Genomic DNA, 55,206 nt, shown 5'->3' with positions numbered 1-55,206 from the left:
AAGGCGGAGCCGCCCACCACGTCGAGCGCGATGTCGACGACCTCCTTCGCCTCGCACACGGCGTGCCGCTTGGCGACCATCAGGGTCGTCAGGGTCCGTTCGTCCGCCGCCGGGTCCTCGCCGGCCTCCTCGACGGCGGCGAGCAGCGCCCACCTCGCGACGACCAGCCGCGCGCCCATCTCCCCCAGCCCGCGCACCGCCGCCGGAGCGGGCTCCCCGGGGCGGCGGGCGAGGACGCGCAGGGCCTCGTCGTACGCCCCCTGCGCGATGCCCAGGTAGACCGCGCCCACGACGGGGGCGAAGTGGATCGCCGCGACCAGCAGCGGTCCGGCCAGCTTCCCGTACGGCCGGCGGCCCACGACCTTGTCCGCCGGCACGAAGACGTCGTCGAAGACGAGGTCGTGGCTGGCGGTGCCGCGCATGCCGAGGGTGTCCCAGGTCTCCACCAGGGACACGCCCGGGCTGGTCAGCGGCACGCCGGCGTGCAGCACCTCGGCACCGGGACCGGGCTCGCCCAGCACGGCGGAGGTGGAGATGACGGCGGCGGCCGGCGCCTGCGAGCAGAACGCCTTGCGCCCGGTGAACCGGAAGCCGCCCTCCACCTCGACGGCCGTCGTCGTGGGGCACACCCAGTCCGAGCCGCCGCTGGTCGCCATGACGAGTCCGTCGGCGGCGACCCGGCGCAGCACCCCCTCGGCGTCGGGCGCGCCCCGGCGGTGCCACCAGAGCTGGACGAGGGTCAGGTAGAGGTGCATTGCCGCGGCCAGCGCGGCCGATCCCGCGTGGCGGGCCAGCTCGTGCTCGGCGAGCACCACCTGCCGCAGGCCGACCCCGAGCCCGCCGAACTCGGCGGGCACCGCCATGCTCAGGTACCCGTGCTCCCTCATGGCCGCGTAGGCCTCGGTGACGAAGGTGGCGTCCCGGTCGTGGGCCGCCTCGGTGGGCGCGCACAGGCGGCCGACCTCGGCGGCCAGCGCGACGATCTGCTCGTCGGTGCGGACGGAGTCCACTGTGATGGTCATGAGCCGACGGTAGGAACACGCCGGTCCCGCGACCAGTACGAGATCTGTACCGGCCGTTGGCTCGGCGTCACGCGCTGGTTAGCCTCGGGACATGGGTTCCTCGTACCGGCAGTTCTGCCCTGTCGCGAAGGCGCTGGAGCTGCTCGACGAGCGCTGGACGCTCCTCATCGTCCGCGAGCTGGTCACCGGAAGCCGGCACTTCAACGAGCTGCGCCGCGGCGTCCCTCGCATGTCCCCCTCCCTGCTGTCCTCCCGGCTGAGCCGGCTGGTCCGGGCGGGAATCCTGGAACGGCGTCCCAGCGGAGGCCGCGTGGAGTACGTCCTCACCGACGCCGGGCGCGAGCTGCAACAGGTGGTCGAGGCGCTGGGCACGTGGGGCATCCGGTGGATCCCGCAGCTCGGCGACGAGGACCTCGACCCGCACCTGCTGTTGTGGGACATGCACCGCAACGTCGACCACGAGCGCGTCCCCGCGGAGCGCACGGTGGTGCAGTTCCGGTTCCCGGACGTCCCCGCGCCGAGCCGCGACTGGTGGCTCGTCATCACTCCCGGCGAGGTGGACGTCTGCGAGGACGACCCCGGCTTCCCGCCCGGGGTGCTGGTGACGACCAGTCTGCGCCGGATGACCGAGATCTGGCGGGGCGACCTGAGCTGGGCCGAGGCCCTGCGCGCGGGTGAGCTCGAGGTGCACGGGCCCGAGTCGCTGCGCCGCGGCCTGCCCCTCTGGTTCACGCTCTCGCAGTTCGCCCCGGTCCCCCGTCCCCCCGCACTCGGCCATACCTGAAAGCGCCGCCGTCACCGGGGATCAGCCGCCCGGGGGCGGGCGGAACTCGCGCACCACCTCGATCGGCCCGGCGATGTGGGCGTTGAACTCCTCCAGTTCGCCCGCCGGCACCCACAGCTCCAGGATGTCCCGGCCGCCCACCTGCCGTACGGGGTAGCGGGCGGCGAAGGCGGCCTGCACGCGGAACCGCGTGACGTAACCGACGCCCGACCTCGGGGCGTTCCAGTCCCGCGCGATCCTGACGGCGTACTCCTCGGTCAGGACGGGGTAGAAGATCGGCTGCTCCGGCAGGCGAGGCGGCCACGCGCGCCACCCGGAGCGCCGGACCAGCTCCAGCTCCTCCGGCCCCGTCGGCCGCCACAGCGTGACGAGCGCCTCCTGTCCCCGCATGCACATCACCTCCCCTGACGGGACCCCATCGTGTCCGGCGCGGCGGCCACGATGCGAGCCCTTTTCGGTGACGTCGTGAAGCGGGGGGTCACTCGTCGGCGAGGGCGGTGATGGCGGCGACCTCCTCCGGGCTGAGCGCGATGGAGGCGGCGGCCATGTTCTCGCGCACATGCGCGAGGCTCGTGGAGCCGGGGATCGGGAGCATGACCGGCGAGCGGTGCAGCAGCCACGCGAGCGCGACCTGCTGCGGGGTGGCGCCGTGGGCGGCCGCGATCGGCGCGAGGGTGGCCGCCACCTGACCGGCGTTCTCGCCGCCGTCACGCAGGCTGACCGGATGCCACGGAGAGAAGACGGCGCCGTCCCGCTCGGCCGCCGCGAGCAGCGCGCGGCCACTGCGGTTCCCGACGTTGTAGAGCGCCGTGACCGCGGCGATGTCCGCGATGCCGCGGGCGATCTCGTACTGCTCCGGGGTCACGTTGGAGAGCCCGATGTGCTGGATGTATCCCTCGTCCTGCATGGCTTTGAGCTCGCCGACCTGGTCCTCGAACGGGGCGTCGACGGCGTACCCGCTGTGCAGGTAGTAGAGCTGCACGCGGTCGAGGCCGAGCCTGCGCAGGCTCGTCATGAGCGCCTGGCGGAGGTACTTCGGGTTGCCGACCGATCCGCGGGTCGAATAGTCGTGGCCCCCGCGCACGAACCCGCCCTTGGTCGCGATGACGAGGTCCTCCGGGTAGGGGTGGAGCGCCTCCCGGATGAGGAGCTCGTTGGTGTGGGGTCCGTACACGTCGGCGGTGTCGATGAAGGTGACGCCCTCGTCCATGAGGGAGCGCAGGAGGCGCAGGCCGCCCTCGTGGTCGGGGTACGGGCCCCACACCTGGGGGCCGGTGAGCTGCATCGCCCCGTATCCGATGGCGGTGACCGCGAGGTCCCCGCCGATGGTGATCGTCGGAAGCTTGCCGGGCATGACGTACCGCCTTCTATGATGAAGTGGACAAGGCCCCCGGTTATCCGGGGATAGTCCCCACATTAGTGGGGACTTCATCCGTTTCGCAAACGATAGGTTCCGCGCATGCCCGACCTGCTCGCCCAGCGCCGCCCGCACCGGGCGGACGCGGCACGCAACTTCGACGCGCTCGTCGCGGCCGCGCGCGAGGTCTTCGCCGAGCACGGCGGGGACGCCAGCATGGACGAGATCGCGCGGCGGGCCGGCGTCGGCAACGCGACGCTGTATCGGAACTTCCCGACCCGTGAGGCGCTCGTCGAGGTCGTGTACCTGTCGGAGGTGCAGGCCGTCTGCGACCACGCCGAACGGCTCGCGGGGGCCGAGGACCCGTTCGGCGCCCTCGTCGAATGGCTGCGGCGGCTCGTCGAGGTCGCCGGCACCAAACGCGTGCTCATCGAGGGCCTGGCGTTCAACCCGAGCGCCTACCCCGTGGCCCGGGAGGCCCTCTACGAGGCCGGCGGCGCGCTCGTCGCCCGCGCCCACGAGGCGGGGCGGGTCGACCCGGGCCTCGACATCGACGACGTGATGCGCTTCGCCATCGGCGTGAGCGTCGGCGTCTACCGCGACGACGACCAGCGCGAACGCGTCTTCCAGGCCGCCATGAGGGGCATCGGCGCCTGACGTGGCGCGGGGCGCCGGCGAGGGGGACGCGCGCTCGTACGGCACGAGTTGGACGAGCCGATAGTGTCGGTGTCCTGATGAGCGCCACTCTTGTCGCGAAGGACCTCGCCGCCGGGCACGGCGACCGCGTCCTGTTCACCGATCTCGATCTGGTCGTCGCGCCCGGCGACGTCGTCGGCCTCGTGGGGGTCAACGGCGCGGGCAAGTCCACGCTGCTGCGACTGCTGGCCGGCCTCGACACCCCCGAGCAGGGGTCCGTACGGCTCAGCCCGCCCACCGCCAACGTGGGCCACCTGCCGCAGGAGCCCGAACGGCGTCCCGGGGAGACGATCGCCGCGTTCCTCGCCCGGCGGACCGGTGTGAGCGCCGCGCAGCGGGCCCTCGACGCGGCCACCGAGGCCCTCGTGGGCGGCGACCCCGGCGACGCGTACGCGGAGGCCCTCGACCGCTGGCTCGCCCTCGGCGGCGCCGACCTGGAGGACCGGGCCGCCGAGGTGGCGGCCGACCTCGGGCTCACCGTCGACCTCGGCCAGCCGATGACGTCCCTGTCCGGCGGCCAGGCGGCCCGCGCCGGGCTCGCGTCGCTGCTGCTCAGCCGGTACGACGTGTTCCTGCTCGACGAGCCGACCAACGACCTCGACCTCGACGGCCTCGACCGGCTCGAACGGTTCGTGACCGGCCTGCGCGCCGGGACCGTGGTCGTGAGCCACGACCGGGAGTTCCTCGCTCGTACGGTCAACCGGGTCGTCGAACTCGACCTGGCCCAGCGGCAGGTCCGCGCGTACGGCGGCGGCTACGACGCCTACCTGGAGGAGCGCGAGGTCGCCCGGCGGCACGCGCGGGAGCAGTACGAGGAGTACGCCGACACGAGGACCACGCTGGAGGCCCGAGCCCGGGCCCAGCGCGCGTGGATGGAGAAGGGCGTCAAGAACGCCCGCCGCAAGGCCCCCGACAGCGACAAGGTCGGGCGGAAGTTCCGCACCGAGGCGACCGAGAAGCAGGCGGCCAAGGCCCGGCAGACCGAGCGGATGATCGAGCGGCTGGAGGTCGTCGAGGAGCCGCGCAAGGAGTGGGAGCTGCGGATGGAGATCGCGGCCGCGCCGCGCTCCGGGGCCGTGGTGGCCACCCTGCGGGGGGCGGTCGTGCGGCGCGGCGCGTTCACGCTCGGGCCGGTCGACCTGGGCGTCGAGTGGGCCGAGCGGGTCGCGATCACTGGCGCGAACGGCTCGGGCAAGACGACGCTGCTCGGCGCGCTCCTCGGCCGGCTGCCCCTCGACGAGGGCACGGCCGCCCTCGGCCCCGGCGTGGTCGTGGGCGAGGTCGACCAGGCCCGCGGCCTGTTCGAGGGCGACGATCCGCTGCTCGACGCGTTCGGCGCGCTCGTCGACCTGCCGCCGGCCGACGTCCGGACGCTGCTGGCCAAGTTCGGCCTGCGCGCCGATCACGTGCTGCGCCCGGCGGCCACCCTGTCCCCCGGCGAGCGCACGCGGGCGGCCCTCGCCCTCCTCCAGGCCCGCGGGGTCAACCTGCTCGTCCTCGACGAGCCCACCAACCACCTCGACCTTCCCGCGATCGAGCAGCTGGAGTCGGCCCTCGCGTCGTACACGGGGACGCTGCTGCTGGTCACCCACGACCGCCGCATGCTGGAGGCCGTCCACACCACCCGCCGCCTCGTCGTCGAGTCGGGCAAGGTCCGCGAGGGCTGACACGGACGGCATCGTCGTCAACACGCCTCGGCATGGGACAAACCAAGCAGAAAGGGGGAAATGCATTAAGAGGAACGGGGAGGTGCCTTGACCACATTCGTGCGGTCTCGTGACGGGAGGACGCTGGCGGTCGAGGAAAGGGGTGAACCTGAGGGTTATCCGATCTTCCTGCTCCACGGCACGCCGGGCAGCCGGGTCGGCCCGTCGCCGCGCGCGGCCGTCCTGTACCGGCTGGGCGTGCGGCTGATCACCTACGACCGGCCGGGGTACGGCCTGTCGGACCGGCTGCCCGGGAGGACGGTCGCGGACGTGGCCCGCGACGTGGCCGACGTGGCCGACGCCCTGGGCGTCGAGTCGTTCGCCGTCATCGGCCGGTCCGGCGGCGCGCCGCACGCGCTCGCCTGCGCGGCCCTGCTGCCCACCCGTACGACGCGGGTCGCGGCACTGGTCCCGCTGGCGCCCCTCGACGCCGAGGGGCTCGACTGGTTCGAGGGCATGTCGGTCTCCAACGTGACCGAGTACACCGCCGCGGCCAACGGCCATGGCGCGGTTCTGGAGCTGCTCGCCCCCACGGCCGACCGGGTGCGGGCCGACCCCACCCGCATGGTGCCCGCCCTGGACGAGGAGCTGCCCGAGCCCGACCGGCGGGTGATGGCCGACTACGGCATCCGGCGGATGCTGGCGATGAACTTCGCGGAGGCGCTGCGCTACTCGCCGGCGGGCTGGGTGGACGACGCCCTGGCGTTCTGCCGTCCCTGGGGGTTCGACCCCGGGCTCATCACCCGGCCGACCCTGCTGTGGCACGGCGACGAGGACGTGTTCTCGCCCGCGGAGCACTCGCGCTGGCTGGGCGAGCGCATCCCCGGCGCCACGCTCGTGATCGAGGCGGGCGCCGCGCACTTCGCGTCCCTCGCGGTGCTCCCGGACATCCTCGCCTGGCTGACGGCCGGGACCAGCCGCGTCGTCAGAAGGGCTGTGGTTCGAGGTCGCGATTGACCAGGACCCACTCGCGCAGGTGGCGGACCGTGGGGTGCGCCTCGCCGAGGACGCGGCCCATCACCGTGCGGACGCGGTCCCTGGCCTGCTCGGCCCGGGCCGCGTCCCCCGCCTGGTGCAGGATGACCGCGAGGTTCGCCTCGCAGGCGAGCGCGTCCGGGTGCTCAACGCCGAGCTTGCGGTGCAGCCGTTCCAGGGTGGCCCGCGCGAGCAGCTCCGCGGGGGCGAACTCCCCCACGTCGGCGAGGCAGTTGACCAGGTTGATCGCGGCCGCCAGGGTCACCGGGTGGTTCTCGCCGAGCCGCGCGCTCAGCCCGTCGACCACCACCTGGGCGTCCTGGCGGGCCTCGTCCACGTCTCCCGTGCCGCGCTTGTACGTGGCGAGGTTGTTGACCGCGATCAGCGTGCCCGGATGCTCGGGCCCGAGGCTGCCGCGGTACATGTCGACGATCTCGCCGGCCAGCTCACGCGCCCCGGCCTTGTCGTCCAGCGCCGACATGCAGCAGGCCACCTCCAGCCGCGCCGCCAGGGCGTCCGGCGTCCCCGCGTAGCGCTGCTGGTAGCGGTCGTCGGTCTCCTTCGCGAGCTGCCAGGCCTCGTGCTGCTCGCCGGCGCGGCGCAGCGACACGGCGAGGCTCTTGGCCGTGCGGAGGGTGTCGACGAAGTTCTCCCCGAGCGCCTCCCGGTAGTGCTGCAACGTCGTCCGCAGCAGGTCCACCGACTCCCGGTAGCGGCCGATCTCGCGCAGGTCGCGCGCCAGATGGGCGGCCGAGAACAGCGTGTACGGGTGGTTGGGCCCGAGCACCCGGGTGCGCTTGGCGAGCGTGTCCTGATCGAGGTCGCGGGCGCTGAACCCGTCGCCCACGAGCCGGTGGCAGAGGGCGAGGTTGTTGGCCGCCGCGAGGGTGCGGGGGTGGTCCTCCCCGAACAGGTTCTTCCACCTGTCGTAGGTGACCCGGTCCATCTCCAGCGACTCCTCGTACCTGCCGAGTGCGCGGTAGTCGGCGGCCAGCCCGCCGGAGGTCAGCAGGGTGTGCGGGTGGTTCTCCCCGACCACCCGGCGCTGCATGCCGAGCACCCACTCGTCGAGGGAGGCGGCCTCGTCGTAGTCGCCCTGCGACCGCTTCACGTTGGCGATGTTGAACAGCAGGTGGAGCCGCTGCCGGTCCTCGGTGCCGAAGTTGCGCTCCCAGTAGTCGGCGAGGAAGTCGCCCAGCTCCCGGGCCGCCTCGAAGTCGCCGCGCTTCCAGAGGTACCGGACCCGGTCGGTCAGCAGCTGCCGGGTCTCCTCCTCCTTGCACTCACGGGCGCGGGACGGGCCGAGGTGCTGCCAGATGATGTCGTAGCGGACCCAGTTGTCCGGGTCGTCCACGTCGCCCTGCCGGGGACGGGCGCCGACGAGGATGTGGTGCACCTCGTGGCACGTCTCGTCCTGCTGGTCCTCCGTCATCTGGCTGCGGATGACCGCCTGCACCAGGCGGTGGACCTGGATGGTGTTGTTGCCCTGGTCGACCTTCGCCAGCGCGTACCGCCCGACCTCCCTGATCACGCGGCCCAGCACCAGCTTCTCGCGCAGGGCGTCGTCGTACGGCACCAGCGCCTGCTGCATCTCGTCGCTGTACAGCAGCTGCATGGAGATGGGCTCGGGGGCGAAGAACGCGCACAGCTGCAGCAGCCGGACCGAGGCGGGGGAGCTGTCGCGGAGCTTGGCGAGCGAGACGTTCCAGGTGACGGCCACCGGATGGGGGTACTCGGAGGGGGCGCCCAGCTGGAGGACCCGGGCGGTCTCCGCCTCCAGCTCCTCCAGAAAGGCCGCGGCCGACATCCCCGACTCCGCGAGCCAGGCCGCCGCCTGCTCCACGGCCAGCGGCAGGTTGCCCAGCGCCGCCGCGATCCTGATGGCGTCCTCCTCGTCCAGGCCCGGCACGCGGCGGCTCAGGTGCTCCAGGCTCTCTGCCTGGCTGAAGACGTTGACCTCGAGAGGCGAGGCCACCGCCGACCACGCCTGGTTGCGCGACGTGACCAGGATGTGGCCCGAGCCGCCGGGGAAGTAGTCGCGCAGGTCGTCCGGGTCGCCCGCGTTGTCGAAGATCAGCAGCCAGCGGGAGTACGGCTCCTCCCCGCGGCGCAGCGCCTCCTTGACCGCGTTCACCGCCTCGGCGATGTCCTCCCCGAGCGGCATGTGCAGCTGCCGGCCGAGCTCCTCGAACGCCGCGTTGATGCGGTCGCGGTCCTCCGAGGAGATCCACCACACGAGGTCGTAGTCGGCCATGAACCGGTGCGCGTACTCCAGCGCCACCTGCGTCTTGCCCACACCGCCCAGGCCGTACAGCGCCTGCGGGAGGACGACGGCCGGGTTGCCCCCGACGAGCTGGGCGCGCAGCATGTCGAGCAGCTCGCCGCGGCCGGTGAACGCGGCGTTGCGGGCCGACACGTTCCACACCTTGGGGACGCTCCCGGGGAACCTGGCGCCGAGGGCCGCCAGGTCGAGGGGCCCCTCGTCGGCGCGGCCGAAGGCCTTGAGCAGCGTCTGCGCCGCCGCGCGCTCGCCGATCCTCGTCAGGTCGGTCAGGGCCCGGTCGCCGAACGGCTTGGGGAAGTGCGACTCGGAGATGCGCAGGGGGATCAGCTCGCCGCGGTTGGCCTTCTCGGCGGCGTCCATGCGCTGCCAGACCTCCCCCGCCCGGGGCGCGCGCAGGAAGGCGTTCGACAGCACCGCCACCGTGCGGGGCGCCTCCCCGGGGAAGTCGGCCGCCTCGTCGCCCTCGATGCCGCGCAGCGTGACGCGGTAGCCGTACCGGGCGAGGACGGCGGCGATCCAGTCCGCCCACATCCGGTCCTCGGCGGCGTAGCTGAGGAACACGTCGCTCTGGTAGGAGGCGTGCCGGCGCACGTACCCGTCCAGGTGGCGCAGCCGCACCGCCTCGTCCATCGGCGGGAACGCCGTCACCTCCCCGTCGGTGATCACGCCGGCGAGCCGTTCGAACGCGGCCAGCAGCGAGCCCGGCCGGTTGGGCTCGTCGCCGAACGTCGCGAGGATCTCCTCGAACGCGTAGAAGGGCATGTACGGGACCTCGACGGCCCCCCAGTAGTGGTTGAGCTGCTCCGGCGTCATGCCGCGGGGGAACCGGTCGAACATGCGGCGCGCGTGGCTGCGTCCGGCGTCGCACTTCTCCTTCTCGCCCATCTCGATGCGCATGGGCACCGGCAGGATGCGGATCGCGCGGTCCGGGTACCGCTCGTCGATGTGCCGGGCCACCGACGAGGCGCCGTCGATGCCCTGGTCGGAGAGGGTGAAGCAGTCGACGAGCACGTCGGGCAGCTCGATGGTGCAGATGTCGGCGATGTCGCTCAGCCCGGTACGGCTGTCGATGAGCACGTAGTCGTAGCAGGCCTTCATGTCGGCCCGCAGCGCCTTGAAGAACTGGCCGCCGCCCTGCCGCTCGTAGAAGGTGTCCCAGTCGAAGCTGGAGACCAGCGAGGAGTAGTCGCGGTTCTGCCGCCCGGCGGAGATGAAGTCGAGCGTGCCGTCGCCGGGGAAGGGGAAGTCGAGGGAGACGGCGTGCCGCTCGACCCTGGCGTACTCGACGTGCCAGTCCTTGGGCCGCTGCTCCTTCTTCATCGCCGCCCACTGGTAGGTGGTGATCAGGTCGATGACCCCGGAGGTGGTGGCCACGACCCCGGGGCTCAGGAAGGGCCGGAAGAACTTGTGCAGGCCGGGCGACTCCAGGTCCCAGTCGATCACCAGGACGCGCTTGCCGTTGCCCGCCAGGATCCAGGCGGTGTTGGCCAGCGCCATCGTCCTGCCGGTGCCGCCCTTGTAGGAGTAGAACGTGACGACTTTGCCCTCGGTCATTTTCTACTCCTCCGGCCCCATGAGTCGCGGCTTGTCCACCTTTTCGCCCTCCGGCGGGTAAGCGGGGGCGTACTTGAAGAACTGCTGGGACGCCTTGTTGAGCGCCTCCGGCAGGGCGATCCGGAACGCGTCCAGCGTCGGGACGTCCGGAGCCGACGCGGGCTCGGCGAGCTTTCCCCCGAGCGCCTCGGTGAGGCATCCGCGCAGCCGTGGCTCGTGGGCGAGCAGTTGCCGGTCGCCCCGGTTCCACGGGACCACGACGGTGATCCACTGCCGGTCGGGCCGGTCGATGGAGCGCAGCGCCTCCTTGCACGGGTCCTTCGTCGTGGCCCAGGGATCGACCAGCATCACCCCCGGCGACTGGGGCTCCTCGGCGCCCAGCGAGTCGAGGTGCTCCTCCAGGGAGCCGACCTCCGGCCGGAACCCCCGCGCCCGGGCGAGTTCGGCCGCGCAGTCCGCCAGCGGCCGCGACCCGTTGTGGTCCCGGTACGGGTCCCACTCCCGGGCGGTCCAGCCGTAGTGGTAGGGCGTCCGGCCCTCGGGGAGGTGCTGCAGGTCGGGGGCCACCACCGTGAGGGTGACGGGCCGCTCGGGGATGCTGTGGTCGAACGCGCTGGGAACGGTCCGATAGTCGGCGATGGCCCGCTCCGGCATCGGGGTGCTCTCCGCGACCTCGATGATCCGGTTGGCCAGCGCGAGCGTCGCCTCCTCGTACTGCCGGCGGTACTTGCTCAGCTTGATGATCCCGTAGAAGCCCTCTTCGGCGTACCGGGGATGGATGTCGGCGTGGTTGAACTGGATGTCCTCGGCCGCGGCCGGCAACGTGAGCTGACGCATCGGCGTCCAGAGGGCGGGGATGACGGTTTTCGGGGCGCTCTGCCCCTGCGCGCGCCCGAGAAAGGCGGCCCACTCCTTGCCGCAGTGCTCGCTCTCGAAATACCGCGGGGAGTAGAGGGGGACGAAGACCCGGCAGGCGGACAAATTACTGGACAATGCTTCCGGCCAGTTATCACCGATCCGTAATTCGCGGTCCATGTAACCGGCGGCTTCCGGGGGCACCTGCGTGAGGTTGATGATGTGCTCGCACAGACGCTGGAACAGCTTGCCGACCCAGAGATTGGGGTCTCCCACGGAGGCATCGATACGCGGCATGTGCGCGTAGCTGAAGAAGAAGTACGGCCGCGCGGCACCCCTGTCAGAGGGGGTTGTCGATGCCATCCGCCTCCTTCCCGGGAAGTATCACTATAGGAACGCGGACATTGTCAGGAAAGTGCCAGACCCGCGATCCCAGTGATTTCCCGGATTAACGGCCGGGGAGGGTCCACGCCGCCTGGTGGCGGCGCGACCGCCGGGCCGCGGCCGCCTCGGCCGCGGCGGGGACCGGCTCCGAAAGCCAGGGGGCGACCGTCTCGCGCATCCCGGCGACGAACCGCTCGCCCAGCGGCGTCATCGCGCCCGACTCCGCGAGCCGCTCCACGGCGGCCGCCGTGTCCGCGCGCCAGCGGGCGAACTGGACGTGCCCGGGGTCCGGCACCTCGTGGCGGCGCACCCGCCAGAAGTCGGTGACCGCGATGTGCGCGTAGGTCCCCTGGAGCAGCCCCTCCAGCGGCCGCGGGTCATCCCGCCAGGGGGCGTAGAACAGGCGCCCGTCCGACTCGTCGTACAGGTCGAGGAGGTCGAGGATCGCACCCATCTTGACGTGCTGGAACTCGTGGATGAGCAGGAGCGCGAGGACGTCGGGCCCGGCGGGCAGGGCGGCCGCCACCGCGCCGAACGCGTGCCGCGCCGTCGAACTGATGTCCCGTCCGGCCTCGCCCGGGGTCAGCGGGGTCACGGTCGTCAGGCCCGCGCGCAGCCCCGGCGCGTACCGGGGGAAGGCGGTCTCGATCAGCTCCCAGGCGGCGGTGAAGGCCGCCTGCCAGCGGCCGGCCTCGTCGTCGGTCAGGCGCGGCGCGGCCGGCCAGCCGTGGCAGTCGCGGAAGGGGTCGGTGTCCTCCAGCGCGATCGAGAAGCCGTCCGCGGTCAGCCGCCGCACCGGATGCCACGGCCCCCCGCCCTCGATGGAGAACCGCCCGTCGCGCACGTCCAGGTGGTCGCCGTTCCCCGCGACCTCCAGCACGCCCAGGGTGGGCAGGTGGACGCGCCCGCCGATCACCTCGACCGGCACGACCGCCGAGGCTCCGGCGTGGACGGCCGCGGCCGCGGCGATGTTGCCCAGGTGCCCGGGGTGGGCGCGCGCGAATTCGGCGGCCCAGACGCGCACGTAGGGGTGGCCGAGGACGTGGCGGACCGCCTCCGGATGGTCCCTGTCGAGCGTCTCGAGCAGCCGCCACGCCTCCGGCGGTGTCCCCTGACCGGACACCGACGCCAGCAGCGCGCGGCGGATGCTCTCCTGGGAGCCGGCGAGGCCGGCCACGTCGCGGGCGCCCCCGAAGCCGCGGGCCAGTTCCTCGATCGGGAGCGTGTGCGTGCGCATGTCGATCCTGTCGCGTACGTGGGTGATGAGCCGGTAGAGGTCGGCCGAGTAGACGCTCGGGTTCGCGAACCCCGTGCCCTCGCGGTAGCGGTGCGCGTAGAGGCCGCCGCCGCAGGTGTCCACCACCGGGCAGGCGCGGCACGTCGCGCACAGGCCCGCGAGCCCCTGCCGCCGGGCCACGATCCCGGTGTGCCGGGCCACCGTGTCGAGGTCGTGCCGCAGGACGTGGAAGCCGGTGGCGGGCGCCCCGTCGTAGGCGGTCTTGAGGGAGTCGGCCTGCTCGTAGGCGCCGTCGGTCTCGATGACGACGAGGTCCGACGGCTGCAGTCCCAGCGACTCGGTCGCGCTCGGCCCGTCGATGATCGACTGGAACATCCGGACGGGCGGCCGGCAGCCCTCCGCCAGCCACAGCTCGAAGACCTCGATCAGCCAGTCGGCGTACGCCGTGGGGGTGGGCCGGGGCGGCGGGGCGTCCCAGGTGGCGTGCGGGAGAAGGAAGTCGACGCGCGGCGGGTCCAGCTCAGCCAGCGTGCGGTAGACGGCGGCGGGGTCGCTGCGCACGTCGACGGTGCACAGCAGCCCGGCGTAGACCTCCGGTCGCCCGCGCAGCCGTTCGACGGCCCGGATCGCCTGCGCGAACGAGCTGCGGCCGTCCGCGAAGCGCCGGTGCAGGTCGTTCGCGGCCCGGTCGCCGTCGAGCGACACGCCGACCTTGACGCCGTACTCGGCGAACACGTCCAGGAACCGGTCGTCCAGACGGACGCCGTTCGTGTGGAGGCGCAGGTCGAGGTCGCAGATCGGGTCGAGAGCCGCGCGGAGCTCGCCCGCGATCCGGCCCAGCCGCTCGGGACCGGCGAGCAGCGGTTCGCCGCCGTGCAGGACCACCGTGACCTGGGGCAGGCCGTGGGTCTTGACGTGTTCGGCGATGCGGAGCGATGCCCATGTGACGGTTTCGTCCGACATGACCCGGGGACGGCCACGCCAGCTTTGATCAGCGTGTTCGTAGACGTAACAGTGATCGCAGGCGAGATCGCACCGACTGTGAACTTTAAGGACGAATTGCCGGAATGCCCCGAAGGGCCCACTCATGGCGGCCCCCAGGTCGAATCAGATCGACGAGTTGAAAGCCGCGACGGGAACGCGGGGAATGACCGGGGAGTCAGGCTTGATTCGCCGGAGGATATCGGCGGAGGCGGTCTCGCGGACGAGCGACAGCGGAACGAACCGCAGGTCAACAACCTCGGAAGCGACTTCCGTCCGCTTCTCTTCCGCGAGAGTGCTCATGGCCGTCCTTAAATAACCCGAACCAGCGTTCGGAAAGTGTCAGAGCGGGGTCCGCCGACCCCGCTACAGTACCCCCATTATGGGGGCCACAGGAGGCGAATCCCACATCGCGATCGGCACTCTGACCTGGTCTTTAATGCTGAACGAGCAACGATACTCCGGCGTGCCCGAGGGGTGTCTTAACTATCCTAAACGTTACAAAACCCTAATCCTTTCAGGCGTGTGACGCTGACCAGAGGGTGTGTTCACGGGAAATGGCCTCTTCCGCCTCGTCGACGAAATGCGCCCACTCCGGCTCCGTCGTCGGCCAGTCGGCGCGCACGACGATGTCCCCCAGTTCCAGGGCGGCGACGGCGTACGCCCCGGCGACCTGCTGGTGCTGGCGGGTCTGAAGCCAGGCCACGCAGGCGGCGGCGACCGCTCCCATGATCCCGGGCAGGTCGAGATTGGGGGCACTGCCGGCGAGGGCCGCCTTGATCGCGGCGGCCATCAGGCCGAGCGCCTCGACGACCGCGACCGTGACGAGCCACCGGGCGGCCTTGCGCTCGTGGATCGCCGCCTTCGCCGCGTACCAGGCGCGCTGGTCGTTCAGACGGCCGACCATGTAGTGGCGTTTGCGCTCGTCGAGCGGGCGCGCGCGCATCTGCCGCATCCCCTCGGTCACCTGCAGCTCCCCATCGACCAGCGGGACCGGCGACACCCCGCGCAGATCCCCGGTGATCTTGCTGAACCGGCGGAGGAGGAGTCTTTCCGGCTCGTGGTCCTCGCCCGCCCCGATGCCGAACGGCTGGCCGCCGACCAGGTAACGCCAGGCCAGCGTCTTGGCCGACTCCGCGGCCGAGCGCGCCTCGTACCACTGCCGGTCGGGACGGGTCGTGAGCAGGTAGACCTCCGTCACGAGCGCGACCGCCATGGCGGCCGCCGCCACGGTCGCCGGGGCGTCCAGGCTGCCCACAACCAGGTCGAACGAGCCGCACGCGGCGGCGACGACCAGGGCGGACAGCCGTACCGCGGTGGCGGACAGGAGCCGTCGCTGCCCGGAGACCGCCGAGCGGTCGGCGGCGCGGTAGAGGGCGGGGAACTCGGAATCGGGAAGCGTCTCCACGCTTCGAGGTGAACCAACGGCTCAAGGAGTGTCAAGTCTTGACGTACCGTGCGGCCAGACCACGACGACGGGAAGGTCGCGCCGCCGCGCGCACGCCACCGCGTCCGCCGTCCCGCCAGCGCCACGGGAGGGACGTCCGTCCCACACGGCGACGAGGAGGTCGGCGGATTCGAGCATCACGTCGTTGGCCGCCGCGTACGCCTCCGGGGACGCCGTCCGGTACGGCAGCCGCCGGACCACCGCGGCCCGGCCGAGCAGCGCCTCGAACGCCCCGTCGCCGTACGCCTCCGCGGGCACCACCGCCTCCAGCCGGCCGCCGAGGTCGAGGACGGCCTGCGCGAACAACTGGTCGGCCCCGGCTGCCAGGCAGCTGATGCCGACGAGATCGGGGGCGTGCGATGCGAGGACTCCGCGAAGGGCCGCCTCCAGCAGCGGCACGCTGTCCCGGCTGACGTCGCGGTGGCCGGTCACCGCGATCCGGATCAACGGCGGCGGCCGGGGATCGCGCGACGCGGCCGGGGTAGCCGGCGGAGGACGGCCCTGCCGGCCGCTTCCTCTGTCACGCGATTCACGTCGCCGCTCATGAGGGCGAGACTACCGAAGCCGGCGGGCCGCAATCCGGTGGGATCATGGTGCGCCGCCAGGGACTCGAACCCCGGACCCGCTGATTAAGAGTCAGCTGCTCTGACCAACTGAGCTAGCGGCGCGAAAGCCCTTAGAGGCTATCGCACGCCGCAGATCGGTCCAAACCCGCTAAAGTAGAACAACATTCGGTCTACGGTTGGAGCGCAGATGTGGTTCGCCTCGCCTGACGAGGTCCGCGGACGGCTGGAGGCCGTCGACTACCTTGCCGACGACGCGACGGCGACATCGGTGTTCCTGGCCGGGGCGCTCGGGAAGCCCCTGCTCGCCGAGGGGCCCGCGGGGGTGGGCAAGACCCAGCTCGCCAAGTCCGTGGCCGCCTCGACCGGCGCCCGGCTGATCCGCCTGCAGTGCTACGAGGGCCTCGACGAGGCGCGGGCGCTCTACGAGTGGAACTACAAGAAGCAACTGCTGCGCATCCAGGCCGACGACGACGCGTGGGAGGACATCTTCTCGGAGGAGTTCCTCCTGGAACGGCCGCTGCTGCGGGCGATCAGGAGCGACGAACCGGCCGTGCTGCTCATCGACGAGACGGACAAGGCGGACGTCGAGGTCGAGGGTCTGCTGCTGGAGATCCTCTCCGACTACCAGATCACGATCCCCGAGCTCGGCACGATCACGGCCGCCCGCCGGCCGTACGTGGTGCTCACCTCGAACGCGACACGCGAGCTGTCGGAGGCCCTCAAGCGGCGCTGCCTCTACCTGCACCTCGACTACCCCACCCCCGAGCGCGAGCGGGACATCGTGCTCGCCCAGGTGCCCGGCCTGCCCGTGGAGATCGCCGAGCAGCTCGCCCGTACGGTGGCCACGCTGCGGGGGCTGGAGCTCAAGAAGTCCCCGTCCGTCGCCGAGACCGTCGACTGGGCGCACACGCTGCTCGCCCTCGGCCGTACGGAACTGGACGAGGCCGCGATCGGCGCCACGCTCGGCGTGGTGCTCAAGCACAACTCCGACCACGTGCGGGCGGCCAAGGAGCTGGGCCTGCCCGGTCCGCGATGAGCCCCGCCGAGCCGGGCGCCGTCGGCGGCCCGGGACGGGACGCGGGCGAGCCGGGCACGGGCGGCTCGCTGGTCGACCGGCACGTGGGCTTCGTGCGGGCGCTGCGGCAGGCCGGCCTGCCGGTGTCGACGGCCGAGGGGCTCGACGCGGCGCGCGCCCTCGCCGTCGTCGACCTGTCCCGGCGCGAGACGCTCCGGGAGGCGTACGCGGCGACGCTCGTGAAGCGGCCCTCCCACCGGCCGGGCTTCGACACGCTCTTCGACCTCTGGTTCCCGCCGGTCGTGACCGGGCTCGGCTCGTCCGAACCGGCCGGCGAGACCCTCGACCTCGACCGCGCCGAGGTGCCCGAGCTGCGCGAGCGCCTCGCCGAGCTGCTGATGGGCGACCCCGGCGACCCGGCGTTGCGCGCCTTCGCCCGGGCCGCGGTCGGGCGGTTCGGACGGCTGGACGCGGCGGCCGGGCGGCAGTCGTGGTTCTCCTTCCCCGTGCTGCGGGCCCTGTCGCCGGAGACGCTCGTGGCCCGGATGCTGTCGGCCATGCTCGACGAGCGCGGCGGGCTGCCCGAGAAGGTGGCGAGGCGGCAGCTGGCCCGGAGCATCGAGACGTTCCAGGAGGCCGTCGCCGCCGACGTGCGGCGCAGGATCGCCGAGGAGTCGGGCGTCGAGAAGATCGCGAGATCCGCGGTCAGGCCGCCGATCGACCAGCTCGACTTCCTGCGGGTGACGAAGGCCGAGCTCGAGAAGCTGCGTCGTGAGGTCCACCCGCTCGCGCGCAGACTGGCCACCCGCCTGACCATCAGGCACAGGCACGGGCGTCGCGGACGGCTCGACTTCCGCCGGACGGTCCGGGCGTCGCTGTCCACGGGCGGCGTGCCGCTGACCACCCGCCTGCGCCCTCCGCGGCCGCACCGGCCCGAGCTGGTGATCCTCTGCGACGCCAGCGACTCGGTGTCGACGTTCTCCCACTTCACGCTGCTGCTGACGTTCGCGCTGCGGGAGCAGTTCACGAAGGTGCGGGCCTTCGCGTTCGTGGACACGGTGGACGAGATCACCCGGTTCTTCCGTCCGGGAGACGACGTGCTCGACGCGATCGACCGGATGGCACGGGAGGCCGACATCACCCGGTTCGGGCGCACGGACTACGGGCACGTCTTCGAGCGGTTCGCCGAACGGCACGCCGACGCCCTCGGGCCCAGGACCTCGCTGCTGATCCTCGGCGACGCACGGTCCAACTACCAGGCGCCCGCGCTGGGCACGCTGAAGGCGCTGGCCGCGCGCGCCCGCCGCGCGTACTGGCTCAACCCGGAGCCGCGCGCGCAGTGGGACACCGGCGACTCGCTCGCGACCGCGTACGGCACGGTGGTGCCGATGCACGAGTGCCGCAACGTCGCCCAGCTGGCCGCCTTCGTCGAGACGCTCGCCTGAACCGGCCTCGCCCGTCCGGCTCCGCCCGCCCGCACCGGCGCCCGGCGCGCCCTGCCCGCCGCCGCGGCCGGTCCCCTTCGCCCGGATCGATCGCGGCGTGCCCGGAGGCCGTCAGGTCATGCGGCGCAGGATGCGGGCGGCCGTCCTCGCCAGCAGCTCGATCTCGTCGGCCGTCAGCTCGGCCGTGCGCTGCGACCGGATCCAGCCGGCGACCCTCCAGGGGTAGGCCACGGTCAGCCCCTCCCCCGTGAGCACTCCGCCCCTCGCCTTGATCCTGCCGCTGTGCACGGCCAGCACCGGGGAGATCGTCACCTCGATGCCGGTCTCCCTGCTGAGCAGGGCGGCCATCGACGCGGCGGCCCCGATCAGCCCCTTGGCGACCGACGTGCCGAACTTCTCGTCGAAGAACAGGCGCTCGCCGTAGCGGGCGATGAGGACGTCGGGGGCCCACGCCTCGTTGTCCACGATCCAGACGCCGCCCGGGCCGATGACGAGGTGGTCGATGGACGCCTCACCGGGCACGGCCCGCCCGTCCATGACCCGGTAGCCGTGCCGGCGCAGCGCGAGGCGCAGCAGGCGGCCGGTGCGGACCTCGCCGCGCCGCTTGCCCCGCCACACGGCCGTGCGCTCGTGCAGACGCCAGGCGATGAGCAGATCGGTCAGGGCGGCCAGGCCGCCGAGCGCCACGCCCGCCAGGAACCCGTCGAGCCCCAGCCGGGGCCCGATCAGGTTGCCGAGGACGAGACCGGCCACGCCGACGGCCGCCCGTACCCGGAGCCTGTTCTTCCTGCCGGCGAACCAGAAGGTCTCGTAGAGGTTCTGCGGCGAGGCGCCCGTGAACTTCTCGTCACGCGGGACGTAGATCGACCCATTGGGCACGCGAATCCCCCCACACTAGTGATGCGGCTTTCTCCCGGGATACCCGAGCGGGAATACCAACTCTCACAAGGTGAGGGAAGTACCGCAACTCCGGTAGTGCGACCGCTTGACCGACCAGTCGGTACGCTAAGGGACGAGGAGAAGGAGGTCGTGATGGCCCGCAGCACAACCGTCGAGGAGCCGGTGCGGCAGCGCCTGCTGGCCGAGGCCACCCGGCTGTTCGCCGAGCGCGGCTTCGAGAGCACGTCCGTCCAGGAGATCGTGGCGGCCGCCGGGGTGACCAAGGGCGCCATGTACCACTACTTCGACTCCAAGGACGACCTGCTCCACGAGATCTACGCCCGTGTGCTGCGGCTGCAGATGGAGCGGCTCAACCGGTTCGCCGATGCCGAGGGCCCGGTGGCCGGGCGGCTACATGGGGCGGCGGTGGACGTGGTCGTGACCACCGTCGACAACCTCGACGACTCCAAGATCTTCTTCCAGTCCATGCACCAGTTGTCGCCGGAGACGTACAAGAGCGTCCGGGCCGAGCGGCGCCGCTATCACGAGCGCTTCCGCGACCTGGTCGCCGAGGGCCAGCGGGCGGGCGTGTTCCGCGACGACATCCCGGCCGAGATGGTGGTCGACTTCTTCTTCGGGTCGGTCCACCACCTCGGCACCTGGTACCACCCCGACGGCCCGCTGTCCGGGCCGGAGGTCGGCCGCCACTTCGCCGACCTCCTGCTCAGCTCGCTGCGCCCCGGCGCGGACGGCTAGGGCACCGGGGCGGGCCCCGGCAGATCGGCCAGGACGGCGACGGCCTCCCGATGGTCGCCGGGTGTGCCGAGGATGATCTGGTCGGCCTTGGCCCGCTTGAGATACAGATGTGCTGGGTGCTCCCAGGTCATCCCGATGCCGCCGTGGAGCTGCACGCACTCCTCGGCCGCGTGGACGGCCACCGCGCCGCAGTACGCCTGCGCCACCGCGACCGCGGACGCGGCCTCCTCGCCCCGCCGGGGATCGGCCAGCAGGGCGGCCGCGTTCCTGGCCGCGGCCCTGGCCCCGACGACCTCCAGCCAGAGGTCGGCCAGCCGGTGCTTGACCGCCTGGAACGAGCCCACCGGCCGGGCGAACTGCCTGCGCTCCCTGACGTACGCCACGGTCGTGTCGAGGCACCACTCGGCCACGCCGAGCTGCTCGGACGCGAGCAGGCCCGCTCCGGTGGCGAGCGCCTCGCGGACCCCGGGCGCCCACGTCCCCGTCCGCCGCGCCACGACCCGGGCCGGCGCGGAGGCGAAGGTGACGGTGGCCACCGGCCGGGTCAGGTCGAGCGAGGTGACCGCGGCGACGCCGGCGTCCTCCCCGGCGTCCACGGCGCACAGGGCGAGGCTCCCGTCGGACGCCGCCAGCGCGGGCACCAGCAGCACGTCCGCGACCTCCGCGCCGATCACCCCGGTGACCGTGCCGGAGACCCGGCCGTCCGCCCCGAGCGTGACCGCCGGCCCCTTCGGCCCGTACGGCGAGGTGGCCGCCGACACGGCGAGGGCGGCGGTGACCTCGCCCGAGGAGAGGCGCTCCAGCAGCCCGGCGGCGACGTCGCCCCCGGCGGCCATCAGGGCGCGGGTGGCCAGGACGGCGCTGCTGAGGAACGGCACGGCGGCGACCGAGCGGCCCAGCTCCTCCAGGACCACGGCCGCCTCGCGGGCGGACGCGCCGGCGCCGCCGAGCTCCTCGGGCACCAGCAGCCCGGCCGCGCCGATGTCGCGGGCGAGCGCCTTCCACAGCTCGGCGTCGTACGGCGCCGCTCCCCCGGCGGCGGCCTCGGCGCGGGCCAGCACGTCAGCCGGCGTGCTCTTGTCGGCGAGCAGGTCGCGCACGGCGGCCCGCAGCTCCTGCTCGACCTCGGTGTAGAGGAGGCTCGTCGAACGGTCGTCGGTCATCGGGGGAGGTCCTTCCAGGCGACGTCCTTGTCGGCGCGCGGCTCGGACGGCAGCCCGAGGACGCGTTCGGCGATGATGTTGCGCAGGATCTCCGAGGTGCCGCCCTCGATCGAGTTGCCCTTCGCGCGCAGGTAGCGGTAGCCCGCCTCGCGGCCGAGGAAGTCGACGGCTTCGGGCCGGCGGAAGGTCCAGTCGTCGTAGGCCAGGCCGTCCTCGCGGAGCAGCTCCACCTCCAGCCCGGACAGCTCCTGGTGCAGCCGGGCGAAGGCCAGCTTCATCCCCGACCCCTCCGGCCCCGGGTGCCCGGCGGCGAGCTGCTCACGCAGCCGTACGGCGGTCAGGCGCAGGACCTCCGCGTCCACCCAGAGCTTGAGCAGCCGCTGGTGCAGGTCGTGCGTGCGCAGCTCCGGCCGTGAGCGCCAGGTGTCGGCGACCACCCCCGCCATCGAGCGCCGGGCCGGGGCCCCGCCGATCGCCACACGCTCGTTCATCAGCGTGGTCTGCGCGACGCGCCAGCCGTCGCCGACCTCGCCCAGCCGCAGCGAGTCGGGCAGCCGGACGCCCGTGAGGAAGACCTCGTTGAACTCGGCCTCCCCGGTGATCTGGCGCAGCGGCCGCACCTCGACGCCCGGGGCGCGCATGTCGCAGACGAAGTACGTGAGGCCGCGGTGCTTGGGGACGTCCGGGTCGGTGCGGGCCACGAGGATGCCCCAGCGGGCGGTGTGCGCGCTCGACGTCCACACCTTCTGGCCGTCGACCACCCACTCGCCCCCCTCGCGTACGGCGCGGGTGGCGAGCGTGGCGAGGTCGGAACCGGCGCCCGGCTCGCTGAACAGCTGGCACCACACCTCCTCGCCCGTCCACAGCGGCCGCAGGAACCGCCCGCGCTGCTCGTCCGTGCCGAACGCGAGGACGGTCGGGGCAGCCATACCGAGGCCGATGCCGATGCGGCCGGGGTCGTTGTCGGGCGTGCCCTTCAGCTCCCGTTCGACGACGGCCTGCAGGTCGCGGCGCGTGCCGAGGCCGCCGAGCCCCTCGGGGAAGTGCACCCACGCCAGCCCGGCGTCGAACCGGGCGCGCAGGAAGCCGAGCCGGTCCATCCGCGCCGGGTCGTGCTCGGCCAGGAACGCCCGGGCCCGCTCGGCGATCGACGCCTCATCCCATGCCACCGACATCACCCCATGTACTTCTTGAGCTCGCGGTAGGCCAGCGAGCGCTTGTGGACCTCGTCCGGGCCGTCGGCGAACCGCAGGGACCGCGCGCCCGCCCACAGGCCGGCCAGCGGGAAGTCCTGGCTGAGCCCACCGGCGCCGTGGACCTGGATGGCCTTGTCGAGAATCCACTCCACGCCGGCCGGAGTGGCGATCTTGATGGCCTGGATCTCGGTGTGGGCGCCGCGGTTGCCCACGGTGTCCATGAGCCAGGCCGTCTTCAGGACCAGGAGGCGCAACTGCTCGACGCGGACGCGGGACTCGGCGATCCAGTCCTGCACGACGCCCTGCTGGGCCACGGCCTTGCCGAACGCGTTGCGCGACAGGGCGCGGCGGCACATCAGCTCCACCGCCCGCTCCGCCATGCCGATGAGCCGCATGCAGTGGTGGATCCGGCCCGGCCCGAGGCGCGCCTGGGCGATGGCGAAGCCGCCGCCCTCCTCGCCGATCAGGTTGTCCACGGGAACCCGCACGTCCTCGAAGACCACCTCGGCGTGGCCGCCGTGGTCGGCGTCGTCGAAGCCGAAGACCCGCATCCCCCGCCGTACGGTCAGGCCGGGGGTGTCACGCGGGACGAGGACCATGCTCTGCTGGCGGTGCGACGGAGCGTCGGGGTCGGTCTTGCCCATCACGATGAAGACGGCGCAGTTGGGGTTCATCGCGCCCGTGATGTACCACTTGCGGCCGTTGATCACGTACTCGTTCCCATCCCTGCGGATGGAGGTGGCGATGTTGGTCGCGTCGGAGGAGGCGACGTCGGGCTCGGTCATCGCGAAGGCCGACCGGATCTCACCGTTCAGCAGCGGCTCCAGGTACTCCTTGCGCTGCCAGTCGCTGCCGAACTGGGCGAGCACCTCCATGTTGCCCGTGTCGGGGGCGGCGCAGTTCGTGGCGGGCGGGGCGATGCCGGGCGACCATCCCATGACCTCGGCCAGCGGCGCGTACTGCAGGTTGGTCAGCCCCGCGCCGTGCTCGCCGGGAAGGAAGAGGTTCCACAGGTCACGCCTGCGCGCCTCGGCCTTGAGGTCCTCCAGCAGCGGCGGCGGCCCCCATCCGCTGGTGGCCGCCTGCTCGTGGAAGGCGTGCTCGGCGGGGTAGACGCACTCGTCCATGAAGGCGAGCAGCCGCTCCCGGTGCTCCGTCGTCGTCTCGTCGAAGCCGAAATCCATCAGACCTCCATGAGTCCGCGGGCGACGAGGGGGGCCACCTGCGCGCCGACCTCGGCGAAGCCGCCCCCGACCGTGAGCCCCTGGGTGTAGCGGAAGTGGATGCCCTCGGCGATCACCGCGAGCTTGAAGCAGGCCAGGCCGACGTACCAGCCGAGCCTCGACAGGTCCCGGCCGGACGCCTCGGCGTAACGGGCGACCGTCTCCCGTCCGTCGGGGGCCTGGTCGGGGGTCCCGTTGTCCAGGGCCGTGACCTCGCCGTACAGAAGGAAGAGGGCGAGGTCGGTCAGCGGGTCGCCGATCGTGGACATCTCCCAGTCGAGCACCGCCCTGACCCGGCCGCCGGCGATGAGCGTGTTGCCGAGCTTGAAGTCGCCGTGGACGATGGCCGGCTCGCCCGACACCGGGACGTCGCGGGCCAGCCGCTCGTACAGGTCGTCGATGCCGGGGACCTCGCGGCTGCGGGAGGCGTCGAGCTGCCGCTTCCACCGGCTCACCTGGCGCTGCAGGAAGCCCTCGGGCCGCCCGAAGTCGCCGAGCCCGACGTCGTCCGGGGTGATCGAGTGCAGCGCGGCCAGCACGCCGACCAGCTCGCGGGCGAGGGCCGGGGTCAGCGGCGGCTGGCCGCCCTCGACGTGCTCCATGACGTAGAACGGCGCGCCGATCACCTCGGGGTCCAGGCACAGGTGGTACGTGCGGGGCACCGGCACCGGGGTGTCCTGGAGCGCGCTCATGACCCGGTGCTCCCGGCCCATGTCGTGGGCCGTGGCGAGAACGTGACCGAGCGGCGGCCTGCGCACCACGTAGGTCCGCGTGGCGTCCCGCACCACGTACGTGAGGTTCGACTTGCCCCCCACGATCAGCTCGGCCGTGAGCGGGCCCGCCGTGAGCCCCTCCTTCTGGAGGTGGTCCGCGAGACGGGCGAGGTCGAGGCCGGGCGGGTCTGCGTTCACGCCGTCAGCGTACCGACCAGACGGTATGCATGTCTAACCTGCGACCGGTTCCCGGACGCGTCCCGACGTGCCGCTTCACCGGCCTTTCCCCCGTCTCACGGTACGGGACGCCCTGTCCGTCTCGGTCCGGCTCACCCGGACGCCGGGGGTTCCTCCCCGCTTCGCAGGACCGCACGGAGGACCTCGGCGAATCCGGCCCGGAGGTCGTCGAGCGTGGGGACGGCCCCCGCGCCGACGACGGCGTCGAAGATCAGGCCCTCGGTCACCGCCACGATCTGGCGGCCCTGGCGGCCGGGGTCGGGGGCGCCGGCGGCGGCCAGCATGGCGACGGCCGGGTCTCGGTAGCGGCGGCCGATCTCGTCGTACACCGTACGCAGCTCGGGCCGCCTGGTGGCCTCCATGGCGAGCTCGTAGCGCGCGATCGTGGCCCGCCGGTGCACGGTGATCGCGTCGTACGTGGCACGGGCCAGCACGGCGGCGAGCCCGGCGAGGGGGAAGGCGCCCGCGTCCGCGGACCCAGGACGGGCGGAGACGGGGCCGGCGTCCGGGGCCGCACGACCGGCGGAGACGGGGCCGGTGTCCGGGCCCGTAGGACGGGCGGAGGCGAGAGCGGCGACGTCGGGGGCCGGGGCGTCGAGCGCGATCGCGGACATGACGTCCGACAGCGCGGCCTCCTCCCGCTCGGTCAGCCGGTCGAGGGTCAGTTCGAGCAGCGCCGCCCGCGTCCTGGCCAGGTTGGAGGTCGAGCCGGGGGGCAGCCCCGCCGCCTCGTCCACAGCCCTGTGCGTCAGGCCGCGCATCCCGCGGTCGGCCAGGATCTCGATGGCCGCATCTGCGACGACGGCCGCCCGCTGACTGATCACAGGGCCCATTTTAGAGGGTGGACTACAGGCGTAGTATCCTGAACTACAGGTGTAGTTGATTGAGGAGGCCGTCCATGGCGCGCGCAGTGGTGATCGGCGGCGGGATCGGCGGGCTGACGGCCGCCGTCGCCCTGGAGCGGAGGGGCTGGGCGGTGACCGTCGTCGAGCAGGCCGCGTCGGTCGAACCGGTCGGCTCGGGGCTCGCCGTGGCCCCCAACGCGCTGCGGGCGCTCGACACGATCGGTCTCGGCGACGAGATCAGGAAGCTCGCCGCGATCCAGGGCGACGCGGGCATCCGGCGGCCGTCGGGACGGTGGCTGACCCGGACGAGCGCGGAGCAGGCGACGGCCCGTTACGGCGACCCCACCGTCCTGCTCCTGCGCTCGGCGCTGGTGGATCTCCTCGCCGGGGCGCTCTCCCCTGGCGCGCTGCGCCTGGGCACGCGCGTCACGGCGGCCGACCCCGCGACGGGCCGCGTCGCCACCGATGGCGGGACGCTGAAGGCCGACCTGGTCGTGGCGGCGGACGGCATCCGCTCGGCGACGCGGAGCGCGCTCTTCCCGGGCCATCCCGGCCCGGTGTACGCCGGGGTGACGAGCTGGCGGATCGTCGTGCCGATGAAGGGCCCGGTGCCGGCGTCGGAGACGTGGGGACCCGGCCTCCTCTTCGGGGTCATGCCGCTCGCGAACGACCGGGTGTACTGCTACGCCACGGCCGTCGTCCCCCCGGGCGGCCGGGCGGCGGACGAGCGGGACGAGCTGGTCCGGCTGTTCGGCCGCTGGCACGACCCCATCCCGGCGCTGCTCGCCGCGGCCGACCCCGCCGCGGTGCTCCGCCACGACATCCACTCCCTCGACGCCCCGCTGCCCGCGTTCCACCGCGGGAGGGTCGCCCTGCTCGGCGACGCGGCGCACGCGATGACCCCCAACCTCGGTCAGGGCGCGTGCCAGGCCGTCGAGGACGCCGTCGTCCTCGCGCGGCTCGTCGGCCCCGGCCTCCCGGCGGACGACCTCGCCGACCGCGTGGCGGCGGGGCTGGCGGCCTACTCGGCGGCCCGTACGGCGAGGACCCGGCCGATCGTGCGGCGGTCGCGGGCGATCGGGCGGGTCACCGGCTGGCGCAACCCGGCGGCCAGGGCGGCCCGCGACGGCATGATCGTCGCCGTGAACCGGCTGCTCCCCGACCTCATGCTCCGGCAGTTCGACGACGTCTTCACATGGCGGGGGTGACGGGCGGGTCGGTGCGGTGGAGGACGACGTATCCCTCGCGGTCGAAGACGACCTCGTAGCCCATGGCCTTCAACTCCTCCACCCGCTCCCGCTGCCGGTCCGGCGACGGCCACGGATAGGCGCCCCGGGCCTCGTCCGCCACGATCCACTGCGCCACCGGAGGCCGGTCGTTCCACAGCAGCACCGTGTCCCGGCCCGACAGGCGCGGCCCGATGTGGTTGACGGCCTCCACCACCACCCCGTCCGGCACCTCCCGGATCGCCTGCTCGGCCGCCACCACGTCCGGGTGCCGCTCGTAGAACTCCGGCCTGATCAACTGGTCGAACGGGAAGCGCGGCACCAGTGTGAGCGCGACCACGCACACCCCCAGCGCCCAGGCGCCGCCGGCGGTGCGCGGATCGACCGGCGCGTTCCGCCGGCGCAGCCAGCGCACCAGGCGGGCCGCCCCGTCCACCCCCGCGCACAGCAGGACGGCCACGGTGAAGGCGCTGTGGTGGTACTCGGTCCCCCACCACATCCACCGGTCCGACAGCACCCGCTCCAGGATCTGCGGCACCGCCATCAGCGTCAGCGGCGACAGCAGGCACGTGAACAGCGCCGGCCACAGCAGGAAGGCCCAAGTGTCGATCTTCACCTGCGGGCTGACGAGCATCGAGAGCACGTGGAGCGGGTCGCCGAACAGGGTGCCGACGATGGCGCCGGGAGTCCTGCCGATCTGGTCGTAGGCCCAGTACATGTCCGGGTCGCCGCCGACGGCGGGGATGAAGACCTGGCGGGCCAGGACCGTGTAGAGCAGCCCCGCGGCCGCGTAGGCGACGCCGTCCCAGCGGCGGCCGCGCAGCGCGGCGAACAGCCCGAACCCGGCCACCATCAGCCCCATGTCCTCCTTGACCAGGAGGAGCGCCGCCGCCGCGAACGCCGTCCCCGCGTGCCGGCCCGCGTGGAACCGCTCGATCATCACCGCCGTCAGCAGCGGCGCGAAGGCCACCTCGTGGAAGTCGAAGTTGGCCGCCCGCGCCACCGGCCACGACACCGCGTACGCCACCACCACCAGATAGGCCGGCCCCACCCCCAGCACCCGCCGGGTGAACACCCAGATCGGCGGCACCGCCAGCGCGAACAGCACGGCCTGCGCCACGATCAGCGTCTCGGGACCGTCATGGATCCAGTACAGCGGTGCGAGCACGGCCAGGATGGGCGAGAAGTGCTCCCCCATCTGGTTGAACCCGAACCCCTTGCCGAGGTCCACTCCGCGCAGCGGGCTCGTCGGCGCCGACAACGCCGCGAACCCCCGCACCACCTGGTCGAACAGCGTCAGATCCAGACTCGTCGCCCGGAACAACGACAACCTCGTCAACCCCAGCAACGCGTAGACGCCGGTGGCGGCCACGGTGATCGCGATGACGGCGACGACGTGCTGCGCCCGCCTGCGCCGCGGCTCACTCGCGGCGACCGGCGACGGGGCCGCGGCCACCGGCCCGGCAGGCTCGACCGCGACCGTGGCCGTGGCGCCGGAGGCCGCCGTCGCGACCGCGCCCGGCCCGGCGGCCGCCGCCGGTCGGGCGGGGGGAAGGAGGGGGGAGGATTCGGCGGCGGATGCCGTCATGGACGACCTCAGGCGTGGGCCGCGCCGACCGCGTCGGCGGGCTCCTCGGGGACGGGTCGGGGCCGTGCGTGGTCGGGCGCCAGCCGGCCGAGCGTCACCGTGCCCCCGATGAGCAGGGCCGCCGCGAGAAGGGCAGGCACCACCTTTCCGGGCTCGCTCGGCAGGGGCTCGCCCAGCAGCACGGCCCCCGCCGTGACCGACGTGATGGGGTCGACCACCTGGACGCCGGCGTAGGCGATGCCGAAGTAGCCCACGGCGTACGACTTCTGGAGCAGCACCACGGCGCACACGAGCAGCACGGGGATGGCCAGCGTGAACCAGGTGACCAGCCGGCTCAGGTCGCCGCCGAGGCCGCCGCCCACGACGCGGACGAAGGTCGACACGGTCGCCGTGACGGACCCGGCGCCCACGGCCATGAGCAGCGCCTTGGCCGGCCCGCGCGCCAGTCGGGCGGTGGAGAACGTCACGGCGACGACGAGCCCGACACACCCGATGAGCCCCAGCGCGGCCGTGTCGGACAGCACAGGCGTGACGTTGCGGGCCGGGACGAGCAGCATGAGCCCGAGCAGCCCGGCGGCCACGGCGACCGACCCGGCGATCTCGGCCGGGCGCGGCCGCCTGCCGTGCAGGGTGGCCGCGAGCGGCACGGCGAACACGAGCGTGGCCACGCTCACCGGCTGCACCAGCACGAGCGGCGCCACGCTGAGGGCCACGGCGTGCAGCGACGCCCCCGCGAAGCCGATCACGCCGCCGATCCACCAGCGGGGACGCCTGACGAGCGCGAGGGACGCCCCCTCGGTCACCGCCTCGAACTGCTGCAGGGCCGCGCCCAGCGCGTATCCCAGCGCCCCCACGAGGGCGATGGCCAATCCCACCCACGTCATGGGCGCCGGCCGGTGTCAGGAGAGTGGATGGTCACCACGCAAGCTTAGGGACTGACCGGCCGCCCCGTGGCCCGCCTGTGGATAACCGCGAAATCAGGACCTTTCCGGACAGACACAGAAGAGGTGCCCCTCGGGGTCGGCCAGCACCACCCACCCGTCGCCCGGCTGGAAGTCGGGCCTGGTGGCGCCCAGCTCCAGGTACTCCTGGACGGCCTTGTCCACGTCCGGGACCCGGACGTCGAGGTGGAACTGCTTGTCCGGGCCCGGCCAGGCGGCCGGCTTGCGCTCCGGCACCCGCTGGAAGTAGATGCTGACGGTGCCGTCGCCGATGCCGGCGTACTCGTCCTCGGCGTACCGCACCTCGAACCCGAGGATCGTGGCGTAGAACTCGGCGAGCCCCTTGGGGTCGGCGGAGTCGATGGTCACGGCGATGAGCTTCGCGATCGTTGTCATGCCCGCCATGCTGCCGCCCGTACCTGTCAGGGAGTGTCAGGTACGGACAACCGGGCGCGCGTTCCGGTCCCGCGAAGATGGCACCATGAACCGGGCGGACGGAACCAGTCCGGCAGTCGAGTCGTTGGAGCGGGCATGGCGCGGGTAGGCAGGTGGATCAGGCGCGTCCTCGACAGACCGGGGAGCGTCGACCTGGCGCCGTATCAGCGCGTCGTCGCCGAGGCCGCCGCGCTCGAGGACGAGGTCCGCGGGCGGGACGACCTGCGGCCGCCGGATGCCGGCCCGGCCTGGGTGGGCACGGCCGACTTCTGCGCCGTCGTCCGCGAGGCGGCGCGGCGGGCGCTCGGGCAGCGGCCCTTCGACGTGCAGCTCACGGGCGTGCTCGCGATGCTGGACGGCCACGTCGTGCAGATGGCGACCGGCGAGGGCAAGACGCTGGTGGGCGCGATGACGGCCGCCGGGTACGCCCTGCGCGGAAGCAGGGTCCACGCCGTGTCCGTCAACGACTACCTGGCCCGGCGCGACGCCGAGTGGATGGGGCCGCTCTACGATCTGCTCGGCCTGACGGCCGGCTGGGTCGCCGAGGGGTCGACGGCCGGCGAGCGCCGGGAGGCGTACGCGAAGGACGTCACCTACGCGGCCGTAAGCGAGCTGGGCTTCGACGTGCTGCGCGACCGGGTGTGCGTCGACCCGGCCGACCTCGTGACGCCGCCTCCGCGGGTCGCGCTGGTCGACGAGGCCGACTCCGTCCTCGTGGACGAGGCGAGGGTGCCGCTGGTGCTGGCCGGGGCTGCCGACCCCGGGACGGCCCTGCCGGAGATGGCCGCCCTGGTGCGGCGGCTGTCGCGCGGCTACCACTACACGATCGACGAGGAGGGCCGCAACGTCTTCCTCACGCCCAAGGGCACCGACACGGTCGAGAAGGCCCTCGGCATCGACCTGTACGAGCACCCCGGCGTCGTCACCCAGGTCAACCTCGCCCTGCACGCCCAGGCCCTGCTCACCCGCGACGTGGACTACATCGTGCGGGACGGCCGCGTCCACCTGGTCAACGCCTCCCGCGGACGGGTCGCCATGCTCCAGCGGTGGCCGGACGGCCTCCAGGCCGCCGTCGAGGCCAAGGAGCGGCTGCCCGCCTCCGAGACCGGGGAGATCCTCGACTCGCTGACGATCCAGTCGCTGATCCGCCGCTATCCCCGCATCTGCGGCATGACCGGGACCGCCCTCGCCGTGGCCGACCAGCTGCGGGAGTTCTACGACCTGAGGGTGGCGGTCATCCCGCCGAACCGGCCGTGCGTCCGAGTGGACGAGCCCGACCGGATCTACCCCACGGCCGAGGCCAAGGAGCAGGCGCTGCTGGACGAGATCGAGACCCGGCACGCCACCGGGCGGCCGGTCCTCGTCGGCACGCTCGACGTCGCCGAGTCCGAGCGGCTGGACGAGGCGCTGCGCGGGCGGGGCCTTCGGCCCGTCGTGCTGAACGCGAAGAACGACGCCGAGGAGGCGGCGATCATCGCGCGGGCGGGCGAGCGCGGGGCGCTCACGGTGTCCACGCAGATGGCCGGGCGGGGCACCGACATCCGCCTCGGCGGCGGCGACCCGGAGCAGGAGGCCGAGGTCGCCGCGCTGGGCGGGCTCTACGTCATCGGCACGGGACGGCACGAGAGCAGCAGGCTCGACGACCAGCTCCGGGGGCGCGCCGGGCGCCAGGGCGACCCGGGCGGCTCGGTCTTCCTCGTGAGCGGGGAGGACCACCTGCTCACGGCGTACGCGCCCGACGACGCGCTGCCCCCCGCCGACCCTGACGGCGTTGTACGGGACGGGCGCGCGGGCCTCCTGGTCGCGCACGCCCAGCGGGTGGCCGAGGGGGTCAACCTCGAGATCCACCGCAACACCTGGCGCTACACGCGGGCCCTGGAGAAGCAGCGGGCCGAGATCCTGGAACGGCGCGACCGCGTCCTGCACGGCGACGCGGGGGCCGAGGCGCTGCGGATCGCCTGCCCCGGCCGCTATCGCGAGCTGGAGGAGACGGCCGGCGAGGAGACCGTGAGCCGCGCGGCCCGGCAGATCGTGCTGTTCCACATCGACCGGTGCTGGACGGAGCACCTGGGCTTCCTGTCGGACCTCCGCGAGGGCATCCACCTGCGGGCGCTCGGACGGCTCAACCCGCTGGACGAGTTCAACCGGGAGGCCGTCCCCGCCTACCGGGCCATGCTCGACGAGATCGAACGGCGGTCGAAGGAGACGTTCGAGAAGGCCGACCTCAGCCGCGACCTGGCGGAGCAGGGGCTCAAGCGGCCCACGGCGACCTGGACGTACCTGGTGCAGGACAACCCGTTCGGTTCCGAGTGGGACCGCGTCCTCAAGCGGGTCGCGGGGATGCTCAAGCGCGGCCGGCGGTGACCCCGCCGCCGCGGACGTGCGGCGGCGGGGATCCGGACCGGGATCAGGTGCAGGCGGTCCCGTTCACGTAGAACGCGGCGGGCGCGGGGTTGGTGCCGGTGTTGCTGCCGTTGAACCCGACCGAGACGGACCGGTGCGGGGCGATGTCGGCGTTCCACGGCATGTTCGAGGCCATGACCTGGGCGCCGTTCTGCGTCCACTGCGCCGACCAGCCCGTGGTCACGTGCTGTCCCCCCGAGGGGAACGTGAACGTGAGGCGCCAGCCGCTGATCGCCGTGGTGCCGGTGTTGGCGATCTCGATCCAGGTGGACATGCCGCCGTTCCAGGTGGTCGACCCGTACGTCACGTGGCACGCGAGCGGGGGCGGCGGCGGGGGTGAGGAGGGCGGCGGCGAGGAGGGGATGATGACGTCGTTGTAGACCCGCACCGTGACCGAGCCCGACCTGGCGCCGGACATCCCGCGGGAGTCGACCGCCACGACGTACAGGCTGTGGTCCTCGTACCGAACGGAGTACGACGGCCACGGGAGGTAGACCGTTCCCTCGGTCACCGCGGGCTGGAAGGTGGCCCGCAGTGTGCTCTGCCCGTTGGGCAGGGCCTCGTAGACGTAGTAGCAGGCGATGCCGTCGGGGTCGGTGGCCGCCGCCCAACGCAGGCGGGCCTCGATCATCATGACGCTCACGACCTCGGGCGTGCCCGGAGCCGTCGGCGGGTCGTTCGGCGGGTCGCTCGGCCGGGTGGGGCCGGTGTTGCACGGCCAGGCGGTGGTCGGCGACGGCGCCGGGGTGGGACTCGGGTCGGCCGCCGCCCCTCCGGCCGCCGGGATGAGGACGGTCACGGCGGCCAGCACCACGCCGGCGCACGCCCCCAGCCACGCTCTTCGCATCGGTTCGTCCCTCGCGTCGATCGGTCGTGGTCTCGGAGCGATCGTCCGTTCGAGTCCGCGGACCGTCAACGACACGGCCGGCGCGGCAGGGCGCCGCCCTGCTCGTCGCTGAAAGATTCAGGGTCGGCGGCGCCTCGTCAGGGGAGGCCGCCCGCCCCCGCGCGGACGGGGGTGGGCGGGAACGCCGCTCAGCGGTGGCCGGAGCCGCGGCGGAAGACCAGCTTCGCGCCGCAGGCCGCGAGCGCGCAGGCGATGACGGCGGTGGAGACGACCGGGACGGGCAGGTCCTGCTCCGGCTGGGGGGTGACCGCCGACACCGTGTGAAGGTCGCCGGTCGCCGCGCCGGTCGTCTGGCTCTTCGGGGCCGCGGTCTCGGGAACCGCCTGGGCGCCCTGACTGCCTGTGCCGGCCGCCGCGCCCTGAGATCCCTGCTCGTTCCGCGGGGCGTTCTCGGCCACGGCCTTGGCCGCGGCGGGCGCGGGCGCCGACGGGGCGGCCGACGGATCAGCCGCCGGTGCCGCCGCCGTCTCGGACGGCGAGGGGGCAGGCGCGGCGGAGGCGTGGGGGCAGGGGTCCGGGCTGTGCCGCATCGCGTACGCGCCCTCGGAGAACGGCACGGGCGCGCCCTTCTTGCCCGGTCCGGAGCCCCACTCGGTGATGACGTACTGGACGGCGATGTGGCCGATGCCGCCGACGCCCTGGACGGTGTAGGAGTCGTGGTTCCACGTGCCGCCGGTCAGCTCCGCGAACGTCTTGCCGTCAAGGTCGATCATGACCCCGCTGCTCGACGGGACCCCCGGGCCGCGGTCCCCGACGAAGAAGTCGGCCTTCTTGCCGTCGTACAGGACGTAGCCCTTCGTGCCCATCGGCCAGCTCGGGCTGGCCACGAGGCCCTTCTGCATCGGCTCGCCGGAGGCGGGGGCCCCGGTGTCGCCGTTGACGCCGGAACCGTCGTCCCAGAAGTACGAGGCGGTCGTGTGCCCCTTGAAGAGGAACTCGTCGCCGGCACCGGGACAACCGGACGCGGTGTGACCGGCCGTCGCGTCCGCGGCCGCGGTCTCACCGGCGGGGGCGGAGACGGCGAGCATGCGCTCGGGGGCGGCCGTCCCGTCCTGGGCGGCGGCGGGGAGCAGGGAGGAGTCCTGATGCTGCTCGAACCGCGCGCCGTCGTACTGTGCGTGCGCGACGCCGTCGGCCACAGAGGCCGTCTGCCACCAGGCGTCGTGGTGGTTGTCCGCGTAGCTGGAAATGGGGGATCTCCTGACTGGTCACGGTTTGGTAATCGGACACTAAGCCAGGAAGACCCCAACAAGCGATATTCAGGACAGAAATTTTACTTTGGGTCGGAACAGGTAGAGATCAGGACGAAGCAGGCAAAAGCCGTGGCATGCCCTCTTCCCGGAACGGGTGAAGGCATGCCACGGCGGGGACGGCCGGTGGGTCACACCGCTTGGAGGTGCGCCCTCAGCCCGGCGCCGAAGCCAGTAGCGGTGCCGTTGTAGTCGCTGATGAGGGAGGGGCCGGAGGAGCAGTCCCAGGTGTTCCAGGTCCAGCCGAGGTACGACGCCCCCTTGCCGTCCAGCCAGGCCATCACCTGGTCGATGAACCCGTGCGAGCAGGTGTTCTCACCGATCTCGCCGGCGACCAGCGGCACCTGGGCCGCGACCGGCGCGAGCTGGCTGTCCCAGCACGAGCTGCTGACGCAGGCGTTGAAGTTGTAGACGTGCCAGGCCGCCGCCAGGTTGTTCAGCGGGTCGGCCGGCTTGTACTGGAGCCACTGGCTGAGGTCGTTCGAGTAGGCCAGGCCGCCGATCATGATGACGTTCTGGGCGCCGGTCGCCCGGACCGTGTTGACCAGCGTCTGGAAGCCCGCCACCTGGTAGGGGATGCCGGAGCAGGTGCCGCCGTCGCGCCAGCAGGCCCAGCCGCTGGCCGTGCCGCCCGTGGCCCGCTCCGGGTACGGCTCGTTGAACAGGTCGAAGACCACCTCGGTCTGCCCCTTGAACGCGTTGGCCACGCCCGTCCAGAACTGCGGCGCGTACTGCGCGTCGGGCATCGGCTTCTGACAGGTTGCGTGGACGTCGGAGCAGCCCGACGACGGCCCGGTGTACTGCCCGTAGTTCCAGTGCATCTCGACGATCGGCGTGACGCCCTTCGCGACCAGCCGGCTCACGTAGCCCTTGACCTCGTTCTGGTACGCGGTCCCGCCGTACGCGGACTGGATGTTGCCGAGCCCGAGCCAGCACTCCTCGTTGAGCGGGACGCGCACGGCCCGCACCTTCCAGGTGAGCATGGCGTCGATGGACGCGTTGTCGGTCGGGCCGTCCCAGATGCCGCGGCCCTGGACGCACATGAACTCGCCGCCCGACCGGTTCACGCCCAGCAGCCGGTACGCGGCGCCCGTGGAGGCGTTCACGATCTTGTTGCCGGAGACCTTGAGCCTGGGCGCCGCGCCCGGCTGAGGAGTGGGCGTCGGGGTGGGCGTGGGGGTCGGCGTCGGCGTCGGCGTCGGCGTCGGCGTCGGCGTGGGGGTCGGCGTCGGCGTCCGGCTGGGGCTCGGGCTGGGGGACGGGCTGGGGCCGTTGCAGGACAGGCCGTTGATCTTGAAGTCGGTCGGCGTGGGGTTGCTGCTGGTCCAGGTGCCGTTGAAGCCGATGTTGGTCGTGGCGCCGTTGGCCAGGGACTTGTTCCAGTCGAGGCTGGCGGCGGTCACGGCGCTGCCGGACTGGCTCCAGGTGGCCGACCAGCCCTGGGCGACCTTCTGGCCGCTGTCGGGGAACGTGAACGTGAGCGTCCAGCCGTTGATCGGGTCGCCCAGGTTCTGGATGCTCAGGTTGGCGGACATGCCGCCCTGCCACTGGCTGGCGGCGTAGGTGACCTTGCATGCCACGGCGGCGTCGGCCGCCGGCGTGTTCACCAACGCGAATCCACCCGCGGCGATCAGGCCGAGGGCGGTGAGGATGGCGCCTCTCCGTCGCATGTCGCTTCCGTCCTTCCGTCGAAGACCGGACGGAAGCGTTGTCAACTTGACCGGTTTATTCAACGACGTACGAGGTCGTCGACCCTCCATCAGCGCAAACGAGGCCGCGCAGCTGAAATTTTCAGTCGTGCCGGTCGTCGCGGGCTCTGGTGGAAGCACGCCGCGGCGCCGACCCGACGTGGAGGGCGTACGGCCCGCCGCCCCCGTGCGGGCGGGCCGTACGCCGGGAGGTGCGGCGCGAGGATGTCAGGTGCGAGGGGCCGGTCAGGTCCGGGAGACGGCGGGCCGGGGCCGGAGACGGGCGGACCGGTAGGCCGCGGCCGCGAGCGCCGCCGCGCCGAGGCCGAGCACGACATGGCTGGTGAGGTCCAGGGCCGGGGTGCTGTCCACCACGGGCCTGGACAGGAACGCGTGCCAGGCGTAGGTGAGCAGGGCCCCGACGGCGAGCGCCGCCCGCTGCGCCCCGCCCCAGCCCGTCCGGCGCGCCCACGCCGTCACCGCCCAGGCCGCAGCCGTGTAGAGCGCCACCTGCAGGGCGACCGCGACCGCCGCGGGCGCGGCCATCGCGACCATGAACACGCCCCCGGCGGCGAGCGACGCCAGGAAGACCGGCAGCGGCCCCGGCGCGGGGCGCGCGGACGGAACACGGCCGGCGGTGGGGCGGCCGACCGGAGCACGGCCCTCGGCAAGGCGCGCGGGCAGAGCACGGCGCGCGGACGGGGCACGGGCCGCGGTGGGGCGGCCGACGAGAGCACGGCCCGCGGTGAGACCCGCGACCGGCAGCCCAGCGACCGGGAGGCGGAACGCGAGCACCGCCAGCGCCACGGCGACCGCGGCGGCGGCCACGAGCCGGGGCGCCGGCGCCGTGTAGTGGTACTGCGCGTAGGTGAACAACGTGGTGACGGCCGCCCCGGCGACCAGCAGCGCGGCGGTCACCGCCAGCCCGGGCCGGCGCAGCCACGGCTGCGTCCGCCGGTCGCCCGCCAGTTCCTCGACCAGCGCGACGGGCACACAGATGCTCCAGACCGTGTGGAGGCCGAGCACGAACAGCGTCCAGGGCAGGGCGATGCCCAGTCCCGGGACGAATCCCCGGTCGAGCAGATGGGCGCCCGCGTAACCGGGGTCGAACAGGGACTGGGTGACGAGCCCCTCCTCCACCACCCCGTACGCGAGCGCGAGCAGCACGACGGCCGGCCACCCCCGGCCCCTCCGCCGGACGACCTCCCGGATCAGCAGGGCGCCCCCGCCGTACATCGGGGCGAGCAGGACCAGGGCGGCCAGATACGTGATCGGGAAGTCGCCCAGCAGGAACTCGGCGACCAGCGGGGCGAGGAGGAACAGCGCCAGCGCCGGGAGCAGTCGTCGCATGCCATCCAGCGTGCTCACCGCGCCCGCAGCCGGACAGGCTCATACGTACGGAAAACGGCGTGACATATGTACCGCCGCCGGGCGCCGCCCACCCCCGGCGAATCCCGTCCCCGCCGGGCCGGGGGGCTCGCGGCCTCCGGCCCGGTGACTCTCGCGCGGAGCGGCGGATCAGTGGATGGAGTACGAGCTGTCCAGAGGCCAGTTGATGTCGCCCTTGCCGTCGCTGGCGACATCGGCGACGACGTAGACATCGGAGTAGTAGTCGTACTTGGAGCTGTACTTCACCTTCGGGGTCTGACATCCCACGCTGCCGCTGCGGCGCGCGTTGAGGTTGTCGGTGAAGTCGCAGCGGGTCCTTCTGTAGTTCTCGTCGCCACCGAACCGGTTGTGCTTCCTCCTGTTGATGTACAGGTAGGCGTAGAAGTGATTGAACCTGTGCATCGACCCGAAATGCCGGCTGACCTCGTTCCACGATATGACCATCGAGGAATTTATTGTGTAGCTCCCGCCGGACTTCTCCTTGAAGATGCAGTGATTGATGAAGACGGCGATGTCGCTCTTGCCGGGAAGAGCGAACTTCCTGCTGTCGTCGCTCCGGTCGCATTTGTGGCTCGCCCGGGCGGCCGCGACCGCGGCGGCCTGCGCCTGCGCCGGCGCGGAAGGCGCGACGCACACGCCCGTCAGGACGAGCGCGCCGGTTGCCAGGGTCGCTCCGCCACGTCTCGTTCTCATCGTGTCCTCCCGTCGGTAAGCGCTCGCGCGCTCGTCACATGCCGGCGTCCCGTGATGCCGTTACTCGGCGGCGCCTCCATGGCGGATTCGGGACGCTCGTGCTTTCAGACGCGGCCGGAGCCGGGGGTGTTCGCGCGGACGCTCGTTTCTTCTGCTCGGTTTTCTCGCCGGAGACGGAAGGCCACCTCGGCTCGCCGCGTCGGCCGGTCCCCGGGCACACCTGAACCAGTGTGGTCGCGCGCCGACAGGGAACCCAGAAGTTTTCACCCCAGCGCAAACAGCCAGCGCATGGAGCCCTCAAGGCGGAAACGCCTATGCCGGCCCGTCGCGGAGAACGGCGGCGGGGACGGGAATGGCCGGGAACGGATTGTCGGGCAGGAGGATCAGCCGGCGGGGTGAGGCGGGCAGGCCGGCGGCGTCCAGGTGGAGGAGGGCGGCGCCGATGCCGGCGGCGCCGACCATGTAGCCGGTGTCGGCCGTGACCTCCCCGGGCCGAAGCCGGCGGTAGGCCTGGTACCAGCGGTAACCCGAGTCGTCGTGCTCGGTCGCCCGGCCGATCAGGTTGCCCGTGAGCGACCGGGCGAAGTCGAGGTACTGCTCCCGCCCGGTGGCGGCCCACAGGCCGACGAACAGTTCGAGGACGCCGGCAGTGCCGCAGCACAGGCAGGCGACGTTCCAGTAGCCCGGGGAGTGCCGGTTGGGCACGCCGCTGTGGACGATCCCGTGGGCCAGCCGATCCACCCAGTCGAGGTCGCCCGGGTCGCCCGTGACGCGGTGAAGCTCGTAGAACATCCGGGCCACGCCGGCCGAGCCCGAGCAGAAGCCGAGGTAGTGGAGGCGGCGTCCCTGCGGCACGTGGTGCGGGACGAGGGCGCACTTGTCGGTCACCTCGCTGACCGTGCGGACGAAGTCGGCCCCCCGCCGGGCCGCGGCGAGGAACCGCTCCTCGCCCGTCACGCCGTACAGACGGGCGAGGAGGAACGCCGTGCCCGCCGTGCCGGACAGGAACCCCGGGGTGACGGCGTCGACCGGCAGGTCCGCGCAGGAGTCGCCGCCGAAGCGGTGGCCGGGGACCACGAGGTTCGCGATGCGCTGCCCGGCCTCGACCGCGACCTCCTCGTAGACGGGCACGCCGAGGATGCCGGCCGCGTGCAGGAGCGCGAGCACGATGCCGCCGTCGCCGCGCTGGGCGGGGTCGCCGGTCCAGCCGATGCCGTCGCCCATCTGCCGTACGCTCCGCACGATCTGGTCGGCGGCGGCGCGGGCCGCGTCGGTGAGATCCTCGTCCCCCGTGGCCCAGCCGGTCTCCGCCATCGCGAACACCGTGCCGGCCAGCCCGTGGTACAGCGTGAGGTCGGCCTGCTCCGGCCACGTACGGGCGAGGTAGCGGGCGCCCGCCCGGGCGTCGTCGAGGTACGCCTGGTGCCCGGTGGCCGCCGCGAGCTCCAGGAAGAACAGCACGATCCCGGCGGCGCCCGCATAGAGGGACGACGGATGTCCCGCCCTCGCCGACCGGCCCCGGGGATCGGGGTTGGCCAGCCAGTGCCGTCCGGACTCGTCGTCGACGGCCGCCGACCGCACCCAGCGCGCGGCCATGATGGCGGCGGTCATCGGCGTCTCAGCGCGTGGCCACGAGCTCATGCCTCATAGTCCCACATTTTTGGTAGGTAATACGGCTACTTTCGTCTCACTCGAAGCGTACGGGCCCCAGAGGGGCGACCACACCCTTCGGCGTGCGCCCGATGAGCGTACGAGCATGGGCGATCGCGGCGGGCGTGTCGGGGAGGACGAGGCCGTCCCGCCACAGATGCCCGGCCACTCCGAGACGGCCGATGACCCCGTCGTGCCCGGGCCGGATGCCGGACAACAGGACGATGATCCCCCGCCCCTCCAGACGGGAGATCACGTCGCCGAGGACCCCCGCCCCGGTCGCGTCGATCGTCGACACGCGCGACATGCGCAGGATGACCACCCGGACGTCGGCCACCTCGGACAACTCCAGCAGGAACCGGTGGGCCGCGCCGAAGAACAGCGGTCCGTCGAACCGGTAGGCGACGATGTGCTCGGCCAGGAGCCGGCGCTCCTCGTCGCCGTGGTCCCCGGCCTCCAGCGGCACCTGCTCGACCCGGACGCTGCGGGCGACGGCGCGCAGGGCCAGCACGATCGCGACCCCGACCCCCACCGCCACGGCCGTGACGAGGTCGAGGGCGACGGTCACCGAGAAGGTGAGGGCCATGACCGCCGCGTCGCCCCGGGTGGAGCGCGCGACGGCGCGCAGCGAGCCCACCTCCACCATGCGGACGGTGGTCGCCAGCAGCACCCCGGCCAGCGCGGCGAGCGGGATGCGGCCGACCAGGCCGCCCGCGCTGAACACGATCACAGCCAGCACGGCCGCGTGCGTGAGCGCGGCCAGCCTCGACCGGGCCCCCGACCGCACGTTGACGGCCGTACGGGCGATGGCGGCCGTCGCCGGGACGCCGCCGAACAGGGGAGCCGCGATGTTGGCCAGCCCCTGACCGAAGAGCTCCCTGTCCGGGTCGTGCCGCTCGCCCACGCTCATCGCGTCGGCCACCGAGGCGCACAGCAGGCTCTCGACGGCGCCGAGCGCGGCCACCGCCAGCGCCGCGGGGACCAGCGCCCCCACGGCGCCGGGGTCGAGGAACCCCGCCGACGGCGCGGGCAGGCCGGCGGGCAGCGCGCCGATCCTCGCCACGTCCAGCCTCGCCGCCTCGGCCACCGCCGTCGCCACCACGACCGCGACGAACGAGAACGGCACGGTCGGCCGCAGGCGGGCCCCGGCGAGCATGGCCGCGGCGACGGCGAGGGCCATGACGAGCGGGACGGGACGCGGATCGCGGGCGAAGCGGACGGCGGCGTCCGCGGCGACCTGCCAGACCCGCTCGCCCGACGCCCCGCTGACGCCCAGCGCCGCGGGCACCTGCTGCAGGGCGATCACGACGGCGATTCCCGCGGTGAACCCCTCGATGACGGGGATGGGCATGTACCGGGCGTACCGGCCCACCCCGGCCAGCGCGAGCGCCACGAGCACGACGCCCGCGAGCAGGCCCACCATGAGCACGCCGGACGGCCCGTGACCCCGCATGATCGGGACCAGCACCACAGTCATCGCGCCCGTGGGCCCGGACACCTGGAGGTTGCTCCCGCCGAACACGGCCGCCAGCGCCCCCGCCACGACGGCGGTGGCCAGGCCCGCCTGAGCCCCCAGCCCGGACCCGACCCCGAACGCCAGCGCGAGCGGGAGCGCCACCACGGCGACGGTGAGCCCGGCGAGCAGGTCGCGGCCGGGCGCCCGCCGGGCGGGCCGCCAGTCCGCGGGCGAGGGGAGCAGCCGCGCCGCACGGGCCGCCCAGGACCTCATTCGGCCGCCTCCGCCCGCAGCTCGGCCAGCAGTTCGCCCTGGTCGGCGATCATGTCGGTGAGGATCCGCCGGGCGGCCGCCAGCAGGTCGACCACGTCGGGCGTGGACAGCGAGTAGACGACGCTGCCACCTTCCCGCACGGCGTTCACCAGCCCGGTACGGCGCAGGACGGCGAGCTGCTGCGAAAGGTTGGACGGCTCGACCTCGATCTCGGTCAGCAGTTCCCTGACCGGACGGGGGCCGTCCCTGAGCAGCTCCAGCACCCGGATGCGGACCGGATGGCCCAGCGTGCGGAAGAACTCGGCCTTGGCCTGATAAAGGGGGACGGGCACGCGCTCAGCCCTCGTCGCCGGCCGGGTCGATGCCGTGCTCGGCCGCGAGTCGTTCCAGGGTGTCCAGGCGGCCCGACACCACCTGCACGTCGTACTCGTCGCCGTTCTCGCAGGCCCGGCGCAGCTCCCGCCGGGCCTCCCGCAGGCGCGCCAGCAACTCCGCGGTGAACTCCTCCACCGTCACCTCCCCTTGTCGCCGCCTACATCATTTCTTGAATTGCATAATTCTTCAAATCGGCAGAAAGGAAGGCGGGAAGGCCGGGGTCAGGCGGGCCGCGGGGAGAACGACCGCTGGTCGCGGCGGATCGGATGGCCCTCGGGGATCTCCACCAGCACGATGGCCGTGCCCTCGGGGTCCTCGATCCACATCTCCAGCAGCCCCCACGACTCCATCCAGGGCGGCCGGACCACGGGAACCCCCGCGTCCACCAGCCTCTCGTGCTCCCGGTGGACGTCGCGGACCTGGAGCCAGATCTGCAGGCCCGCCCCGGGCCCGCCGGACGACCGCCCGGAGATCTCCAGGAACCCCTGGCCGAGGAAGAACACCACCCCCGGGTCCTCCGGCGGCCCGAACTCCCGGTAGACGGCCAGCCCCAGGACGTCGCGGTAGAAGCGGCGGCACGCCGCCCGGTCCGCGGGGCGCAGGAGTATGCGGCTGCTCAGCACTTCCATGTGACGTTGGTGCCCACAGGGGGCATGCGGTTAAAGGACCGATTACGGCAAGCGGCGCCCAAGGGCGGTCAGGGCCCTTCGTCCCGGGCACCGGTGACGGAAGGCGGTGCCCCGCGGGGGGCCACGGGACGGATGCTGGTCCCGCGCGTCCTTGTGTGCCTTTGGAGGTTTCTCATGACGGAATTCACCAGCTCCCTCGGCGAGCCCGGCGAGCCGCTCCCCGCCGGGATGCCGCGGCTCGAGCGCCTGGACAAGGACGACTGCCTGCGGCTCATCTCCCCCGGCGGCGTGGGCCGGGTGGCCTTCAACAACCCCGCCGGGCCGGTGATCCTCCCGGTCAACTACACGATCGAGGACAACGCCGTCCTGTTCCGCACGGCCCTGGGCGGCCCGATGGACGCCGACCTGCGCACCGGCGTGGAGGGCGCGGAGTTCATGGTCGCCTTCGAGGTCGACCACATCGACGAGAGCACCCGCGAGGGGTGGAGCGTGCTCGTCCGCGGCGGGGCCCACCACATCACCGACCGGGACCGGGCGGAGGCCGAGGCGTCCGGGGTCGAGTCGTGGGCGGGCGGCGAGCGGGAGCTGTATATCAGGATCGCGCCCGTCGACATCACCGGCCGCCGGATCCGGCACGCGTAGATGGACGCCTGGGTGGTGGCCCGTCCCGGGCCCGTCGCCACGCGTCCCCTGGAGCGGACCCGGCTCCCCGACCCCGAGCCGGGCCCGGGCGAGCTGCTCGTCCGCGTGGAGGCGTGCGCGGTCTGCCGTACGGATCTCCACCTGGCGGAGGGCGACCTGCCGCCGCGACGGCCGCGGACGGTACCCGGCCACGAGGTCGTCGGGTGGGTCGAGGCGCTCGGGCCGGGCACGCAGGGCCCGCCGCCGGGCTCCCGGGTGGGGGTGGCCTGGCTGCGCTCGACCTGCGGGGCCTGCCGCTACTGCCTCCGCGGCGCGGAGAACCTGTGCCCGACGTCCACGTACACCGGATGGGACGCGGACGGCGGCTACGCCCGCCGCCTCACCGCCCCGGCCGCCTACGTCTACCCCCTGCCCGAGGACGAGCCGGCGGAGGAGCTCGCGCCGCTGCTGTGCGCGGGGATCATCGGTTACCGGGCGCTGCTGCGGGCCGACCTGCCCCCGGGCGGCCGGCTCGGGATCTACGGCTTCGGGGCGTCGGCCCACCTGACGGCGCAGGTCGCGATCGCCGAGGGCGCGACCGTCCACGTCATGACGAGGTCGGCGGCGGCCAGGGAGCTGGCCCGCCGGCTGGGCGCGGCCTCGGTGGGCGGCAGCGCCGACCCGCCGCCCGAGCCCCTGGACGCGGCGATCCTGTTCGCGCCCGTCGGCGATCTCGTGCCCGTGGCGCTGGAGGCGCTCGACCGGGGCGGGACGCTGGCGGTGGCGGGGATCCACCTCACCGACATCCCGGTGCTGAACTACCAGCGTCACCTGTTCCAGGAGCGGACGCTGCGCAGCGTCACGGCCAACACACGGGCCGACGGCCGCGAGTTCCTCAGGCTGGCGGCCGAGCACCGGCCCCGGGTGACCACCACGCCCTACCCCTTCGAGGAGGCCGACCGGGCGCTGTCCGACCTGGCCGCCGACCGGGTCGAGGGCGCGGCCGTCCTGCTGATGTCCTGACCTCGACCGTCCCGGCCGGAGGCCGGGAGGGTGTCACGAGCCGGGCGGCAGGACCGGCTCCAGCCGGAACAGGCCGCCCTTGACGTCGCCCGCGGGCTCGGCGCGGACGACCCTCCCGGCGACCGCCCTCAGCACGTCGGTGGCGGTCACCAGTCCCTCCAGGACGCCCGCGGGGCCGACCACCGGCATCACGCTCAGGTCCGAGTCGATCATCATCGCGGCGACGTCGGGCAGCGGCGTCTGCGGCCGCGCGTGCCGGCACGGCTGGCCGAGCACCAGCCGCCCCACGCCCGCCTCGGACTGCTCGGCCGGACCACCCGACCAGTGGCTGGCCAGGTCCTCCCGGCACAGCACGCCCAGTACACGGGAGTCGGGATCGACCACCGGCAGGTGGTGCACCCCGGCCCGGCGCATGAGCTCCCACGCCATCAGCGGCGACTCGTCCGGCTCGACGGTGACGAGGATCCTGCTCATCACGTCGGCCGCGGTCATGGTCTCCACGTCCATGACGCCCTGCCTTCCCCTCGGCGCCGGCCCGGCGACGCCGGCCGGTCGAGATCGTCGATCAGAAACGTGACGTCGCAGGTCACGTCCACCACCCCGTCCACCTTCCCGACCTCCTCCAGCAGAGGGGCGATGCCGGAGCGGCGCTCCACGGTTCCCGACAGGACCACCACGCCGTCCTCCACCCGTACGTCGACGTGCGCCGCGTGGCGCAGCACCACCGCCTGGACGTCGTCGCGGATGTCCTCAGGCGACCGGCAGAACGCCCGGAGCAGGTCGGCCTTGCGCAGCACGCCGACGATCCGGCCGGTGCCGCCGTCGACGACGGGAAGCTGCTTCACCCTGTTTCTGTGCATGAGGCAGGCGGCCCTCCTGAGGTCGGTGTCCTCCGTGACGGTGATCGGCGGGCTCGTCATGATCTCGCCGGCCGTCCGCCCGCCGGCGCGGCGGCGCTCGCGGCGGCGCGCCGGTCCCTCGAAGAGCAGGTCGCCGGGGCGCCGGTCGATCTCCCGCAGCAGGAGGTCGTCGTCGCAGACCATCCCGACCACCCTCCTGTCGGCGTCGACCACCGGGACGGCCTCGACGCGGAACCGGCACATGGCCGTCACCACGTCCGTGAACGACGCGCTCGTCTCGACCGCGACCACGAACCTGTTCATGACGTCCCTGACGGTCATCGCCATGACCCGTCCTCCTTCACCCTCAGCCTTCCGCCATACGGGTGTGGGCGGGGAGCGGCGAAGGTCATCCCTTCCCGGGACCTTGGACCCCCGTCCCCGGCGCACGCGGCACCACCGTCCACGTGCGACTTCATCCACGGTAACCACCCGCCCGAGGTTCGCCGCGCGCCCGCCCCACCGTGCCGCGCGACCGCCGGCTGACAGACCGCCGCACTGCCGTTTGAGGTGGAGAGACATGCTTTTATGTATTCATGCCGAATCCCGCGATTCTGACCGTCGACGACGATCCGGCCGTGTCGCGGGCGGTGGCCCGCGACATGAGGCGCCGGTACGGCGACCGCTACCGCATCGTCCGCGCCGAGTCGGGCCTGGACGCCCTGGACGCCCTGCGCGAGATCAAGCTGCGCGGCGAGCAGGTGGCCGTGCTGCTCGCGGACTACCGGATGCCCCAGATGAACGGCATCCAGTTCCTCGAGGCGGCGATGGACCTGTTCCCGCTGGCCCGCCGCGTCCTGCTGACCGCCTACGCCGACACCGACGCCGCGATCGACGCGATCAACATCGTCGACCTGGACCACTACCTGCTCAAGCCCTGGAACCCGCCGGAGGAGAAGCTCTACCCGGTGGTCGACGCCATGCTGGAGGCGTGGCTCGCCACCCCCGACGTGGCGATCCCGGAGACCAAGGTCGTCGGGCACCGCTGGTCGGCCCGGTCCTTCGCCGTACGGGACTTCCTGGCCCGCAACCTCGTGCCGTACCGGTGGCTGCTGGCGGACGAGCCGGAGGGCGGCCGGCTGCTCACGGCGGCCGGGATGGCCGCGACCGACGTCCCGGTGGTGATCACCTCGGACGGCAAGGCGCTGGCCCGCCCGTCCGAGACCGACCTCGCCGCGCACGTCGGCCTGAGCACCACCCCGGCGCTGGACTTCTACGACCTGGCCGTGGTCGGCGCGGGCCCGGCCGGGCTCGGCTCGGCCGTGTACGGCGCCTCAGAGGGCCTGAAGACCGTGCTCGTCGAGCAGCGGGCGACGGGCGGGCAGGCCGGGCAGAGCAGCCGGATCGAGAACTACCTCGGCTTCCCCGACGGCGTCTCGGGGGCCCAGCTCACCGAACGGGCGCGGCGCCAGGCCCTGAAGTTCCAGGCCGAGCTCCTCACGACGCGCGAGGTCGTGGGCCTGGAGCGGTGCGGGTCGGCCACCGTGCTCCGGTTCGGCGACGGCACCACGATCGCGGCCCACACCGTCGTCCTGGCGACCGGCGTCTCCTACCGGCTGCTGGACGCCCCGGGGCTGGCCGACCTGACCGGGCGGGGCGTGTTCTACGGCTCGGCCTCGACCGAGGCGCCGAACTGCTCCGGCGAGGAGATCTACATCGTGGGCGGGGCCAACTCCGCCGGGCAGGCCGCCGTCTACTTCTCGCAGTACGCCCACAAGGTGCACATCCTGATCCGGGGTGACGACCTCGGCCGGTCGATGTCGCAGTACCTGATCGACCAGATCGACGCCATCCCCAGCATCGAGGTGCATCCCAACACCCGGGTGATCGAGGGCGAGGGCGGCGACCACCTCGAACGGCTGACGCTGTGCGACCAGAAGTCGGGACGGACCAGGACGGTCGACACGTCGTGGCTGTTCGTCTTCATCGGCGCCGAGCCGCGCACCGACTGGCTGGGCGGCGCGGTCGCCCGGGACGGGAACGGCTTCGTGCTGACCGGCCCCGACCTGCTCGCCGAGGGACGCCGCCCGGCCGGATGGTCGCTCCCCCGCGACCCCTACCATCTCGAGTCGAGCATGCCGGGCGTCTTCGCCGCCGGCGACGTGCGGGCCGGTTCGGTCAAGCGGGTCGCCTCCGCCGTCGGCGAGGGCGCGATGGCCGTGTCGCTCGTGCACCGCTACCTGGAGGCCCAATGAACGAGCGGCTCACCCCCGACGAGCTGCGCACCCTGTTCCTCTTCGAGGCCCTCGCCGACGACCAGCTCGCCCATCTGGCCGAGGCCGGCCGGGTGGAGACGCGGCAGGCCGGCACGGCCGTCTACCAGGAAGGCGAGCCCGCCACCTGCTTCTTCGTGCTGCTCCACGGCACCGTCGCGATGAGCCGCCGCATCCACGGCGACGACGTCGAGGTGAGCCGCACCGAGCAGCGCGGCGTGTACGGCGGCGCCACCCAGGCATACATGGGCGACCGGGCCGACCAGACGTACCTCAACACGCTGAGCGCGATAACCGACGCCGAGTTCTTCGTCCTGCCCGCCGAGACCATCGGCGACTGCGTCCGCGAGTGGTTCCCGATGGCGATGCACCTGCTGGAGGGGCTGTTCCTCGGCATGCGGGCGCACCAGACGATCATCGGAGAGCGGGAGCGGCTGCTCGCGCTCGGCTCGCTGTCGGCCGGCCTGACCCACGAGCTGAACAACCCCGCGGCCGCCGCCGTCCGGGCGACCGCGGCGCTGCGCGGCCGGGTCGCCGGCATGCGCCAGAAGCTCGCGATGATCGCGGACGGCCGACTGGACGGCCGCCAGCTCCACGACCTGGTCGAGCTGCAGGACGAGGCGGTCAAGCGGGCGGCGTCGGCGCCGGAGCTGTCCCCGCTCGCGGCCTCGGACGCCGAGGACGCGATCGCCGACTGGCTCGACGAGCGCGACATCGTGGGCGCCTGGGACCTCGCCCCCACACTCGTGGCCGGCGGCATCGACGCCGAGTGGCTCGGCCAGATCTCGGGAGCCGTCGGCGAGGACAACCTCGAAGCGGCCGTCCGGTGGCTGTGCTACACGATAGACACCGAGCTGCTGATGGGCGAGATCGACGACGCCGTCACCCGCATCTCCGGCCTCGTCGCCGCGGCCAAGCAGTACTCCCAGCTCGACCGCGCGCCGTACCAGACCGTCGACGTGCACGACCTCCTCGACGCGACGCTGACCATGCTGCACGCCAAGATGCCCGAGGGCGTGCGCAAGGTGAAGGAGTACGACCGGTCGCTGCCGCAGATCTCGGCGTACGCGGCGGAGCTGAACCAGGTCTGGACGAACCTCATCGACAACGCCCTGTCCGCGATGGGCGGCAGCGGCACGCTGTCCGTACGGACGTTCCGGAAGGACGACCGGATCGTGGTCGAGATCGGCGACACCGGGCCCGGCATCCCGCCGGAGATCCGCCCGAGGATCTTCGAGCCGTTCTTCACCACCAAGCCGGTCGGCGAGGGCACCGGACTCGGGCTGGACATCTCCTATCGGATAGTGGTGAACAAGCACCACGGGGACATCCGGGTCGAGTCGGAGCCGGGCGACACCCGGTTCCAGGTGTACCTGCCGATCGAGCAGGGGGCCTGACCCTCCGGCGGACCGGGCGCCCTCCCACCGGCCGTACAGTGTGGGCATGGGCATGGTCAGCACGGTGGGCCTCGTACTGCACCCGCAGCGCGACTCCAAGGAGGCCATCGACACCATCGTCGAGTGGGCGCGCACGCGCGGCGGCACGGTCCTCGGGCTGCCGGACGAGGTCGGGCGGATCGACTGCAGCGCGGTCGCGGTGGACGCGCAGACGCTGGTGAACAAGGCCGACCTGCTCGTCAGCCTCGGCGGCGACGGCACCATGCTGCGGACGATGCGGCTGATCACGGGCCGCCCCACGCCCGTCCTCGGGGTGAACCTCGGGCGGCTCGGCTTCCTCGCGGAGATCGACGTGGAGGACCTGGCGCCCGCGCTGTCGGCCATCGACAACCACGAGTACACGGTCGAGCCCCGCATGGCGGTCCGGGCCACCGGCAAGGACGGCCAGATGGTGACGGCCTTCAACGACATCGCGCTCGTGCGGATCCCCGGCGACGGGCTGTCGGCCGTCGCCGTCTCCGTGTACGGGCACCCGTTCGTCCGGTACTCCGCCGACGCCGTGATCGTCTCGACCTCCACCGGGTCGACCGCGTACAGCTTCTCGGCCGGCGGGCCGATCGTCTCCCCCACGGTCGAGGGCTTCCTCGTGGTCCCGGCGGCCGCCCACTCGTCGTTCAACCGGGCGCTGGTCATGTCGGCCGACGAGGAGGTCACGCTCGACGTGCTGCCGAGCAGCGGCCAGCTCGCGCTGGAGGTCGACGGCGCCATCGGCGGCCACCTCGCCCCCGGCGACCGCCTCACCGTCACCGCCCTGCGCGGCGCCGCCCGCGTGGTCCGGCTCGGCACGACCACCTTCTACGAGCGGGCCCGCCGCAAGCTGCGCGTGAACGGCAGCGCCGAGGTCGACTGACCTCCCCCTTCCGCCGCCCGGGCGTCCGGGCCTCCGCGCATACCGGCACGCCCGGAGGCGTCCCGAGCCGTCCGGAACCGTCCCGAACTGTTCCGGACGCGGAAAGATCTTGTCCCGCCCCTCCGGCGCCGTGGATCTTTCGTGGTGCTCCCCTCGACCCAATCGGTGGGTTCGAGCGGTTTCCCCACGGAGGTTCCCCTCGATGCACCTCTCCATCGGCCGCAGACGACGATGGGCGGCGGTCGCGACGGCTCTCGTCGCCACCGGCGCCCTCCTGACGCTCCCATTTCGGGCGCACGCGGCGGTCACGGGGCCCCCGCCGCAGGCGTCCTCGTTCGACCACGTCCTCTACTGGAACAGCGTGTTCCTCGACACGATCCGCACGCTCCCCCGTCCCGGTCAGGACCCGCACGCCGGCGACCCCACGTTCCTGGCGCGCGCGGGCGCGATGCTGCACATCGCGATCCACGACGCGAACTGGCCGGCCGCACCCGTGACGTACCTGCCGAAGATCACCCAGCAGAACCCGAGCGACTCCATCGAGGCGACCATGGACGCGGCCGCGCACCGGGTCCTTGAGCACCTCTACCCGTACATCGACTTCGACGCGAACCTCACCTACGCGCTCGGCCAGATCCCCTCCTGGGTACCGGCCGCGTACGTCCAGGGCGGCAGGGCCGACGGGGAGAAGATCGGCGACCTGATGATCGCCGCCCGGTCGGGGGACGGCCCGGCGTTCGACACCTCCTACACACAGGAGGTGAACGTCCCGGGCGCCTGGCGCCAGACCGACCCCGACCGGCTGCCCGTCAGCCCGAACTGGTGGAGGCTCAAGCCGTTCGCCATGACCTCGGGGACGCAGTTCCGGCCGCCGCTTCCCGGAGGGTTCGGCTCGTACGACGCGCTCGTGCGCAGCCCGGCGTACGCGGCCCAGGTGGCCGAGGTGCAGAAGTACGGCGGCGGCTCCTCCACCGCCCGCACAGCCGACCAGACCCAGGCCGCGCACTTCTGGGCCAACGACCTGCCCACCACCTACCGGCCCGTGGGACACCTGTTCGCCATCACCCAGAAGATCTCCCGGGACCAGGGGCTCAGGCAGAACGAGACGGCCGAGCTGTTCAACCTCGTCTCGATGGCGCTGGCCGACGCCTCCATCGTCGCGTGGGGGGCGAAGTACGCGACGCCGATCGACCTGTGGCGGCCGCAGAGCGCGATCAACCTGGCTGACCCCTCCGTGACACCGGGGCTGACTCCCGACCCGAACTGGCGGCCGCTGTCGGCCGACACCGCGGGCCGGCCGTTCTCGCCGCCCTTCCCCGCGTACGTCTCCGGGCACGCCACCTTCGCCGGAGCGTGGGCCGGCGTGATGCAACGGTGGTTCGGGCACGATCTCACCTTCACCGCGCCCACGGACGACCCGTACGCCAACCCCCGCACCCGGACCTTCACCGGCTTCCAGCAGGCCGCCGAGGAGGACGCGATGAGCAGACTCTGGCTCGGCGTCCACTACCGCTGGGACGCCGAGGCCGGGCTCAAGTCCGGTTTCGACCTCGGCGAGTTCGTCTACGTGACCCGCCGCGACCAGTAGCCCACCGATCACGCTGTCGAAGCCCTCCGGGCGGCGGTCCCCGCTGACCCGGAGGGCCGTCTTCGCGTCACCGATCTTTGTTAGTCTTTGCCCGACTGACACCGAATCGTGGGGCGTGGAGATGTCGTGCACGGAGCGGTGACCCCGCCTCCGGATCCCGAGGGCGCCACTACCGCCGGGGACTTCGTCGCGGCGCTCGGACGCCTGCGCCAGTGGTCCGGCCTGACCTACCGGCAGCTCGCGGCCGCCGCCGAGGCGGCGGGCCGCGTCCTCCCGGCGAGCACCACGGCGGGCGCGCTCGGCCGCACCACCCTGCCCAAGGAGGAGTTCGTCGTCGCCTTCGTCCAGGCGTGCGGGCTCGGCGACGCGGAGGCCGCCCGGTGGGTGGCGGCCAGGAAACGGCTGGCGTCCGGGGCGCCCCCTCCGGCACGGGAGTCCGCCGTACCGGTGGAACAGCCGGAGACGCCGGCGAGCCCCTCCCCTTCGCCCGGCGACGAGGGGACCGCGCAGGCGCCGCCGGCTCAGGGGCGGCCGGCTCAGGGACTGCCGCGGCGGTGGCGTCTCCCCGTCGCGGCCGTGGCGATCGCCCTGGTGCTCGTCGCCGGCGCGCTGGCGGTGCCGGCGGTGCGGGCCTCCTGGACCGGCCGCGCCCCGGCCGGTGGGCCGTCGGCCGGCGCGGCCGGCGGGCCGTCGGGCGGTGCCACCGATGCGACCGGTGCGACCAATAAGGCCGGTACAGCCGGGGCGCCGTCCCCCTCCCGCTCGGGTCTGCCGGCGCGGGGGTGGTACCGGATCCTCCCGTCCCACGTCGCCGACCGGGACCTGTGCATCGGCGAGGGCCGCGAACGCAGCGGGCGGACCGACCGGCCGCTCGCCGTCCAGCGCCCCTGCCGGGGCCTCGTTCCCGACACGTACCTGAGCCCCGTCGGCGACGGGAAGTACGAGATCCAGTGGCACCATCCGGTGGAGGGCGCGGGCTGCCTCACCGTCGACGAGGCCGAGACCCGGCCTGGCGCGCTGCTCGCCCCGGCGAACTGCACCGGGGCCGCCCACCAGCGGTTCCTTCTGGAACCCGCCGGCCGGGGGTTCTCACTGCGACCGGCGCACAGCGGCCTGTGCCTCGGGGCCCTGTACGGCGAGGCGGACGTCAACGCCGGCGCGGAGCTCGCCCAGCAGGCCTGCACCGGCAGGGCCGACCAAATCTTCCTCCTCCACAGAGTGCCCACCCCTCCGTGGACGACCGCCTCGCCGGGCCCGAAGTAGCCCGGGGGCCGTCCGGCCTGGACCTCACCCCAGGGGCTGTGGGTACGCTCGATGGAGGAGCCACCCGCTCGGGGGGTAGGGGGGTACCTCATGAGCCACCACAGCCACGGTGAGCACGGCCACCTGCACGGCCCGGACTGCGGCCACACGCCGGTGCCGCACCGCGACCACACCGACTACGCGCACGACGGGCACCTGCACCGCGCGCACGAGGGGCACTGGGACGAGTGCGAGCCCGAGGGCCACGTGGAGCATCCGCACGAGCACCAGCACGGCGAGGGCTGCGGTCACCCCGCGGTCCTGCACGGCGACCACATGGACTACGTGCACGACGGGCACCGCCACGCCGCGCACGCCGGCCACTGGGACGAGCACTAGCGCCTCTGGGGGAAGCGGCGGCCCGGGGAGACCGCCGCGGCCTCCCCGGACGCACGGCCGTCAGAGCAGGCGCTCGATCTCGGCCAGCTCCTCGGGCGACAGCGGGGGCGCCTGCACGGCGGCCACGTTCTGCTCCAGCTGCGGCACGCCGCTCGCGCCGATCAGCACCGACGTGATCCGGCGGTCGCGCAGGATCCACGACAGCGCGAGCTGCGCCAGCGTCTGCCCGCGCCGTTCGGCCACCTTGTTCAGCCCGCGCAGGGTCTCCAGCAGCTCGGGCGTCAGCCGGTCGCGGGTGAGGAAGTGGCCGATCGCCATCCGGGAGTCGGCCGGCACGGTGCCGTCCAGGTAACGGCCGGTCAGCAGGCCCTGCGCGAGGGGCGAGTAGGCGATGCAGCCCGCCCCGGCGCGCTCCAGGGTGTCGAGCAGGCCGTCCTCGACCCAGCGGTCGAGCATCGAGTAGCGCGGCTGGTGGATGAGCAGCGGGGTCCCCAGCTCGCGCAGCACGGCGGCGGCCCGCTCGGTCTCCTCCGCCGAGTAGTTGGAGATGCCCGCGTAGAGCGCCTTACCCGACCGGACGGCCGCGTCCAGCGCGCCCATGGTCTCCTCGATCGGGGTCTGCGGGTCGGGCCGGTGCGAGTAGAACACGTCCACGTAGTCGAGCCCGAGCCGCTTCAGCGACTGGTCGAGGCTGGCCAGCAGGTACTTGCGCGACCCCCACTCACCGTACGGGCCGGGCCACATGTCGTAGCCCGCCTTGGTCGAGACGAACAGCTCGTCGCGGTACGGCAGGAAGTCGGCCTTGAGGTGCCGCCCGAAGTTCTCCTCCGCCGAGCCGTACGGCGGGCCGTAGTTGTTGGCGAGGTCGATGTGGGTGACGCCGAGGTCGAACGCGCGGCGCAGGACGGCCCGCTGGACCTCGAACGGCTGGCCGTCGCCGAAGTTGTGCCACAGGCCGAGCGAGACCTCGGGGAGCCGGACGCCGCTGCGGCCGCTGCGCCGGTAGGGCATGGTCGCGTAGCGGTCGGGGGCGGCGGCGTAGCGTGGCGGGATCATCCGTGGCCTTTCTTCCGGGTCCGCGGCTCCCCGGGGTGTCACGGGAGCCGTCCATCCCAGGTACTACCAGGAAAGCGCCGCCGCCAGCGCCCCGCCCCCGGGATAGCGTCTAGCGGACGCCGCGCGGGCGGAACTGGACGCTGATCCGCGCACCGGACACCTTCGCCGTCTTGGGGATCGCGTGCTCCCAGGTGCGCTGGCAGCTGCCGCCCATCACGATGAGGTCGCCGTGGCCCAGGTCGTGGCGGAGCGTGGGGCCGCCGCCCCCGCGCGGGCGCAGCATGAGCGAGCGCGGCGTGCCGACCGACAGGATGGCCACCATCGTGTCCTCCTCGCTGGCCCGGCCGATCGTGTCGCCGTGCCAGGTGACGCTGTCGCGGCCGTCCCGGTACAGGCACATGCCCGCCGTCACGAACCGCTCGCCGAGCTCGGCCTCGTAGTGCGTGTCGAGCGCGTCCCTCGCCTCCACGAGCAGGGGGTCGGGCAGCTCCTCGCCCTCGTCGTAGAACTTCAGCAGCCGGGGGACGTCGACCACCCGGTCGTACATGTGCCTGCGCTCCGCCTTCCAGGGGACGGCCTCCAGCAGGCGCTCGAAGAGCCGGTCGGCACCCGTGACCCACTGCGGGCGCACGTCGATCCAGGCGCCCCGGTCGAGGAGGGTCCGCTTCACCGTCCCTTCCAGGGGTCCGAGGCCGGTCTCCTCGAACCAGTCCAGCAACGAGCCCTGAAACGCGTCCATCCGTCCAGCATAAGGCCGATATTCAAACACCTATTCGATCATCGTGCTCAGGCCGGGGTCAGGACGGCCGTGAGCGGCCGCCGGTCCGCCGCCCGGCCGAGCGGGGCCAGGCCGTACATCTCCTCGATCGTGCGCAGCAGCGTGTAGTGGTCGGCCCGCCCGTCGTACGCCCCGCGCCGGACCCGCCCGCCCACGAGGACGGTGGGGATGCGGTTGCTCGCGTGGTAGTCGCCCTCGTCGAACGTCACGATCAGCAGGCTGTCGTGGGTCTCGGCCCAGTCGGCGTACGGGCCGATCTCGCGGCGCAGCCAGGCGTCGCCGGTCGAGACCGAGCAGTCGTGCATGTCGGCGCACATGTCCGGAATGACGAACGCCACCTCAGGCAGCGCGGCGAAGTCGCCGGGGAAGTCGCCGAACGGCCGGGCCACGGACGGCGGGAGGTTGCCGAAGTTCGTCCACGGGGCGTGCTTGCGGGCGTACCTGCCGCCCGAGCCGACGCACCCGCCGTACCCGGCCCGCGGGAGCGCCTCGGCGTACGCGACGAAGCGCAGACCCGCGTCGAGCAACTGGCGGCCCAGGTTGGGGGCGGCGGGGAACGACTGCGGGCAGGAGTCGTCCCGCACGCCGCGGGTGGACCCGGAGAACAGCGCGATGTAGTTGGGCTGGCTCGGGTGGGTCTCCGCGAACATCGCCGTCAGGTCCGCCCCGCGCCGCGCGAGCGACGTGATGTACGGCGCCAGGGGGTCCCCCACGACCCGGCTGTACGACTTGTTCTCCATCACGACCACGACCAGGTGGGCCGGGCGCCAGATGCCGGCGGGGGACGGGCGGGCCGACGGCCCGGCGGTCGCCCGCGCCGTCCCCGCAGGCGACGGGGCGGGCGGGGCAGCGCTCCC

The 55,206-nt window shown here is 72.9% G+C and carries 50 protein-coding genes and 1 tRNA gene (1 of these 51 only partly in view); 17 read left to right on the top strand and 34 right to left on the bottom strand.

Annotated features, from left to right (window positions below):
• Positions 1 to 1,022: the 5' portion of an acyl-CoA dehydrogenase family protein gene (locus tag MPTA5024_RS32705; protein WP_036331565.1), read on the bottom strand. 127 nt of this gene lie to the left of the window's left edge; 1,022 of the gene's 1,149 nt are visible here — the first part of the coding sequence; the start codon lies at positions 1,020 to 1,022; its stop codon lies off the left edge, out of view.
• A gap of 91 nt (positions 1,023 to 1,113) precedes the next feature.
• Between MPTA5024_RS32705 and MPTA5024_RS32700 the strand changes: the two genes are divergently transcribed.
• Positions 1,114 to 1,806 (top strand): winged helix-turn-helix transcriptional regulator, encoded by a 693-nt coding sequence (locus MPTA5024_RS32700; protein WP_036331563.1) that lies wholly within the window; start codon positions 1,114 to 1,116, stop codon positions 1,804 to 1,806.
• Positions 1,807 to 1,827: 21 nt separating this feature from the next.
• Here the strand turns inward: MPTA5024_RS32700 and MPTA5024_RS32695 are convergent, their stop codons facing one another.
• Both MPTA5024_RS32695 and MPTA5024_RS32690 read right to left on the bottom strand, forming a co-directional pair.
• On the bottom strand, positions 1,828 to 2,196 hold the full coding sequence (locus MPTA5024_RS32695; RefSeq protein ID WP_036332079.1) for a hypothetical protein: 369 nt from the start codon (positions 2,194 to 2,196) through the stop codon (positions 1,828 to 1,830).
• Positions 2,197 to 2,284: 88 nt separating this feature from the next.
• Positions 2,285 to 3,160, bottom strand: a complete 876-nt coding sequence (locus tag MPTA5024_RS32690; protein WP_036331560.1) for an aldo/keto reductase — start codon at positions 3,158 to 3,160, stop codon at positions 2,285 to 2,287.
• Between the two features lie 105 nt (positions 3,161 to 3,265).
• Between MPTA5024_RS32690 and MPTA5024_RS32685 the strand changes: the two genes are divergently transcribed.
• From MPTA5024_RS32685 to MPTA5024_RS32675, 3 genes are all read left to right on the top strand, one after another.
• The gene (locus tag MPTA5024_RS32685) at positions 3,266 to 3,820 is read left to right on the top strand and encodes a TetR/AcrR family transcriptional regulator (protein ID WP_036331557.1); all 555 of its coding nucleotides are present in this window, start codon (positions 3,266 to 3,268) and stop codon (positions 3,818 to 3,820) included.
• Between the two features lie 77 nt (positions 3,821 to 3,897).
• Positions 3,898 to 5,526: an ABC-F family ATP-binding cassette domain-containing protein gene (locus tag MPTA5024_RS32680; RefSeq protein ID WP_036331554.1), complete on the top strand. Its 1,629-nt coding sequence runs from the start codon at positions 3,898 to 3,900 to the stop codon at positions 5,524 to 5,526.
• Positions 5,527 to 5,613: 87 nt separating this feature from the next.
• A complete protein-coding gene (locus MPTA5024_RS32675) occupies positions 5,614 to 6,522 on the top strand; it encodes an alpha/beta fold hydrolase (protein ID WP_036331550.1) in 909 nt (302 codons plus the stop codon).
• Here MPTA5024_RS32675 and fxsT read toward each other — a convergent pair.
• From fxsT to MPTA5024_RS32645, 7 genes are all read right to left on the bottom strand, one after another.
• Positions 6,491 to 10,378, bottom strand: coding sequence for an FxSxx-COOH system tetratricopeptide repeat protein (gene fxsT / locus MPTA5024_RS32670; RefSeq protein WP_036331547.1), 3,888 nt, complete (start codon positions 10,376 to 10,378; stop codon positions 6,491 to 6,493). The genes MPTA5024_RS32675 and fxsT overlap by 32 nt on opposite strands.
• 3 nt (positions 10,379 to 10,381) lie before the next feature.
• The gene (locus tag MPTA5024_RS32665; protein ID WP_084370185.1) at positions 10,382 to 11,596 is read right to left on the bottom strand and encodes a TIR-like protein FxsC; all 1,215 of its coding nucleotides are present in this window, start codon (positions 11,594 to 11,596) and stop codon (positions 10,382 to 10,384) included.
• Between the two features lie 85 nt (positions 11,597 to 11,681).
• Positions 11,682 to 13,943 carry an FxsB family cyclophane-forming radical SAM/SPASM peptide maturase gene (locus MPTA5024_RS32660; RefSeq protein ID WP_036331544.1) on the bottom strand — a complete coding sequence of 754 codons (2,262 nt, stop codon included), beginning with the start codon at positions 13,941 to 13,943 and terminating at the stop codon, positions 11,682 to 11,684.
• A gap of 18 nt (positions 13,944 to 13,961) precedes the next feature.
• Complete coding sequence (locus tag MPTA5024_RS41490; protein ID WP_157099851.1) at positions 13,962 to 14,138, bottom strand: hypothetical protein; 177 nt, start codon at positions 14,136 to 14,138, stop codon at positions 13,962 to 13,964.
• A 214-nt stretch (positions 14,139 to 14,352) separates the two neighbouring features.
• A complete protein-coding gene (locus MPTA5024_RS32655; RefSeq protein ID WP_036331542.1) occupies positions 14,353 to 15,243 on the bottom strand; it encodes a DUF4231 domain-containing protein in 891 nt (296 codons plus the stop codon).
• A gap of 21 nt (positions 15,244 to 15,264) precedes the next feature.
• Positions 15,265 to 15,714 (bottom strand): hypothetical protein, encoded by a 450-nt coding sequence (locus MPTA5024_RS32650; RefSeq protein ID WP_332310651.1) that lies wholly within the window; start codon positions 15,712 to 15,714, stop codon positions 15,265 to 15,267.
• 159 nt (positions 15,715 to 15,873) lie between these two features.
• A tRNA-Lys gene (locus MPTA5024_RS32645) sits at positions 15,874 to 15,950 on the bottom strand.
• 85 nt (positions 15,951 to 16,035) lie between these two features.
• Between MPTA5024_RS32645 and MPTA5024_RS32640 the strand changes: the two genes are divergently transcribed.
• The gene (locus MPTA5024_RS32640; protein ID WP_036331540.1) at positions 16,036 to 16,884 is read left to right on the top strand and encodes an AAA family ATPase; all 849 of its coding nucleotides are present in this window, start codon (positions 16,036 to 16,038) and stop codon (positions 16,882 to 16,884) included.
• The gene (locus MPTA5024_RS32635) at positions 16,881 to 18,308 is read left to right on the top strand and encodes a vWA domain-containing protein (RefSeq protein ID WP_084370184.1); all 1,428 of its coding nucleotides are present in this window, start codon (positions 16,881 to 16,883) and stop codon (positions 18,306 to 18,308) included. Before MPTA5024_RS32640 ends, MPTA5024_RS32635 begins: the two co-directional genes overlap by 4 nt.
• A gap of 111 nt (positions 18,309 to 18,419) precedes the next feature.
• On the opposite strand, the gene MPTA5024_RS32630 is transcribed toward MPTA5024_RS32635, so the two are convergent.
• Positions 18,420 to 19,187: a nuclease-related domain-containing protein gene (locus MPTA5024_RS32630; protein WP_036331538.1), complete on the bottom strand. Its 768-nt coding sequence runs from the start codon at positions 19,185 to 19,187 to the stop codon at positions 18,420 to 18,422.
• Between the two features lie 153 nt (positions 19,188 to 19,340).
• On the opposite strand from MPTA5024_RS32630, the gene MPTA5024_RS32625 reads away from it, so the two are divergent.
• A complete protein-coding gene (locus MPTA5024_RS32625; protein WP_036331536.1) occupies positions 19,341 to 19,943 on the top strand; it encodes a TetR/AcrR family transcriptional regulator in 603 nt (200 codons plus the stop codon).
• Here the strand turns inward: MPTA5024_RS32625 and MPTA5024_RS32620 are convergent.
• From MPTA5024_RS32620 to MPTA5024_RS32600, 5 genes are all read right to left on the bottom strand, one after another.
• The gene (locus tag MPTA5024_RS32620) at positions 19,940 to 21,106 is read right to left on the bottom strand and encodes an acyl-CoA dehydrogenase family protein (RefSeq protein ID WP_036331534.1); all 1,167 of its coding nucleotides are present in this window, start codon (positions 21,104 to 21,106) and stop codon (positions 19,940 to 19,942) included. The two genes, MPTA5024_RS32625 and MPTA5024_RS32620, sit on opposite strands and share 4 nt — an antisense overlap.
• Entirely contained in the window at positions 21,103 to 22,281 is a 1,179-nt protein-coding gene (locus MPTA5024_RS32615; protein WP_036331532.1) for an acyl-CoA dehydrogenase family protein, read from the bottom strand. Before MPTA5024_RS32615 ends, MPTA5024_RS32620 begins: the two co-directional genes overlap by 4 nt.
• Positions 22,281 to 23,486, bottom strand: coding sequence for an acyl-CoA dehydrogenase family protein (locus MPTA5024_RS32610; RefSeq protein WP_036331530.1), 1,206 nt, complete (start codon positions 23,484 to 23,486; stop codon positions 22,281 to 22,283). The genes MPTA5024_RS32615 and MPTA5024_RS32610 overlap by 1 nt, the downstream gene beginning before the upstream one ends.
• Complete coding sequence (locus MPTA5024_RS32605) at positions 23,486 to 24,436, bottom strand: phosphotransferase family protein (protein ID WP_036331528.1); 951 nt, start codon at positions 24,434 to 24,436, stop codon at positions 23,486 to 23,488. Before MPTA5024_RS32605 ends, MPTA5024_RS32610 begins: the two co-directional genes overlap by 1 nt.
• Before the next feature lie 131 nt (positions 24,437 to 24,567).
• Complete coding sequence (locus MPTA5024_RS32600; RefSeq protein WP_036331527.1) at positions 24,568 to 25,308, bottom strand: TetR/AcrR family transcriptional regulator; 741 nt, start codon at positions 25,306 to 25,308, stop codon at positions 24,568 to 24,570.
• A gap of 65 nt (positions 25,309 to 25,373) precedes the next feature.
• Between MPTA5024_RS32600 and MPTA5024_RS32595 the strand changes: the two genes are divergently transcribed.
• Positions 25,374 to 26,528 carry an FAD-dependent monooxygenase gene (locus tag MPTA5024_RS32595; protein WP_036331525.1) on the top strand — a complete coding sequence of 385 codons (1,155 nt, stop codon included), beginning with the start codon at positions 25,374 to 25,376 and terminating at the stop codon, positions 26,526 to 26,528.
• On the opposite strand, the gene MPTA5024_RS32590 is transcribed toward MPTA5024_RS32595, so the two are convergent.
• The 3 genes from MPTA5024_RS32590 to MPTA5024_RS32580 all read right to left on the bottom strand — a co-directional run bounded on the left by MPTA5024_RS32590 (position 26,512) and on the right by MPTA5024_RS32580 (position 29,471).
• Entirely contained in the window at positions 26,512 to 28,134 is a 1,623-nt protein-coding gene (locus MPTA5024_RS32590; RefSeq protein ID WP_084370183.1) for a DUF2079 domain-containing protein, read from the bottom strand. The two genes, MPTA5024_RS32595 and MPTA5024_RS32590, sit on opposite strands and share 17 nt — an antisense overlap.
• An 8-nt stretch (positions 28,135 to 28,142) precedes the next feature.
• The gene (locus MPTA5024_RS32585; RefSeq protein WP_051458936.1) at positions 28,143 to 29,018 is read right to left on the bottom strand and encodes a DMT family transporter; all 876 of its coding nucleotides are present in this window, start codon (positions 29,016 to 29,018) and stop codon (positions 28,143 to 28,145) included.
• Positions 29,019 to 29,111: 93 nt separating this feature from the next.
• Complete coding sequence (locus tag MPTA5024_RS32580) at positions 29,112 to 29,471, bottom strand: VOC family protein (protein ID WP_036332074.1); 360 nt, start codon at positions 29,469 to 29,471, stop codon at positions 29,112 to 29,114.
• A 135-nt stretch (positions 29,472 to 29,606) separates the two neighbouring features.
• On the opposite strand from MPTA5024_RS32580, the gene secA2 reads away from it, so the two are divergent.
• Complete coding sequence (gene secA2, locus MPTA5024_RS32575) at positions 29,607 to 31,874, top strand: accessory Sec system translocase SecA2 (protein ID WP_036331524.1); 2,268 nt, start codon at positions 29,607 to 29,609, stop codon at positions 31,872 to 31,874.
• A 43-nt stretch (positions 31,875 to 31,917) separates the two neighbouring features.
• Here the strand turns inward: secA2 and MPTA5024_RS32570 are convergent, their stop codons facing one another.
• From MPTA5024_RS32570 to MPTA5024_RS32525, 10 genes are all read right to left on the bottom strand, one after another.
• The gene (locus MPTA5024_RS32570; RefSeq protein WP_036331523.1) at positions 31,918 to 32,760 is read right to left on the bottom strand and encodes a cellulose-binding domain-containing protein; all 843 of its coding nucleotides are present in this window, start codon (positions 32,758 to 32,760) and stop codon (positions 31,918 to 31,920) included.
• Between the two features lie 188 nt (positions 32,761 to 32,948).
• The gene (locus MPTA5024_RS44005; protein WP_232326741.1) at positions 32,949 to 33,959 is read right to left on the bottom strand and encodes a hypothetical protein; all 1,011 of its coding nucleotides are present in this window, start codon (positions 33,957 to 33,959) and stop codon (positions 32,949 to 32,951) included.
• 242 nt (positions 33,960 to 34,201) lie between these two features.
• Entirely contained in the window at positions 34,202 to 35,740 is a 1,539-nt protein-coding gene (locus MPTA5024_RS32560) for a cellulose binding domain-containing protein (RefSeq protein WP_036331521.1), read from the bottom strand.
• Positions 35,741 to 36,004: 264 nt separating this feature from the next.
• Entirely contained in the window at positions 36,005 to 37,108 is a 1,104-nt protein-coding gene (locus MPTA5024_RS32555) for a hypothetical protein (protein ID WP_036331520.1), read from the bottom strand.
• 168 nt (positions 37,109 to 37,276) lie between these two features.
• Positions 37,277 to 37,840, bottom strand: coding sequence for a hypothetical protein (locus MPTA5024_RS32550; protein WP_157099850.1), 564 nt, complete (start codon positions 37,838 to 37,840; stop codon positions 37,277 to 37,279).
• A gap of 312 nt (positions 37,841 to 38,152) precedes the next feature.
• Complete coding sequence (locus MPTA5024_RS32545; protein WP_232326740.1) at positions 38,153 to 39,451, bottom strand: lanthionine synthetase LanC family protein; 1,299 nt, start codon at positions 39,449 to 39,451, stop codon at positions 38,153 to 38,155.
• A 76-nt stretch (positions 39,452 to 39,527) separates the two neighbouring features.
• Positions 39,528 to 41,219, bottom strand: a complete 1,692-nt coding sequence (locus MPTA5024_RS32540; RefSeq protein ID WP_036331516.1) for a SulP family inorganic anion transporter — start codon at positions 41,217 to 41,219, stop codon at positions 39,528 to 39,530.
• Positions 41,216 to 41,551, bottom strand: a complete 336-nt coding sequence (locus MPTA5024_RS32535; RefSeq protein WP_036331514.1) for an ArsR/SmtB family transcription factor — start codon at positions 41,549 to 41,551, stop codon at positions 41,216 to 41,218. The genes MPTA5024_RS32540 and MPTA5024_RS32535 overlap by 4 nt, the downstream gene beginning before the upstream one ends.
• Positions 41,552 to 41,555: 4 nt before the next feature.
• Positions 41,556 to 41,729, bottom strand: a complete 174-nt coding sequence (locus MPTA5024_RS42885) for a hypothetical protein (RefSeq protein WP_198167529.1) — start codon at positions 41,727 to 41,729, stop codon at positions 41,556 to 41,558.
• An 86-nt stretch (positions 41,730 to 41,815) separates the two neighbouring features.
• Positions 41,816 to 42,223: a VOC family protein gene (locus tag MPTA5024_RS32525; RefSeq protein WP_036331511.1), complete on the bottom strand. Its 408-nt coding sequence runs from the start codon at positions 42,221 to 42,223 to the stop codon at positions 41,816 to 41,818.
• Positions 42,224 to 42,397: 174 nt separating this feature from the next.
• Between MPTA5024_RS32525 and MPTA5024_RS32520 the strand changes: the two genes are divergently transcribed.
• Together MPTA5024_RS32520 and MPTA5024_RS32515 are read left to right on the top strand one after the other, a co-directional pair.
• Positions 42,398 to 42,865: a pyridoxamine 5'-phosphate oxidase family protein gene (locus MPTA5024_RS32520; RefSeq protein ID WP_232326739.1), complete on the top strand. Its 468-nt coding sequence runs from the start codon at positions 42,398 to 42,400 to the stop codon at positions 42,863 to 42,865.
• Positions 42,866 to 43,867: a zinc-dependent alcohol dehydrogenase family protein gene (locus tag MPTA5024_RS32515; protein ID WP_036331509.1), complete on the top strand. Its 1,002-nt coding sequence runs from the start codon at positions 42,866 to 42,868 to the stop codon at positions 43,865 to 43,867. It begins immediately after the preceding gene.
• Between the two features lie 33 nt (positions 43,868 to 43,900).
• On the opposite strand, the gene MPTA5024_RS32510 is transcribed toward MPTA5024_RS32515, so the two are convergent.
• Together MPTA5024_RS32510 and MPTA5024_RS32505 are read right to left on the bottom strand one after the other, a co-directional pair.
• Positions 43,901 to 44,374, bottom strand: coding sequence for a CBS domain-containing protein (locus tag MPTA5024_RS32510; protein ID WP_036331507.1), 474 nt, complete (start codon positions 44,372 to 44,374; stop codon positions 43,901 to 43,903).
• Complete coding sequence (locus tag MPTA5024_RS32505; RefSeq protein ID WP_063794827.1) at positions 44,356 to 45,054, bottom strand: CBS domain-containing protein; 699 nt, start codon at positions 45,052 to 45,054, stop codon at positions 44,356 to 44,358. Before MPTA5024_RS32505 ends, MPTA5024_RS32510 begins: the two co-directional genes overlap by 19 nt.
• 248 nt (positions 45,055 to 45,302) lie before the next feature.
• Between MPTA5024_RS32505 and MPTA5024_RS32500 the strand changes: the two genes are divergently transcribed.
• The 6 genes from MPTA5024_RS32500 to MPTA5024_RS32475 all read left to right on the top strand — a co-directional run bounded on the left by MPTA5024_RS32500 (position 45,303) and on the right by MPTA5024_RS32475 (position 52,515).
• Entirely contained in the window at positions 45,303 to 46,961 is a 1,659-nt protein-coding gene (locus MPTA5024_RS32500; RefSeq protein WP_036331506.1) for an FAD-dependent oxidoreductase, read from the top strand.
• The gene (locus tag MPTA5024_RS32495) at positions 46,958 to 48,376 is read left to right on the top strand and encodes an ATP-binding protein (protein ID WP_036331504.1); all 1,419 of its coding nucleotides are present in this window, start codon (positions 46,958 to 46,960) and stop codon (positions 48,374 to 48,376) included. Before MPTA5024_RS32500 ends, MPTA5024_RS32495 begins: the two co-directional genes overlap by 4 nt.
• A gap of 46 nt (positions 48,377 to 48,422) precedes the next feature.
• Positions 48,423 to 49,286, top strand: coding sequence for an NAD(+)/NADH kinase (locus MPTA5024_RS32490; RefSeq protein ID WP_036331503.1), 864 nt, complete (start codon positions 48,423 to 48,425; stop codon positions 49,284 to 49,286).
• A 202-nt stretch (positions 49,287 to 49,488) separates the two neighbouring features.
• Positions 49,489 to 50,874, top strand: a complete 1,386-nt coding sequence (locus tag MPTA5024_RS32485) for a vanadium-dependent haloperoxidase (protein WP_051458935.1) — start codon at positions 49,489 to 49,491, stop codon at positions 50,872 to 50,874.
• 126 nt (positions 50,875 to 51,000) lie between these two features.
• The gene (locus MPTA5024_RS44425) at positions 51,001 to 52,137 is read left to right on the top strand and encodes an RICIN domain-containing protein (RefSeq protein ID WP_051458934.1); all 1,137 of its coding nucleotides are present in this window, start codon (positions 51,001 to 51,003) and stop codon (positions 52,135 to 52,137) included.
• 90 nt (positions 52,138 to 52,227) lie between these two features.
• Positions 52,228 to 52,515, top strand: a complete 288-nt coding sequence (locus tag MPTA5024_RS32475; protein ID WP_036331500.1) for a hypothetical protein — start codon at positions 52,228 to 52,230, stop codon at positions 52,513 to 52,515.
• Positions 52,516 to 52,575: 60 nt separating this feature from the next.
• Here the strand turns inward: MPTA5024_RS32475 and mgrA are convergent, their stop codons facing one another.
• The 3 genes from mgrA to MPTA5024_RS32460 all read right to left on the bottom strand — a co-directional run.
• Positions 52,576 to 53,571, bottom strand: a complete 996-nt coding sequence (gene mgrA, locus MPTA5024_RS32470; RefSeq protein ID WP_036331499.1) for an L-glyceraldehyde 3-phosphate reductase — start codon at positions 53,569 to 53,571, stop codon at positions 52,576 to 52,578.
• A gap of 109 nt (positions 53,572 to 53,680) precedes the next feature.
• Positions 53,681 to 54,310, bottom strand: coding sequence for an alpha-ketoglutarate-dependent dioxygenase AlkB (locus MPTA5024_RS32465; RefSeq protein ID WP_036331497.1), 630 nt, complete (start codon positions 54,308 to 54,310; stop codon positions 53,681 to 53,683).
• A 47-nt stretch (positions 54,311 to 54,357) separates the two neighbouring features.
• Positions 54,358 to 55,206: alkaline phosphatase family protein (locus MPTA5024_RS32460; protein ID WP_198167528.1), on the bottom strand; the 849-nt coding region annotated here is incomplete at its 5' end.

This window comes from Microbispora sp. ATCC PTA-5024, assembly GCF_000511135.2.
GTDB lineage: Bacteria > Actinomycetota > Actinomycetes > Streptosporangiales > Streptosporangiaceae > Microbispora > Microbispora corallina.
Note: the sequence above shows the minus strand (reverse complement) of the source record. Positions and strands in the feature narration are given on the sequence as shown.

What these genes read in the sequence shown, in the direction of transcription:
- MPTA5024_RS32635 (WP_084370184.1), top strand. Translation starts at nt 16,881, where the DNA reads ATGAGCCCCGCCGAGCCGGGCGCCGTCGGCGGCCCGGGACGGGACGCG.
- MPTA5024_RS32620 (WP_036331534.1), bottom strand. Translation starts at nt 21,106, where the DNA reads ATGACCGACGACCGTTCGACGAGCCTCCTCTACACCGAGGTCGAGCAG.
- MPTA5024_RS32600 (WP_036331527.1), bottom strand. Translation starts at nt 25,308, where the DNA reads ATGGGCCCTGTGATCAGTCAGCGGGCGGCCGTCGTCGCAGATGCGGCC.
- MPTA5024_RS32560 (WP_036331521.1), bottom strand. Translation starts at nt 35,740, where the DNA reads ATGCGACGGAGAGGCGCCATCCTCACCGCCCTCGGCCTGATCGCCGCG.
- MPTA5024_RS32580 (WP_036332074.1), bottom strand. Translation starts at nt 29,471, where the DNA reads ATGACAACGATCGCGAAGCTCATCGCCGTGACCATCGACTCCGCCGAC.
- MPTA5024_RS32615 (WP_036331532.1), bottom strand. Translation starts at nt 22,281, where the DNA reads ATGTCGGTGGCATGGGATGAGGCGTCGATCGCCGAGCGGGCCCGGGCG.
- MPTA5024_RS32475 (WP_036331500.1), top strand. Translation starts at nt 52,228, where the DNA reads ATGAGCCACCACAGCCACGGTGAGCACGGCCACCTGCACGGCCCGGAC.
- MPTA5024_RS32545 (WP_232326740.1), bottom strand. Translation starts at nt 39,451, where the DNA reads ATGACCGCCGCCATCATGGCCGCGCGCTGGGTGCGGTCGGCGGCCGTC.
- MPTA5024_RS32465 (WP_036331497.1), bottom strand. Translation starts at nt 54,310, where the DNA reads ATGGACGCGTTTCAGGGCTCGTTGCTGGACTGGTTCGAGGAGACCGGC.
- MPTA5024_RS32570 (WP_036331523.1), bottom strand. Translation starts at nt 32,760, where the DNA reads ATGCGAAGAGCGTGGCTGGGGGCGTGCGCCGGCGTGGTGCTGGCCGCC.
- MPTA5024_RS32525 (WP_036331511.1), bottom strand. Translation starts at nt 42,223, where the DNA reads ATGGAAGTGCTGAGCAGCCGCATACTCCTGCGCCCCGCGGACCGGGCG.
- mgrA (WP_036331499.1), bottom strand. Translation starts at nt 53,571, where the DNA reads ATGATCCCGCCACGCTACGCCGCCGCCCCCGACCGCTACGCGACCATG.
- MPTA5024_RS32540 (WP_036331516.1), bottom strand. Translation starts at nt 41,219, where the DNA reads ATGAGGTCCTGGGCGGCCCGTGCGGCGCGGCTGCTCCCCTCGCCCGCG.
- MPTA5024_RS32665 (WP_084370185.1), bottom strand. Translation starts at nt 11,596, where the DNA reads ATGGCATCGACAACCCCCTCTGACAGGGGTGCCGCGCGGCCGTACTTC.
- MPTA5024_RS41490 (WP_157099851.1), bottom strand. Translation starts at nt 14,138, where the DNA reads ATGAGCACTCTCGCGGAAGAGAAGCGGACGGAAGTCGCTTCCGAGGTT.
- MPTA5024_RS32590 (WP_084370183.1), bottom strand. Translation starts at nt 28,134, where the DNA reads ATGACGGCATCCGCCGCCGAATCCTCCCCCCTCCTTCCCCCCGCCCGA.
- MPTA5024_RS32625 (WP_036331536.1), top strand. Translation starts at nt 19,341, where the DNA reads ATGGCCCGCAGCACAACCGTCGAGGAGCCGGTGCGGCAGCGCCTGCTG.
- MPTA5024_RS32555 (WP_036331520.1), bottom strand. Translation starts at nt 37,108, where the DNA reads ATGCGACGACTGCTCCCGGCGCTGGCGCTGTTCCTCCTCGCCCCGCTG.
- MPTA5024_RS32505 (WP_063794827.1), bottom strand. Translation starts at nt 45,054, where the DNA reads ATGGCGATGACCGTCAGGGACGTCATGAACAGGTTCGTGGTCGCGGTC.
- MPTA5024_RS32610 (WP_036331530.1), bottom strand. Translation starts at nt 23,486, where the DNA reads ATGGATTTCGGCTTCGACGAGACGACGACGGAGCACCGGGAGCGGCTG.
- MPTA5024_RS32550 (WP_157099850.1), bottom strand. Translation starts at nt 37,840, where the DNA reads ATGAGAACGAGACGTGGCGGAGCGACCCTGGCAACCGGCGCGCTCGTC.
- MPTA5024_RS32500 (WP_036331506.1), top strand. Translation starts at nt 45,303, where the DNA reads ATGCCGAATCCCGCGATTCTGACCGTCGACGACGATCCGGCCGTGTCG.
- MPTA5024_RS32495 (WP_036331504.1), top strand. Translation starts at nt 46,958, where the DNA reads ATGAACGAGCGGCTCACCCCCGACGAGCTGCGCACCCTGTTCCTCTTC.
- MPTA5024_RS32640 (WP_036331540.1), top strand. Translation starts at nt 16,036, where the DNA reads ATGTGGTTCGCCTCGCCTGACGAGGTCCGCGGACGGCTGGAGGCCGTC.
- MPTA5024_RS32660 (WP_036331544.1), bottom strand. Translation starts at nt 13,943, where the DNA reads ATGAGTGGGCCCTTCGGGGCATTCCGGCAATTCGTCCTTAAAGTTCAC.
- MPTA5024_RS32700 (WP_036331563.1), top strand. Translation starts at nt 1,114, where the DNA reads ATGGGTTCCTCGTACCGGCAGTTCTGCCCTGTCGCGAAGGCGCTGGAG.
- MPTA5024_RS32595 (WP_036331525.1), top strand. Translation starts at nt 25,374, where the DNA reads ATGGCGCGCGCAGTGGTGATCGGCGGCGGGATCGGCGGGCTGACGGCC.
- MPTA5024_RS32510 (WP_036331507.1), bottom strand. Translation starts at nt 44,374, where the DNA reads ATGGACGTGGAGACCATGACCGCGGCCGACGTGATGAGCAGGATCCTC.
- MPTA5024_RS32490 (WP_036331503.1), top strand. Translation starts at nt 48,423, where the DNA reads ATGGGCATGGTCAGCACGGTGGGCCTCGTACTGCACCCGCAGCGCGAC.
- secA2 (WP_036331524.1), top strand. Translation starts at nt 29,607, where the DNA reads ATGGCGCGGGTAGGCAGGTGGATCAGGCGCGTCCTCGACAGACCGGGG.
- MPTA5024_RS32585 (WP_051458936.1), bottom strand. Translation starts at nt 29,018, where the DNA reads ATGACGTGGGTGGGATTGGCCATCGCCCTCGTGGGGGCGCTGGGATAC.
- MPTA5024_RS32685 (WP_036331557.1), top strand. Translation starts at nt 3,266, where the DNA reads ATGCCCGACCTGCTCGCCCAGCGCCGCCCGCACCGGGCGGACGCGGCA.
- MPTA5024_RS32680 (WP_036331554.1), top strand. Translation starts at nt 3,898, where the DNA reads ATGAGCGCCACTCTTGTCGCGAAGGACCTCGCCGCCGGGCACGGCGAC.
- MPTA5024_RS32520 (WP_232326739.1), top strand. Translation starts at nt 42,398, where the DNA reads ATGACGGAATTCACCAGCTCCCTCGGCGAGCCCGGCGAGCCGCTCCCC.
- MPTA5024_RS32690 (WP_036331560.1), bottom strand. Translation starts at nt 3,160, where the DNA reads ATGCCCGGCAAGCTTCCGACGATCACCATCGGCGGGGACCTCGCGGTC.
- MPTA5024_RS32485 (WP_051458935.1), top strand. Translation starts at nt 49,489, where the DNA reads ATGCACCTCTCCATCGGCCGCAGACGACGATGGGCGGCGGTCGCGACG.
- fxsT (WP_036331547.1), bottom strand. Translation starts at nt 10,378, where the DNA reads ATGACCGAGGGCAAAGTCGTCACGTTCTACTCCTACAAGGGCGGCACC.
- MPTA5024_RS32515 (WP_036331509.1), top strand. Translation starts at nt 42,866, where the DNA reads ATGGACGCCTGGGTGGTGGCCCGTCCCGGGCCCGTCGCCACGCGTCCC.
- MPTA5024_RS32695 (WP_036332079.1), bottom strand. Translation starts at nt 2,196, where the DNA reads ATGCGGGGACAGGAGGCGCTCGTCACGCTGTGGCGGCCGACGGGGCCG.